The sequence below is a fragment of the Methylobacterium sp. TK26 genome (assembly GCF_055361565.1).
Window position 1 is genome coordinate 288,084 of the sequence record NZ_CM143965.1, and the last position, 53,601, is coordinate 341,684.

60 protein-coding genes, 1 tRNA gene, 1 pseudogene and 1 riboswitch (2 of these 63 running past the window's edge) are annotated in these 53,601 nt (G+C 69.5%); of the genes and pseudogenes, 33 read left to right on the plus strand and 29 right to left on the minus strand.

The features are described 5' to 3' along the window. From ACXJ1Y_RS01370 to ACXJ1Y_RS01380, 3 genes are all read right to left on the minus strand, one after another. On the minus strand, positions 1-808 hold the beginning of the coding sequence (locus ACXJ1Y_RS01370) for a methyl-accepting chemotaxis protein (protein WP_463848408.1). The gene continues 860 nt to the left of window position 1, outside the view; the window shows 808 of its 1,668 coding nt (coding positions 1-808); its start codon is at positions 806-808; the stop codon falls past the left edge of the window. A 342-nt stretch (positions 809-1,150) separates the two neighbouring features. After that, complete coding sequence (locus ACXJ1Y_RS01375; RefSeq protein WP_463848409.1) at positions 1,151-2,827, minus strand: methyl-accepting chemotaxis protein; 1,677 nt, start codon at positions 2,825-2,827, stop codon at positions 1,151-1,153. Positions 2,828-2,969: 142 nt separating this feature from the next. Next, a complete protein-coding gene (locus ACXJ1Y_RS01380) occupies positions 2,970-5,330 on the minus strand; it encodes a putative bifunctional diguanylate cyclase/phosphodiesterase (protein ID WP_463848410.1) in 2,361 nt (786 codons plus the stop codon). Positions 5,331-5,627: 297 nt separating this feature from the next. Here ACXJ1Y_RS01380 and ACXJ1Y_RS01385 point away from each other — a divergent pair, with 297 nt between their 5' ends. Continuing rightward, complete coding sequence (locus ACXJ1Y_RS01385) at positions 5,628-7,007, plus strand: HD-GYP domain-containing protein (protein ID WP_463848411.1); 1,380 nt, start codon at positions 5,628-5,630, stop codon at positions 7,005-7,007. 88 nt (positions 7,008-7,095) lie between these two features. Here the strand turns inward: ACXJ1Y_RS01385 and ACXJ1Y_RS01390 are convergent, their stop codons facing one another. Next, positions 7,096-7,347 (minus strand): pilus assembly protein PilZ, encoded by a 252-nt coding sequence (locus tag ACXJ1Y_RS01390; RefSeq protein ID WP_463848412.1) that lies wholly within the window; start codon positions 7,345-7,347, stop codon positions 7,096-7,098. A 254-nt stretch (positions 7,348-7,601) separates the two neighbouring features. On the opposite strand from ACXJ1Y_RS01390, the gene ACXJ1Y_RS01395 reads away from it, so the two are divergent. The 4 genes from ACXJ1Y_RS01395 (at position 7,602) to ACXJ1Y_RS01410 (ending at position 9,977) form a co-directional block, all read left to right on the plus strand. After that, a complete protein-coding gene (locus tag ACXJ1Y_RS01395; protein ID WP_463848413.1) occupies positions 7,602-8,300 on the plus strand; it encodes a hypothetical protein in 699 nt (232 codons plus the stop codon). Positions 8,301-8,434: 134 nt separating this feature from the next. Beyond that, the gene (locus ACXJ1Y_RS01400; RefSeq protein ID WP_463848414.1) at positions 8,435-9,031 is read left to right on the plus strand and encodes a ribosome hibernation promotion factor; all 597 of its coding nucleotides are present in this window, start codon (positions 8,435-8,437) and stop codon (positions 9,029-9,031) included. Between the two features lie 146 nt (positions 9,032-9,177). Then, the gene (ptsN, locus tag ACXJ1Y_RS01405) at positions 9,178-9,645 is read left to right on the plus strand and encodes a PTS IIA-like nitrogen regulatory protein PtsN (RefSeq protein ID WP_463848415.1); all 468 of its coding nucleotides are present in this window, start codon (positions 9,178-9,180) and stop codon (positions 9,643-9,645) included. Then, entirely contained in the window at positions 9,645-9,977 is a 333-nt protein-coding gene (locus ACXJ1Y_RS01410) for a hypothetical protein (RefSeq protein ID WP_463848416.1), read from the plus strand. Before ptsN ends, ACXJ1Y_RS01410 begins: the two co-directional genes overlap by 1 nt. Positions 9,978-9,984: 7 nt before the next feature. On the opposite strand, the gene ACXJ1Y_RS01415 is transcribed toward ACXJ1Y_RS01410, so the two are convergent. The 3 genes from ACXJ1Y_RS01415 to ftsE form a co-directional block, all read right to left on the minus strand. After that, positions 9,985-10,782, minus strand: coding sequence for a YdcF family protein (locus ACXJ1Y_RS01415; protein ID WP_342162985.1), 798 nt, complete (start codon positions 10,780-10,782; stop codon positions 9,985-9,987). A 153-nt stretch (positions 10,783-10,935) separates the two neighbouring features. Further along, positions 10,936-11,898, minus strand: a complete 963-nt coding sequence (locus tag ACXJ1Y_RS01420; protein WP_463848417.1) for a cell division protein FtsX — start codon at positions 11,896-11,898, stop codon at positions 10,936-10,938. Continuing rightward, on the minus strand, positions 11,895-12,587 hold the full coding sequence (gene ftsE, locus ACXJ1Y_RS01425) for a cell division ATP-binding protein FtsE (RefSeq protein ID WP_243951864.1): 693 nt from the start codon (positions 12,585-12,587) through the stop codon (positions 11,895-11,897). Before ftsE ends, ACXJ1Y_RS01420 begins: the two co-directional genes overlap by 4 nt. Before the next feature lie 202 nt (positions 12,588-12,789). On the opposite strand from ftsE, the pseudogene ACXJ1Y_RS01430 reads away from it, so the two are divergent. After that, positions 12,790-12,846 (plus strand): annotated as a pseudogene (locus tag ACXJ1Y_RS01430) (MJ0042-type zinc finger domain-containing protein); the annotation flags it as partial. On the opposite strand, the gene ACXJ1Y_RS01435 reads toward ACXJ1Y_RS01430, so the two are convergent. Beyond that, positions 12,822-13,229, minus strand: coding sequence for a hypothetical protein (locus ACXJ1Y_RS01435; RefSeq protein ID WP_463850199.1), 408 nt, complete (start codon positions 13,227-13,229; stop codon positions 12,822-12,824). The pseudogene ACXJ1Y_RS01430 and the gene ACXJ1Y_RS01435 sit on opposite strands and share 25 nt — an antisense overlap. Positions 13,230-13,318: 89 nt before the next feature. Between ACXJ1Y_RS01435 and ACXJ1Y_RS01440 the strand changes: the two genes are divergently transcribed. The 7 genes from ACXJ1Y_RS01440 (at position 13,319) to ACXJ1Y_RS01470 (ending at position 18,243) form a co-directional block, all read left to right on the plus strand. After that, entirely contained in the window at positions 13,319-13,558 is a 240-nt protein-coding gene (locus ACXJ1Y_RS01440; RefSeq protein WP_463850200.1) for a hypothetical protein, read from the plus strand. 105 nt (positions 13,559-13,663) lie between these two features. Next, positions 13,664-13,849: a twin transmembrane helix small protein gene (locus ACXJ1Y_RS01445; RefSeq protein WP_342162982.1), complete on the plus strand. Its 186-nt coding sequence runs from the start codon at positions 13,664-13,666 to the stop codon at positions 13,847-13,849. 128 nt (positions 13,850-13,977) lie between these two features. Beyond that, complete coding sequence (locus ACXJ1Y_RS01450; protein ID WP_463848418.1) at positions 13,978-14,610, plus strand: acyloxyacyl hydrolase; 633 nt, start codon at positions 13,978-13,980, stop codon at positions 14,608-14,610. Positions 14,611-14,652: 42 nt separating this feature from the next. After that, the gene (locus ACXJ1Y_RS01455) at positions 14,653-15,225 is read left to right on the plus strand and encodes a cob(I)yrinic acid a,c-diamide adenosyltransferase (protein ID WP_463848419.1); all 573 of its coding nucleotides are present in this window, start codon (positions 14,653-14,655) and stop codon (positions 15,223-15,225) included. 171 nt (positions 15,226-15,396) lie between these two features. Beyond that, positions 15,397-16,146: an electron transfer flavoprotein subunit beta/FixA family protein gene (locus tag ACXJ1Y_RS01460; protein ID WP_463848420.1), complete on the plus strand. Its 750-nt coding sequence runs from the start codon at positions 15,397-15,399 to the stop codon at positions 16,144-16,146. 73 nt (positions 16,147-16,219) lie between these two features. After that, complete coding sequence (locus tag ACXJ1Y_RS01465; protein WP_463848421.1) at positions 16,220-17,164, plus strand: electron transfer flavoprotein subunit alpha/FixB family protein; 945 nt, start codon at positions 16,220-16,222, stop codon at positions 17,162-17,164. Positions 17,165-17,361: 197 nt separating this feature from the next. Then, complete coding sequence (locus tag ACXJ1Y_RS01470) at positions 17,362-18,243, plus strand: 3-hydroxybutyryl-CoA dehydrogenase (RefSeq protein WP_463848422.1); 882 nt, start codon at positions 17,362-17,364, stop codon at positions 18,241-18,243. 7 nt (positions 18,244-18,250) lie between these two features. On the opposite strand, the gene ACXJ1Y_RS01475 is transcribed toward ACXJ1Y_RS01470, so the two are convergent. The 5 genes from ACXJ1Y_RS01475 to ACXJ1Y_RS01495 form a co-directional block, all read right to left on the minus strand. After that, positions 18,251-18,553 carry a hypothetical protein gene (locus ACXJ1Y_RS01475; protein WP_463848423.1) on the minus strand — a complete coding sequence of 101 codons (303 nt, stop codon included), beginning with the start codon at positions 18,551-18,553 and terminating at the stop codon, positions 18,251-18,253. A gap of 109 nt (positions 18,554-18,662) precedes the next feature. After that, positions 18,663-19,673, minus strand: a complete 1,011-nt coding sequence (locus tag ACXJ1Y_RS01480) for an NAD(P)H-quinone oxidoreductase (RefSeq protein ID WP_463848424.1) — start codon at positions 19,671-19,673, stop codon at positions 18,663-18,665. Between the two features lie 63 nt (positions 19,674-19,736). After that, entirely contained in the window at positions 19,737-20,372 is a 636-nt protein-coding gene (gene upp / locus ACXJ1Y_RS01485; protein ID WP_243951839.1) for a uracil phosphoribosyltransferase, read from the minus strand. Positions 20,373-20,503: 131 nt separating this feature from the next. Further along, the gene (locus tag ACXJ1Y_RS01490) at positions 20,504-20,965 is read right to left on the minus strand and encodes a DUF2852 domain-containing protein (protein WP_463848425.1); all 462 of its coding nucleotides are present in this window, start codon (positions 20,963-20,965) and stop codon (positions 20,504-20,506) included. An 80-nt stretch (positions 20,966-21,045) separates the two neighbouring features. Then, positions 21,046-21,666 (minus strand): TetR/AcrR family transcriptional regulator, encoded by a 621-nt coding sequence (locus tag ACXJ1Y_RS01495; protein WP_463848426.1) that lies wholly within the window; start codon positions 21,664-21,666, stop codon positions 21,046-21,048. Positions 21,667-21,898: 232 nt separating this feature from the next. Between ACXJ1Y_RS01495 and ACXJ1Y_RS01500 the strand changes: the two genes are divergently transcribed. The 3 genes from ACXJ1Y_RS01500 (at position 21,899) to ACXJ1Y_RS01510 (ending at position 23,856) form a co-directional block, all read left to right on the plus strand. After that, positions 21,899-22,189, plus strand: a complete 291-nt coding sequence (locus ACXJ1Y_RS01500; RefSeq protein ID WP_463848427.1) for a hypothetical protein — start codon at positions 21,899-21,901, stop codon at positions 22,187-22,189. Between the two features lie 75 nt (positions 22,190-22,264). Next, positions 22,265-22,651, plus strand: coding sequence for a thioredoxin family protein (locus ACXJ1Y_RS01505; RefSeq protein ID WP_463848428.1), 387 nt, complete (start codon positions 22,265-22,267; stop codon positions 22,649-22,651). Between the two features lie 83 nt (positions 22,652-22,734). Beyond that, positions 22,735-23,856 (plus strand): glycosyltransferase family 2 protein, encoded by a 1,122-nt coding sequence (locus tag ACXJ1Y_RS01510; RefSeq protein ID WP_463848429.1) that lies wholly within the window; start codon positions 22,735-22,737, stop codon positions 23,854-23,856. Here ACXJ1Y_RS01510 and ACXJ1Y_RS01515 read toward each other — a convergent pair. Together ACXJ1Y_RS01515 and thiC are read right to left on the minus strand one after the other, a co-directional pair. Beyond that, on the minus strand, positions 23,853-24,185 hold the full coding sequence (locus ACXJ1Y_RS01515) for a flagellar protein FlaG (RefSeq protein WP_463848430.1): 333 nt from the start codon (positions 24,183-24,185) through the stop codon (positions 23,853-23,855). The two genes, ACXJ1Y_RS01510 and ACXJ1Y_RS01515, sit on opposite strands and share 4 nt — an antisense overlap. Positions 24,186-24,425: 240 nt before the next feature. Beyond that, a complete protein-coding gene (thiC, locus tag ACXJ1Y_RS01520; protein ID WP_463848431.1) occupies positions 24,426-26,315 on the minus strand; it encodes a phosphomethylpyrimidine synthase ThiC in 1,890 nt (629 codons plus the stop codon). Between the two features lie 66 nt (positions 26,316-26,381). Continuing rightward, positions 26,382-26,486: riboswitch (TPP riboswitch) on the minus strand. A gap of 114 nt (positions 26,487-26,600) precedes the next feature. On the opposite strand from thiC, the gene ACXJ1Y_RS01525 reads away from it, so the two are divergent. Continuing rightward, positions 26,601-26,972, plus strand: a complete 372-nt coding sequence (locus ACXJ1Y_RS01525) for an HNH endonuclease family protein (RefSeq protein ID WP_463848432.1) — start codon at positions 26,601-26,603, stop codon at positions 26,970-26,972. A gap of 7 nt (positions 26,973-26,979) precedes the next feature. On the opposite strand, the gene ACXJ1Y_RS01530 is transcribed toward ACXJ1Y_RS01525, so the two are convergent. Continuing rightward, positions 26,980-27,225, minus strand: a complete 246-nt coding sequence (locus ACXJ1Y_RS01530; protein WP_463848433.1) for a PilZ domain-containing protein — start codon at positions 27,223-27,225, stop codon at positions 26,980-26,982. A gap of 37 nt (positions 27,226-27,262) precedes the next feature. Beyond that, on the minus strand, positions 27,263-27,736 hold the full coding sequence (locus ACXJ1Y_RS01535; RefSeq protein WP_463848434.1) for a hypothetical protein: 474 nt from the start codon (positions 27,734-27,736) through the stop codon (positions 27,263-27,265). Positions 27,737-27,988: 252 nt separating this feature from the next. Here ACXJ1Y_RS01535 and ACXJ1Y_RS01540 point away from each other — a divergent pair, with 252 nt between their 5' ends. Then, positions 27,989-30,181, plus strand: a complete 2,193-nt coding sequence (locus ACXJ1Y_RS01540) for a transglycosylase domain-containing protein (RefSeq protein ID WP_463848435.1) — start codon at positions 27,989-27,991, stop codon at positions 30,179-30,181. Positions 30,182-30,188: 7 nt separating this feature from the next. Here ACXJ1Y_RS01540 and ACXJ1Y_RS01545 read toward each other — a convergent pair whose 3' ends face one another. Beyond that, positions 30,189-31,028, minus strand: coding sequence for an aldo/keto reductase (locus tag ACXJ1Y_RS01545; protein WP_463848436.1), 840 nt, complete (start codon positions 31,026-31,028; stop codon positions 30,189-30,191). Between the two features lie 165 nt (positions 31,029-31,193). Between ACXJ1Y_RS01545 and ACXJ1Y_RS01550 the strand changes: the two genes are divergently transcribed. Then, entirely contained in the window at positions 31,194-32,273 is a 1,080-nt protein-coding gene (locus tag ACXJ1Y_RS01550; protein ID WP_463848437.1) for an adenylate/guanylate cyclase domain-containing protein, read from the plus strand. 14 nt (positions 32,274-32,287) lie between these two features. Here the strand turns inward: ACXJ1Y_RS01550 and ACXJ1Y_RS01555 are convergent, their stop codons facing one another. From ACXJ1Y_RS01555 to ACXJ1Y_RS01585, 7 genes are all read right to left on the minus strand, one after another. Continuing rightward, positions 32,288-32,539 carry a BrnA antitoxin family protein gene (locus ACXJ1Y_RS01555; protein WP_463848438.1) on the minus strand — a complete coding sequence of 84 codons (252 nt, stop codon included), beginning with the start codon at positions 32,537-32,539 and terminating at the stop codon, positions 32,288-32,290. An 8-nt stretch (positions 32,540-32,547) separates the two neighbouring features. Next, entirely contained in the window at positions 32,548-32,874 is a 327-nt protein-coding gene (locus ACXJ1Y_RS01560; RefSeq protein WP_463848439.1) for a hypothetical protein, read from the minus strand. Between the two features lie 211 nt (positions 32,875-33,085). Continuing rightward, complete coding sequence (locus tag ACXJ1Y_RS01565; protein WP_463848440.1) at positions 33,086-34,081, minus strand: energy transducer TonB family protein; 996 nt, start codon at positions 34,079-34,081, stop codon at positions 33,086-33,088. A 4-nt stretch (positions 34,082-34,085) separates the two neighbouring features. Further along, on the minus strand, positions 34,086-34,562 hold the full coding sequence (gene tolR / locus ACXJ1Y_RS01570) for a protein TolR (RefSeq protein WP_463848441.1): 477 nt from the start codon (positions 34,560-34,562) through the stop codon (positions 34,086-34,088). Between the two features lie 43 nt (positions 34,563-34,605). Further along, on the minus strand, positions 34,606-35,295 hold the full coding sequence (locus ACXJ1Y_RS01575) for a MotA/TolQ/ExbB proton channel family protein (RefSeq protein WP_463848442.1): 690 nt from the start codon (positions 35,293-35,295) through the stop codon (positions 34,606-34,608). A 125-nt stretch (positions 35,296-35,420) separates the two neighbouring features. After that, the gene (locus tag ACXJ1Y_RS01580; RefSeq protein WP_463850007.1) at positions 35,421-35,798 is read right to left on the minus strand and encodes a Tat pathway signal protein; all 378 of its coding nucleotides are present in this window, start codon (positions 35,796-35,798) and stop codon (positions 35,421-35,423) included. A 117-nt stretch (positions 35,799-35,915) separates the two neighbouring features. Beyond that, positions 35,916-36,365: a hypothetical protein gene (locus ACXJ1Y_RS01585; protein ID WP_463848443.1), complete on the minus strand. Its 450-nt coding sequence runs from the start codon at positions 36,363-36,365 to the stop codon at positions 35,916-35,918. 423 nt (positions 36,366-36,788) lie between these two features. Here ACXJ1Y_RS01585 and ACXJ1Y_RS01590 point away from each other — a divergent pair, with 423 nt between their 5' ends. Continuing rightward, positions 36,789-37,217 carry an Hsp20 family protein gene (locus tag ACXJ1Y_RS01590; protein ID WP_463848444.1) on the plus strand — a complete coding sequence of 143 codons (429 nt, stop codon included), beginning with the start codon at positions 36,789-36,791 and terminating at the stop codon, positions 37,215-37,217. A gap of 136 nt (positions 37,218-37,353) precedes the next feature. After that, on the plus strand, positions 37,354-37,638 hold the full coding sequence (locus tag ACXJ1Y_RS01595) for a BQ00720 family protein (protein ID WP_463848445.1): 285 nt from the start codon (positions 37,354-37,356) through the stop codon (positions 37,636-37,638). Positions 37,639-37,640: 2 nt separating this feature from the next. Here the strand turns inward: ACXJ1Y_RS01595 and ACXJ1Y_RS01600 are convergent, their stop codons facing one another. Further along, positions 37,641-38,405 (minus strand): alpha/beta fold hydrolase, encoded by a 765-nt coding sequence (locus tag ACXJ1Y_RS01600; RefSeq protein ID WP_463848446.1) that lies wholly within the window; start codon positions 38,403-38,405, stop codon positions 37,641-37,643. A 167-nt stretch (positions 38,406-38,572) separates the two neighbouring features. On the opposite strand from ACXJ1Y_RS01600, the gene ACXJ1Y_RS01605 reads away from it, so the two are divergent. The 12 genes from ACXJ1Y_RS01605 (at position 38,573) to ACXJ1Y_RS01660 (ending at position 51,383) form a co-directional block, all read left to right on the plus strand. Continuing rightward, positions 38,573-39,796, plus strand: a complete 1,224-nt coding sequence (locus tag ACXJ1Y_RS01605) for a glycosyltransferase family 4 protein (protein ID WP_463848447.1) — start codon at positions 38,573-38,575, stop codon at positions 39,794-39,796. A 251-nt stretch (positions 39,797-40,047) separates the two neighbouring features. Beyond that, a complete protein-coding gene (gene infC, locus ACXJ1Y_RS01610) occupies positions 40,048-40,569 on the plus strand; it encodes a translation initiation factor IF-3 (protein WP_243951815.1) in 522 nt (173 codons plus the stop codon). A gap of 48 nt (positions 40,570-40,617) precedes the next feature. Continuing rightward, on the plus strand, positions 40,618-41,397 hold the full coding sequence (locus tag ACXJ1Y_RS01615; protein ID WP_463848448.1) for a HesA/MoeB/ThiF family protein: 780 nt from the start codon (positions 40,618-40,620) through the stop codon (positions 41,395-41,397). A 250-nt stretch (positions 41,398-41,647) separates the two neighbouring features. After that, the gene (locus ACXJ1Y_RS01620) at positions 41,648-41,872 is read left to right on the plus strand and encodes a hypothetical protein (protein WP_463848449.1); all 225 of its coding nucleotides are present in this window, start codon (positions 41,648-41,650) and stop codon (positions 41,870-41,872) included. Between the two features lie 24 nt (positions 41,873-41,896). Further along, positions 41,897-42,604, plus strand: coding sequence for a COG3904 family protein (locus ACXJ1Y_RS01625; protein ID WP_463848450.1), 708 nt, complete (start codon positions 41,897-41,899; stop codon positions 42,602-42,604). Positions 42,605-42,779: 175 nt separating this feature from the next. Further along, positions 42,780-44,267 (plus strand): HWE histidine kinase domain-containing protein, encoded by a 1,488-nt coding sequence (locus ACXJ1Y_RS01630; RefSeq protein ID WP_463848451.1) that lies wholly within the window; start codon positions 42,780-42,782, stop codon positions 44,265-44,267. A 47-nt stretch (positions 44,268-44,314) separates the two neighbouring features. Beyond that, a complete protein-coding gene (locus ACXJ1Y_RS01635) occupies positions 44,315-44,920 on the plus strand; it encodes an SOUL family heme-binding protein (RefSeq protein WP_463848452.1) in 606 nt (201 codons plus the stop codon). Between the two features lie 282 nt (positions 44,921-45,202). Next, complete coding sequence (locus tag ACXJ1Y_RS01640; protein ID WP_463848453.1) at positions 45,203-46,561, plus strand: TadE/TadG family type IV pilus assembly protein; 1,359 nt, start codon at positions 45,203-45,205, stop codon at positions 46,559-46,561. Continuing rightward, positions 46,558-47,595 carry an HD domain-containing phosphohydrolase gene (locus ACXJ1Y_RS01645; RefSeq protein ID WP_463848454.1) on the plus strand — a complete coding sequence of 346 codons (1,038 nt, stop codon included), beginning with the start codon at positions 46,558-46,560 and terminating at the stop codon, positions 47,593-47,595. Before ACXJ1Y_RS01640 ends, ACXJ1Y_RS01645 begins: the two co-directional genes overlap by 4 nt. Positions 47,596-47,617: 22 nt before the next feature. Beyond that, positions 47,618-49,948, plus strand: a complete 2,331-nt coding sequence (locus ACXJ1Y_RS01650) for an ATP-binding protein (RefSeq protein WP_463848455.1) — start codon at positions 47,618-47,620, stop codon at positions 49,946-49,948. Between the two features lie 8 nt (positions 49,949-49,956). Further along, complete coding sequence (locus tag ACXJ1Y_RS01655) at positions 49,957-50,715, plus strand: DJ-1/PfpI family protein (protein WP_463848456.1); 759 nt, start codon at positions 49,957-49,959, stop codon at positions 50,713-50,715. Positions 50,716-50,804: 89 nt separating this feature from the next. Further along, positions 50,805-51,383: a glutathione peroxidase gene (locus tag ACXJ1Y_RS01660; protein ID WP_463848457.1), complete on the plus strand. Its 579-nt coding sequence runs from the start codon at positions 50,805-50,807 to the stop codon at positions 51,381-51,383. Between the two features lie 79 nt (positions 51,384-51,462). Here the strand turns inward: ACXJ1Y_RS01660 and ACXJ1Y_RS01665 are convergent. The 3 genes from ACXJ1Y_RS01665 to ACXJ1Y_RS01675 all read right to left on the minus strand — a co-directional run. Further along, positions 51,463-51,536: transfer RNA gene (locus ACXJ1Y_RS01665), tRNA-Gln, on the minus strand. Positions 51,537-51,666: 130 nt separating this feature from the next. Continuing rightward, entirely contained in the window at positions 51,667-51,900 is a 234-nt protein-coding gene (locus tag ACXJ1Y_RS01670) for a hypothetical protein (RefSeq protein ID WP_463848458.1), read from the minus strand. 22 nt (positions 51,901-51,922) lie between these two features. After that, positions 51,923-53,601, minus strand: the 3' portion of a protein-coding gene (locus ACXJ1Y_RS01675) for a PAS domain-containing protein (RefSeq protein ID WP_463848459.1). 1,561 nt of this gene lie beyond the right edge of the window; only the last 1,679 of its 3,240 coding nucleotides appear in the window; its start codon lies beyond the right edge, outside the window — the gene reads right to left on this strand; the stop codon is at positions 51,923-51,925.

Consider the following 53,601-nt stretch of genomic DNA (forward strand, 5'->3'; position numbering starts at 1 on the left):
CGGCTTCGTCGGCGCGGCGCTTGACCTCGGCCTCCTCGGCCGCCTTGCGGGCGACCATGGCCTTGATGCCCTCCACCGCCTTGCCGACGGCGCCGATCTCGTCGCCACGGGCGGCTTCGCGGATCTCGGCGTCGATCTCGCCGCGCGCCATCCGCTGCAGCACGTTGACGAGGCTGCCGAGCGGGCGGGCGATTTGCGCGACGATCGTGTAGACGCCGTAGGCGATGCTGAGGGCGGTGAGGCCGAGCGCGGCCAGGAGCGCGAGGCGCGACCAGCCGGCGGTCGCCTCGGAGCGGCGGAACTCCGCTTCGGCTTCCCGGACCTGCAACGCGCTCAGCTTGCTCAGCGTGGCGTTGGTGGCCTGCATGCTCGTGAGCAGTTCCGCGTGCGGGGTGTCGAAATCCGAGCCGGCACCGGCGGCGATGCGCGTTAGGATCTCGGCGACGATCGCGTCGTTCCGATCGATCCGCGCCCGCAGGTCGTTGGCGAGGATCGCCTCTTCCGGTGTCAGGTTGGTGGCTTGATAATCCGCCCACTCTTTGTGGAGCTTCGACAGATCGCGCTCGATCCTGTCCTTGGCCTGCGCCAGATCGATCTTCTTGCTGCGCATCAGGCGCGAGGCATCGATCATGTCGTCATAGGCATCGCGGATGACGCTGAATTGCCGAAGACACACGACGCGATCGTCGAAGACCGTCTTGAGACTCTGATGGCTCCAATGAAGGGCGAAATTGCCGAGCGCCGCCGTCGCGAGCAGCACCAGCCCCAGGCTGCCGAGCAGCGCGATGAGCCGGAGTTTGATGGTCATTTGCATGCGGTGAAACCCTAAGGCTCTGAAATCCGGGAGTGAGCCCAGGCGAGCAGACCCGATCTAGTCCCGCACACTTATCTCGGACCAATTAAGATTTGTTTCTACGAATACTGCAACTATGCGCAACTAGAAGCAATCTCTGACATGTGATCTGGCGAGTGTACAGTCACAAATACAACTAGAAAGCGATGATTGGATGAGAATCGCTATCAGGGAATCTCCATCGCGAGCACGTCCGTTACCGTAGGTTGTAATCTCGGCGTAAGATCCACCCATGGGACATTCCCTGCCGCGCGCGGCGGAATGTCCCACACAGCCGAATTCCGAACCGATGGCGGATTACGCCGCGCGCACGGTCGCCAGGAAGCGGGCGACTTCGGCCGTCAGGTGCTCGGATTGCCGCGAGAGTTCCGAGGCCGCGCCGAGCACCTGCGTGGCGGCGGCCCCCGTCTCCTCGGCGGCCTGCGCGACGCCGGTGATGTTGCCCGTGACCTCCCCCGTCCCGGCGGCCGCCTGAGATACGTTCCGGACGATCTCCTGCGTCGCCGCGCCCTGCTGCTCCACCGCCGCCGCAATCGAGGTCGCCGTGGCGCTGATGTCGCGGATCCGCTGGGTGATGCCGCCGATGGCCGCCACCGCTTGGCCCGTCGAGCCCTGGATCCGGCCGATCTGCCCGGCGATCTCCTGCGTCGCCCGCGCCGTCTGGCTGGCCAGCTCCTTCACCTCGGCGGCCACCACGGCGAAGCCTTTGCCGGCCTCGCCGGCCCGCGCCGCCTCGATCGTGGCGTTGAGCGCCAGCAGGTTCGTCTGGCCGGCGATGGAGGAGATCAGCCCGACCACGTCGCCGATCCGCTCCACCGCGCCGCTGAGGTCCTGCACCAGCGCCCCCGTCTGGTCGGCCGCGATCACCGCCTCCCGCGCGATGCTGGCGGACCCGTCCACCTGCCGCCCGATCTCCTGGACGGAGGAGCCCAACTCCTCGGCCGCCGCCGCGACCGTGGCGACGTTGCTGCCGGCTTCCTCGGCGGCCGCCGCGACGGCGGTGGACTGGGCGGCGGTCTCGGCGGCGGTGCCGCTCATGGCGCCGGCCGTGGCCTGCAACTCGGTGGCCGAGGAGGAGACCATGCCGATGATCCCGCCCACCGCCGCCTCGAAGCCGTCGGCCATCTGCCGCATGCCGGCCTTGCGCTGCTCCTCGGCCGCGAGCCGGGCCTGCGCGGTGTCGGCTTCGAGCTGCCGGGTGCGGATCAGGTTGTCCTTGAACACCTGGACCGCGCCGATCATGCGGTTGATCTCTTCGGCGTGGGCGGCCTTCGGGATCGCCTGATCGAGATGGCCCGAGGCGAGCCCTTCCATGGATTCGGTGAGGGCGCGGATGGGCCGCGTCACGCCGCGACCGATCAGCGTCGCCAGGATCGCGATGAGGCCGAACGCGACCGCCGCGCCCGCCAGGAGCCTCACCAGCGTCGGCTGCAACTGCGCGGCCGTATCGTCGGCGTAGATGCCCGAACCGATGATCCAGCCCCAGGGCGCGAAGCCCTGGACATAGGAGATCTTCGCCACCGGCTGTTCCACGCCGGGCTTCAGCCAGAGATAGGGGACGGAGCCGCCGCCGGAGGTCTTCACGACATCCACCATGTCGGCGAAGAAGTGCTTCCCGCTCGGGTCGGTGACGGCCGAAAGATCGGTCCCGATCAGCTCCGCTTTCGGATGGAACACCATCCGGGGGGCCATGTCCTGAATCCAGAAATACTCGCTGCCGGCGTAGCGCAGGCCGCGCACCGCGGCCACGGCGGCCTTCTGCGCCGCGTCTCGGCTCAAGCGGCCCGCGCGCTCCTCACCCTCGAAATACGTCAGCACACCCTGGGCGGTCTGGACGAGATCGCGCGTCTTCAACGCCCTTGCATCGGTGATGGCGCGGGAGAAATCCCAGGTGGCCAGCGCGATCAACGCGGCCATGCCGACGAGGGCGGTCACTGTGATCGCCTGGATGCGAGTACCGATGCGGGTGGTCATAACGGGTCCGAGGATGGGGATGATTGGGCTCTACCCAGGGTGAGCCGCCGTACTCCGGCGGCCAAACAACGATCTTCCGGACCGAGCGTCGCGTGCTTTGCAGGATTTGTTCGATAAACCTAACGACCCGTCACCGGGATACTCAGGCGGCCATCTTCGAAAGGTTAAGGAAGGCCAGGAAGTCCAAGTACGGCAGCGGACGGCTGACGTGGTATCCTTGAACCTGATCGCATTGCTCGGCGGCGACGAAGGCATATTGCTCGGCGGTCTCGACGCCTTCGACCGTCGTCGCCATGCCGAGGCACGCCCCCATGGTGATGATGGCCCGGACGATGGCGGCGCTCTCGCTGTCCTCCGGGAGCATGCGGATGAAGGACCGGTCGATCTTGATCTTGGAGAACGGGAAGCGGCGCAGGTAGCTGAGCGACGAGTAGCCGGTTCCGAAATCGTCCATGGCGAGGGACACGCCGATGGCCTTGAGCTTGGTCAGCAGCGCGAGGGTGCGGGCCTCGTCCTCGAGCATCACGCCCTCGGTGATCTCCAGTTCGAGCCTGTCGGCGGCGAACCCGGTGGCAGCCAGGATCGACGCCACCACGTCGGGAAGCCGGTCGTCGCGGAACTGGACCGGCGACAGGTTGACCGCGAGCGCGATCGTGTTCGGCCAGCCCGCCGCATGGGTGCACGCGGTGCGGAGCACCCAGGCGCCGAGTTGCGCGATCAGGCCGGTCTCCTCCGCGAGGGGGATGAAGTCCGCAGGGGGGATGAGGCCCTGCTCCGGATGACGCCAGCGGACCAGGGCCTCGGCGGCCGTCACCGCTCCGGTCTGCGCATCGACCAGGGGTTGATAGTGCAGTTCGAACTCGCCGGCCGTCAGGGCGCGGCGCATGTCGGCCTCGAGGCGGCTGCGCACCAACATCTGCGCCGCCAAGGCCGGCTCGAACAGCCTGAACGTTCCCTTGCCCTCGGCTTTGGCCTTGTAGAGGGCGAGGTCGGCGTGCCGCAGCAATTCGTCCCCGTCATGTCCGTCCTGGCGGCCGATGGCGATGCCGACGCTCGCGCCGACATGGACCAGTTGATTGTCGAGCAGGAAGGCCCGGTCGATCGCCGCGACGAGCCGCGCGGCGACGGCCTCGGGGTTCGAGACGGCGGTTTTATCCAGCAGCAGGATCGCGAATTCGTCGCCGCCGAAACGCGCGACGACGTCCCCCTCGGCGAGGGCGGATTGCAGACGGGCGGCGACCTTGCGCAGCAACTCGTCGCCCATCGCGTGCCCGAGGGTGTCGTTGACGAACTTGAAGCGGTCGAGGTCGAGCATCAGGACGGCGAAGCCGCCCTCCTGCTCGCGCAGGGCGGCGACGCGGTGCGAGAGCAGATCGCCGAACCGCGCCCGGTTCGGCAACCCGGTCACGGCATCCGTGAAGGCCAGGGTCCGCAGGCGGGCCTCCGAGCGCAAGCGTTCGCGCTGATCGCGGAAGGCGATGACCGTCTGCCGCTTGTGACCGAGGGAGATGTCCTTCCGCAGCACGCGGACCGGAACGGACTGGCCGTCCGCACCGACGAGTTCGGCTTCGCGCTCCTCCTGTTCCGGGAGGTCGGACGCCACGAGCCCCGGCAGGAGCCGCGTGAGACGGCAATTGACGAGCTGGGCCTGAGTCAGGCCCGACAGCTGTTCGAGGCTGCGGTTGGCGGTGGTGATGAACTCGCCGTCGCACACCGCCAAGCCTTCGAGCGCCACGCCGGCCAACTCGCGCAGGCGCTCGCGGTCGCGGCGCATCTGCGCCCGGGCATTGAGGGTCATGCGCAGCCCGAAGAAGGCGAGCGTCAGCAGACCGAAGGAGACGGCGGCGATGACGGGCGCGATGGTCTTCGGCGCAATCGCGGTGTCCGGCAACGGGACAGCCGGATCGAAGGTGAGCGTCATCGCGGTCATCCCCCCGACGTGGAGAACGACGATGGCCAACAGGAGCAAGGGCCCGGCGAGGCGGCGCACGACACGCTCGCGCTCACCGGAAAGGATCAAGGCCAAGCCCGACAGGCCGAGGCTGGCCAGGATGGTCGGGGGGACGACGTCCATGTCCCAGACGACATGCCCCGTGACCCGGTAGGAGGCCTGCCCGACATAATGGAGGGCCGTCACACCGAGGCCGATGATGACACCGGCCAGGAAGCGGCCCTGGCGGCGTTGCGCCGCGATGGACAGCCCGACCCCCAGGCCGATCCCGCCGATCACCAGGAGCAGGGACGCTGCGGTCAGAATGGGCTCGAAGCCGGCCGCCATGCCGGGCTGGAACGCCAGCAGGGCGATCATGTGCGTCGCCCAGGCCGTGCAGCCCCCGGCGACGATGCTGACGATGCCCCATTTCCTGCGCAAAAGACCCTCGGAGCGGGCCGCATGGGAGGCGATGGCGGAGGTCGCATAGATGCCAACCATGCAGACGAGCGCCGCCAGCAGCAGCAATCGTTCATCATGCTGCTGCGTAACGCAGGTTAGGATGGCACGCATGTAAAACTCCCGGGACGACTTGTACCGGAGGGAGCTTATGCTTTTATGAAGTTTTTCCCGGCGATTTTGCGCTCAGCACAGCAGGGCCACGACTGAGAAACAACAAGAAATAACGCCGGTCTTTCATGCACATGCCAAGGCGCGACGGCCCGGCCCGCGAAACGTAAACCTTGTGATCAAGCGCTCAGTTTATCGCTCATTAATCCTTCGGCTTACGCTTCGACGCGAGCGAAAGACTCTCGTTGGCTTCTGGTGATAGCTGTCTCGACTATTCAAACGGCGCAAAAGAGCGGAACGATGCGGGCGATAGCAGGCGGCAAGGTTGACGCCGGAACGGTGCAGCTGTCGGAGATCCTTGGCGCCCTGAGCCACGCCCTCGATCTCACGGAGGGTCAGCCGGCCGGCCATTGCGTCCGTGCGACCTGGATCGGCGCCCATATCGGACGGCAGTTGGGCCTGCCGGAGACCGAACTCTGGGAACTGTACCACACGGTGATGCTGAAGGACCTGGGCTGTTCCAGCAACGCCGCCCGTATCTGCGAGCTGTATCTCTCGGACGATTTGAGCTTCAAGCGTGACTTCAAGACGGTGAGCGACAGCCTGCCGAAGGTTCTCGGCTTCGTCTTCACGCATACCGGCCTCAAGGCGGGATTGGCGGAACGCTTCCGCGCCGTGCTCAACATCCTACAGAACGGCGGAACGATCGCCGACAACCTGATCCAGACCCGCTGTCAGCGTGGGGCCGAGATTGCGCGGCAGCTGCGTTTCCCGGCGGACGTGTGCCGCGCCATCCACGCCTTGGACGAACACTGGAACGGCGCAGGCCGGCCCGACCGTCTCGCGGGCCCCGCGATCCCCCTCTACGCGCGGGTCGCCCTTCTCGCGCAGGTCGTGGATGTGTTCCACACCTCGGCCGGCCCCGCCGCCGCCCTGGCCGAAGTCCGGGCGCGCTCCGGGACGTGGTTCGATCCGCACATCGTCGCCTGTTTCGAAGCCGTGGCGGCCGACCCCGCCTTCTGGGAAACGCTCGCCTCCCCGGACGTGGAGGCGGCCGTGCTCGCCCTGGCGCCGGCCAGTCCCATCGTCGTGGATGAGGATTACCTCGACGACATCGCCCGCGCCTTCGCGCAGATCATCGATGCCAAGAGCCCCTTCACCTCCGGTCACTCGGAGCGCGTGGCGGTCTACGCCGACATGATCGCGGCCGAACTCGGCTGCACGCTGGAGCGCCGCCGCTGGCTGAAGCGGGCCGCCCTCCTGCACGACGTCGGCAAACTCGGGGTGTCGAACGCCATCCTCGACAAGAACGGCAAGCTCGACGAGGCCGAATGGCGCGACATGCGCAACCACGCCATGCTGTCGGAGACCATCCTGACCCGCGTGGCGGCCTTCCGCGAATTGGCGCGCATCGGCGGCGACCATCACGAGCGCCTGGACGGCAGGGGGTACCCGCGGGGGCTCGCTGGCGAGGCGATCACGTTCGAGACCCGCATCGTGTCGGTGGCCGACGTGTTCGACGCCCTGACCGCCGACCGGCCCTACCGGGCGGCGATGCCCTTGGACAAAGCCCTCGCCATCATGCGGGCCGACCTCGGCAGCGCCTTCGACCCGATCTGTTTCGCGGCCCTGGAGCGGGCCCTGGCGACCATCGAGGGCGATCTCGCTCGCGCGGCCTGAGCGACCCCGGCGGCGGCGATCCCGCGGCCGTGGGGGCCGCGTGTCTTCATGCCTGCCCCACGTTTGGTGATGGGCAGATCAGGGAGAGTCAGTCTTCGAACTCGATCCCGAGCTTCCTGCCGTCGCGCCATATCATCCTGTATGCGCGATCGGCGTAGAGTCGTTCGCAGATGAAGCGGCCGGAATTCGAAATCTCGGTCTCATCTTCGACTTCGAGCATGGCGCCGAACATGCTCAGATTCCAAACGAGACAATCCGCGCACTGACGGCCTTCCGCGAAGAAGAGCGTACCCGTCTTGAATGCATCGTCGCGCCGCTGTCGTCGCCGCTCGGTGTCCATTGCGCTTCTCTCGACGAGGACGAAAACTATCGGAGTCACGCGCCGGTTAATAAATACCGTTCAATGGCTTCGCGCGATTATAATCACGGGTCGGCTTGAACCCACTGCACCCCGAAGCGCTCCCGTTGAAATCCACCATCGCGGAGACCATCAGGCAACCGAGAAACCGCGTATTCACCGTGTCCGCACCGGACTCGACATCACGCGGGCGGCGTGATGTGTGCCTATCCCTTGCTGTCTTCTCCTAGGATGGGATGGTGCTGACCGAAGCGCAGCGGCAGGCGCTCGTGGCGCTGGCGGAATGCTTTGCGGACGACGGCATCCTCCTCGATGCCCAGAACATCCGCGCCGCCCTGGCCGCCGCCAACGATGCCGAATTCCGCGCCGCCACGGCGGAGTCCGATGTCGTGCGCCTGCGCTCGCAGCTTGAGGAGGCCCGTCAGCGGGTCTCGGCCCTCGAAGCCGCCGCCCTCGCTGGAGGCTGGAAGCAGCGCGCGGAGGAAGCGGAGGACGAGATCGAGCGCCTGAAGCGCGAGCGCAACGACGCGCGGGCCACCGCCCAGGGAATCCTCGCCTCCCTCAGGGAACAGGGCGAAGCCGCCGACGCCGCCGAGGCCGCGGCGGCCATCCTCACGGATCGTGTCGCGGAACTGGAATGGGCGTTGCGCGAGGCGGTGTCCGCCATGCGCGGCTGCGTCGCCCTCACGGCCGCCGGGGCGGCGGGGCGCGAGGGCCGGAACGGCGCCTCAGCGGGCCACGCCGAAGACGCGGCTGCGGACGAAGCCGAAGACGCTGTAGCAGGCGATCAGGCAGCCGACGCTCATGGCGCCGAGGCAGCTGATGGTCTTCACGGGCTCGCCGCGCGCCAGGACAATGGCGACGGTGAGGGGAATGACGGCGAAGATAAACAGAGCGGTCATCGCGAACTCCCATCCGGATCGCCGCGACCGTAGGGGCCGAATGGTTAACGGATCAGGACTTTTGCCATCCGCCCGCCGCTGCGCCGGCTCACGAAAGCGGGGTCCTCCGTTGACTCGGGCGAAAACGGGTCTCTAATTCCTGTGGCATCAGAAGCACAGGAGGGAGCATGAGGTCTCTGCGCGTCACCGGCCACGGGGTGGACCTCGGTGAAAGCCTGCGCACCAGGGTCGAGGAACGGATGGCGGCGACGCTGTCCAAATATCTCGACACCCACATGCAGGATGGCTGCACCGGCCACGTCACCCTTCGCCGAGACGGGAGCGCGTACCGCACCGATTGCGTGCTGCACCTCGTCTCCGGCCTCACCATGGAGGCCGTGGGCGCCGCGCACGATCCGCGGGCGAGCTTCGAGCAGACCGCCGACCGGCTGGAGACCCGCCTCCGGCGCTACAAGCACCGCCTGAAGGAACATGCCAGCGCCGCCCGGGACGACCCCGCGATGGAGGCCGCCTACGCCGTCTTCGCCGCGCCGGACGAGGAGGATGCCGAGCCGGAGGAGGAGGGCGACGCCCATCCCCCGATCGTCGCCGAAAGCACCAAGACCCTGCAGCGGCACACGGTAGGGGAGGCGGTCACCGCCCTGGACATGACAGGTTCCCCCGTCGTTGTTTTCGTCCACGCTGGCACCGGGCGCATCAACATCGTATATCGGCGCAGCGACGGGGCGATCGGCTGGGTCGATCCTCCGACGGGCGGCGCCTGAGTCACATCGGGCGTGCGCAGAACAGAGCCGGAACCGACCTCCCAATCCGACGATTGGATAAGGGCGTGTCCGGCTTAGGGCGGGCACGGCGATCTTGAGGGGGCCGGCTCCCCGGGGGAGCTAGGCGGCGGGGCAACGGTCGTTCCATGCCACTTCTCGAGTTTCTGGCCCCGGATGCGGTGGTCTGCGCGCTGCGCGCCCGCTCGAAGAAGCAGGTGTTGCAGGATCTTGCGGCCCAGTCCGTGCGGCATCTTCCGATGCTCGCGGAACGGGCGGTGTTCGACACCCTGCTTCAGCGGGAACGCCTCGGCTCGACCGGAATCGGCGAGGGCGTGGCGATCCCCCACGGCAAGCTGGCGGGGCTCGACCGGCTGTTCGGCCTGTTCGCCCGCTTCGACCGCCCCGTGGATTTCGAGGCACTGGACGGCGAACCCGTCGACATCGCCTTCCTGCTCCTCGCTCCGGAAGGGGCGGGGGCCGACCATCTGAAAGCATTGGCGCAGGTCGCGCGCGTCCTGCGGGAGCCGGGCATGCTCGGCAGCATCCGCGCCGCCCGCGACGAAGCGGCCCTCTTCGCGCTGCTCACCCGCAACGCCGCCTGCCGAGCCGCCTGATGCCGATCCGCCATGCGTTCGTGACGCTCGCTGTCCTCGGCATCGTCGCGGTACCCGCGCTCGCCCAGGGCGGCGACACGACCTGTCCCCGCGACGTCGTGGTCGCGCAATCGATGCAGCGGCAGGCCATCGACCAGTTGGAGCAGGCCGACATCGGCGACGTAGCGAAAAGCTGCCGCGTCTGGCGGCGCCATGTCGACACGATGCGCCGGGTTGCGGCCGTCTACGGCCGCTGCCTCTCGGGCACGGAGCGCAACACGAGCCTCGCCCAGGTCCAGGGGTCCGAGAAGGAATTCGCGGAGGCGATCCGCACCCGCTGCAAGGGAAACTAGCGGCGGTTCAATCGATGCCGCGCATCAGCGGCTCGGCGACCATCTTGATCGGCTTGCGCCGGCCGAGCACCACCGCCGCCCGCGACCGCTCCGGATCGTCCTCGAACCGGGTGCGCACCCAGCTCACGAGGAACTTCACGTATTCCGAGGCCACGAGCCGCGCGACGGGCGGGCTGCGCCACCACGCGCCGGCATCGAACCCCTCCGTCACCACCGGGTGCGGGACGATCCGCTCGCTCTCCTGCAACGCATGGTCGAGCTCCACCAGCGTGCGCGGCATGTGGTAGTTCGAGGTGACGACGGCGACGGTGCTGAAATGGTGCGTGCGCATCCAGCGGCGCGTCTCGATGGCGTTCCCGATCGTGTTGCGCGCCCGGTAATCGAGATCGACGCAGCAGGCGATGAGCTGCCGCTGGGTCGGGTTGAGCCGGGCGATCTCCTCGCGGCTCGTGCGCTCGTTCACGCCGGTGATGAGCAGGCGACGACCGTAGCCTGCCGCGAGCAGGTCGATGGCATCGCCGATGCGCTGGGCGCCGCCGGTCAGGGCGACGATCCCGTCCGTGCGACCCTCGGGGATGCGCTCCTGGCGGGCGAGGAGGGCGACGAAGGCGAGGAAGCCGGCGACGAAGGCGACGAAGCACAGTCCGGCCGCGGCGGCGCCGCACTGCAGGGCCAACTCCCGGTTCGTCCTGCCCGGCACCCTGCCGGACCCGTCGCCCATCCCCTTGGCCGGGGAGGCGGGCGCCTGCTCGTTCCAGACCCAGCCGATGGCTTCGGTCGCGAGAGAGACGGGAGCGCGCGTCATCCGCGTGTTCATCCTCCGGAGCCTAGCGCCGAATACGGCGACGTGGAGGCAGCCGCGCCGGCTGCCCACAGATCACTCTCCCAACTGGTTGCCAAACACTTAAGGAATGGGGACGGTTCGCGACCGTGAATGGCGATGCGCGATCGGTCGCAATCAGGAGAGGTATCTCCGCACCGTGATGCGCGAGACGGCGCCGGTCACGAGGGAGGCGATTCCCCCGATCAGGGCGATGCTGAGATAGCCGCGCCAGCCGATCTGGAAGGCGCCGAACAGGGCCTCGATCTCCTGGCCCGCCGGCCCGGAGGAGGCCGACCCGGTGATGAGCCCGGCGACGATGAAGGCGAGGATGGCGCAGGCCGCCCCGATGCCGCCGCCGCGCAGGCCGAGGCCGAAGAACCGGGCCTGGAAGGCGCGGGCGATATAATCGTCCCCGGCGCCCACGAAGTGGAGCACCTCCACCACCTCCTTGTTGCCGGCCATGGCGCCGCGCGTGGCGAAGGTGACGGCGAGCCCTGTCGCCACCAGCACCAGCACCACGAGGCCGACGCCCGCGCCCACGAAGGTGTTGGCGGCGGTGGAGAGGCGCTGCAACCACAGGGCGTGGTCATCGAGGCTCGCGACGCCGGGAAGGGCGTCGGTGAGCTTGGTGCGCAACCGGCCGAGATCGGTGCGCTCCCCCGACATCTTGAGGGCGATGAGGCGCGGCACCGGCAGGTCGGTGAGGTCCAGACCGGTCCCAAGCCAGGGTTCGAGCAGCCGTTCGGATTCCGCCTTCGAGAAGATCCGCGTCTGGGCGATGCCGGGCTCGTCCTTGGCGATCGCCTGCGCCTTGGCGACGTCGGCATCGACATCCCGGCCGGGGCCGGGACGGACCTGGATCGTCACCTCCTGGGCGACGCTGGTCTGCCACTGGCCGGCATTGGCGGCGACCATCTCGGCGGCGCCCGCGCAGAGGCCCGCGAGGAAGGTGAGGATGGCGATGACGGCCGCCAGGGAGCGCCCGGCGGCGGTGTCCGTGGGGACGAGGGGCGCGTTGCGCCGGAGGTTGGCGGGGAGGGTCGGGTCCACCGGGAACGCCGCCGCCGCGCGGGCCCGTGCCTTGGCCGCGATGCTCATTCCTCGATCCGCAGCCGGCCGGCGTTCAACACCATGCGGCGGGCGTTCACGGCATCCATGATGCCGAAATCGTGGGTGGCGATGATCACGGAGGTGCCGAGCTTGTTCAGTTCGAGGAAGAGGCGCAGCAGCCGCCGCCCGAGGGCGGGATCGACGTTGCCGGTGGGCTCGTCGGCCAGCAGCAGGTCCGGCCGGGCGATGAGGGCGCGGGCGATGGCGGCGCGCTGCTTCTCGCCGCCGGAGAGCAGGGGAGGGAGCGCGTGCATCCGCTCGCCGAGGCCGACCCAGCGCAGCAATTCCACCACCTCGGCGCGGTAGCTCGTCTCCGAGCGGCCCTGCACCCGCAAGGGCAGGGCGACGTTCTCGTAGGTGGTGAGGTGGTCGAGCAGGCGGAAATCCTGGAACACCACGCCCATCCGCCGCCGGAGCAGGGTGAGCTTCTCGCTGGAGATGCCGGAGACCTCCTCGCCGAAGATCGAGACGGTGCCGCGCGTCGGGCGGACGGAGAGCAGGATGAGCCGCAGCAGCGTCGTCTTGCCCGCGCCGGAGGGTCCGGTGAGGAACTGGAAGGAGTGCGGCGCGATGCGGAAGCTCACGTCGGAGAGCACTTCCGGCCCGAGGCCGTAGCGCATCCCGACATGCTCGAACTGCACTACGGGCCGTTCGGCCCCCGGCAGCAGGCTCTTCATGGTTGCCTGAACGTTCAACTCCGTCCCGCCGCTGGCCCGAGGGCTGGTTCACGATACATGCCGGCGGGCCGCGCCGCGCGGAGGCGGGGCGCCGCTCGCGGCTTCACGCGAGGTTAACCCCGTTCGGGCACCATTTCTCAAGAGTTTTTCTGCCGTTCGGCCCCCTCGAAGGGCCATCGCGGCCGCGTCGAGTCAGCCGCCGATGTTGATCACCTGCCCGACCTGCGCCAGCAGTTACCGCATTGATGCGGCGAAGATCGGGCCGGAGGGCCGCTCCGTCCGGTGTGCCGCCTGCCGCGAGACGTGGTTCCTCACCCCCGATGCCGCCGTCGAGGAGCCGCCGGAGCCGACCCCCGAGGCGCAGGACGATCCGGTGGCCGATGCCGCCTGGGCCGAGGCCGCCGCCGCCGTCCGTGACACCGCCCAGCCTGAGACGGCGCCCGCCGACGAGCCGGCCCCGCGCAAGCGCAAGGTTCCGGCGAAGAAGGCGAAGCCGAAGCGGCGCGCCCTGCCGAAAAGCCCCTTCCTGTCGCCGCCCGCGATTCTCGGCCTCAGCCTGCTCGCCGCCGTGCCGGTGGCCTGCCTCGCCCGCAACACCATCGTCGGCTTCGTGCCGCACACCGCCTCGCTCTTCTCCGCCATCGGCCTGCCGGTGAACCGGCGGGGTTCTGGAGATCCGCGATGTCGTCGCCTTCCAGAACCCGGCCGGCGAGGATCACCCCGCCGAACTGGTGATCGAAGGCGATCTCGTCGGCGTCGGCCGGGCCGGCGTGCCGGTGCCGCCCCTGCGGATCGAGATCAGCGACGCGGCCGGCAAACCGCTCAAGTCGTTTCCCGCCCCGGCCCCCCGGGCGACCCTCGGCACGGGGGAATCGGCGCGGTTCCGGGCGAAGCTCGCCGATCCGCCGGCTCAAGGGCGGTCGGTCGCGCTGCGCTTCGCGGACGCGACGGAGCGCAAGGCGGCCCCTTGAGCCGCGACACTCGGTTTCGCCCGGCGGGCTGCGCGGCGGCGCGGTGCCCGCTATAGGTGCTCGCGCACCCCGCGCCAGGGGCCGCACCGACCGGGATCCGCCGCGATGTCGTCCAACACCCTCGTCCTCATCGCCTGCCTCGCCGTGGCCGTGGTGCTGGTCCTCGGCCTCGCGAACATGATGCGCGGCGGCAGCGCGAGCGTGTCCCAGCGGCTGATGCGCCTGCGCGTGCTGCTGCAGTTCATCGCTATCGTCTTCATCATGGGCGTGGTGTGGTGGCGTTCGGCCTGAACCGAGTGTGACACGGGCGCCGCAGGGGTGGGGTTTTCCTGACAAGGGTGGATGAAACGGGGCTCAACGGCCGAGCTCCGTGGTAAGTTCGGGCAACGTTTCGCCTTCGCTACGCCCACCGAGCCCGCATGACCGCCACTCTCCGCGCCCTCCTCGCCGGCCTCGTCACGGCTGCCAATCTGGTGCCGGCCTCCGCCGCTGATCTCGGCGCCGCGCCGGCCCCGGCCTACTACGCCGCCCCGGCACAGCCCTTGAGCTTCGTGTCCGAGCTGCGCATCGGCGGCGCGGTGCAGGACCCCGGCAGCGCCGAGGGCAAGGCGCGGGGCTTCTCCAAGGAAAACATCAACGGCGAAATCCTGTTCGCCAAGCCGGTGGTGTTCCAGGATGCCTTCTGGCAGGCCTTCATCCCGCGCCCGACCGTGGGCGGCAGCTACAACACCGGCGGTCGCACCAGCTACGCCTATCTCGGCGCCACCTGGACCATCGAGGTCTTCCCGGAGACGCTGGGCCGCAAGATCTTCATCGACGGCTTCTTCGGCGGCGCCGCCCATAACGGCTACACCGGCCCGAAGGCCACGACGCCCTACGGCTTCAACACCCTGGGCTGCTCGCCGCTCTTCCGTGAGGCCGCCGCGCTCGGCTATCGCCTGACGGAACATTGGAGCATCATGGCCACGGTCGAGCACATGTCGAACGCCGGTCTTTGCGCCAACAACCGCGGCCTGACAAACTACGGCGGTAAGATCGGTTACACGTTCTAAGCGCCCAGAGCCGGTTCGGCGGGGACGCGCGGGAGCCTTCCCTTGGTCAAGTTGAACCGGATCTACACCCGCACGGGTGACAACGGCACCACCGCCCTGGCCGATGGCCAGCGGCGCTCGAAGGCCGACCTGCGCGTCGAGACCTACGGCACCGTGGACGAGACGAATTCCTGCGTCGGCCTCGCCCGCCTGCATGCCGACGAGCATCTGGACCGGATGCTCAGCGCCGTCCAGAACGACCTGTTCGACCTCGGCGCCGACCTCGCCACGCCCGAGGGGCCCGATCCGCTCCCCTACGAGCCCCTGCGCATCATCGCCTCGCAGGTAGAGCGTCTGGAGCGCGACATCGACGCGCTGAACGCGACGATCCCGGCGATCAAGTCCTTCGTGCTGCCGGGGGGCTCGCCCTGCGCGGCCTATCTCCATCTCGCCCGCACCGTGTGCCGCCGGGCCGAACGGCTCGCGGTGCATCTCGCGGCGATCGAGGGCGAGATCGTCTCGCCGGAAGCCATCCAATACCTCAACCGCCTGTCGGACTTCCTGTTCGTCGCGAGCCGCGCGGCGAACAACAACGGGGCCGACGACGTGCTCTGGGTGCCCGGCGCCAACCGCTGAGTCCGCTCCGCTTGCGGCCGATCGCGGCGGCTCCACGGCCCTGCGTTGACAAGGCAGAAATGTGGCCGCTACGGTCCCGCCGCCATTCGCGGGGGGCCGTCACGCGCGCGCGATCCGCGCCGGCCCGCACCTCCGCGACCAAGAATAACAGCGGGAAGGATCGAGTCCGCCATGAAGGTTCTGGTGCCCGTCAAGCGGGTGGTCGACTACAACGTGAAGATCCGCGTGAAGGCGGATGGGTCGGGCGTCGAGCTCGCCAACGTGAAGATGTCGATGAACCCGTTCGATGAAATCGCCGTCGAGGAGGCGATCCGTCTGAAGGAGAAGGGTAAGGCCACCGAGATCGTCGCGGTGTCCATCGGTCCGCAGCAGGCGCAGGAGACCCTGCGCACCGCCCTGGCCATGGGCGCCGACCGCGCCATCCTCGTGAAGACCGACGTGAACTGCGAGCCGCTGGCCGTCGCCAAGCTCCTGAAGGCCGTGGTCGAGAAGGAGAGCCCGCAGCTCGTCATCCTCGGCAAGCAGGCCATCGACGACGACTCGAACCAGACCGGCCAGATGCTCGCCGCCCTGCTCGGCTGGCCGCAGGGCACCTTCGCCTTCAAGGTGGAGATGGGCGAGGGCACCATCGACGTCACCCGCGAGGTCGATGGCGGGCTGCAGACCGTCTCGCTTCAGATGCCGGCCATCGTGACGACGGACCTGCGCCTCAACGAGCCGCGCTACGCCTCGCTGCCGAACATCATGAAGGCGAAGAAGAAGCCGCTGGATGAGTCGAGCCCGGAGGCCCTGGGCGTCGACGTTACCCCGAAGCTGACCGTGCTGAAGACCGCCGAGCCGCCGGGCCGTTCGGCCGGCGTGAAGGTCGGCTCGCCCGCCGAGCTGGTCCAGAAGCTGAAGGTCGAAGCCGGCGTCATCTGACGCATCCGCCATGCCCCGCCGCGCTCCCGCTGGTCGGTCGAGCGCGGCGCCCACGCCATCGGGATAACCGCACATGACCACGCTCCTCTTCGTCGAGCACGCCAACGGGCAGATCAAGGACGGGACGCTGAAGGCGCTCTCCGCCGCCAACCAGATGGGCGCGCCGGTGCACGCCCTGGTGGCCGGCGCCGGCACCCAGGCGGTGGCCGAGGCTGCCGCCAAGCTGGACGGCATCGAGAAGGTGCTGCTGGCCGAGGATGCCGCCTACGATCACGATCTCGCCGAGCCGGTCTCGGCGCTGATCGAGTCCGTCGCCGGCGCCTACGACGCCATCATCGCCTCGGCCTCCACCACCGGCAAGAACGTGATGCCGCGCGTCGCCGCCAAGCTCGACGTGGCGCAGGTCTCGGACATCATCAAGGTCGTCTCGGCCGACACGTTCGAGCGGCCGATCTACGCCGGCAACGCAATCCAGACCGTGCAGGCCCCCGGCCCGAAGCGGGTGATCACCGTGCGCACGGCGGCCTTCAAGGCGGCGGGCGAGGGCGGTTCGGCGGGCGCGGTGGAGCCGGTCTCGGCCGCCTCCGGCGCCGCAGGCTCGACCTTCAAGGGCGAGGAGATCGCCAAGTCCGACCGGCCGGAGCTGGCCTCGGCGCGGATCATCGTGTCGGGCGGCCGCTCGCTGGGCTCGGCCGACAAGTTCCACGAGCTGATCGAGCCGCTGGCCGACACCCTCGGCGCGGCCGTCGGCGCGTCCCGCGCGGCGGTCGATGCGGGCTATGCCCCGAACGACTGGCAGGTCGGCCAGACCGGCAAGGTCGTGGCGCCGGATCTGTACGTCGCCGTGGGCATCTCGGGCGCGATCCAGCACCTCGCCGGCATGAAGGATTCGAAGGTCATCGTCGCGATCAACAAGGACGAGGACGCGCCGATCTTCCAGGTGGCGGATTACGGCCTCGTGGGCGACCTGTTCCAGGTCGTGCCGGAGTTCCAGGCCGAGATCGCCAAGGCGAAGTAAGGCGGGTTTCGCCCGCGCGCGTCCGGTGGGCGACGCGCGGGCCGGATTATTGCAGTGCACGCCCTGCCTGGGTTCCTTCATCCCTTGCGATTGGTCTAGAAAGCTGAGACGGCATTGAATTCACGTGTCGCCTCGCGGTCTCGGCCGAGCCGCAGGCCGGCGGCGGGGCGGGCACGGATCGGGGGCAAGGTCTTCAGATGGGCATCGAGATCAAGCGGGTCGGCATCATCGGCGCGGGCCAGATGGGAAGCGGCATCGCGCAGGTCTGCGCCGCCGCAGGTCTCGACGTGTACCTCAACGATCGTGACCCGGCTCGGCTCGCCAACGGTATCGACTCGATCGAGAAGGGCTATGCCCGCCTCGTCTCCAAGGGCGCCCTGGAAGAAGGCGACAGCCACGCCGCGCGGGAGCGCATCAAGGCGGTCGGCACCTTCGCCGATCTCGCGCCCTGCGATCTGGTGATCGAGGCCGCCACCGAGAACGAGGCGACCAAGCGGGACATCTTCACCAGCCTCTGCCCGGTGCTGAGCCCCGAGGCGATGGTGGCGACCAACACCTCCTCAATCTCGATCACCCGCCTCGCGGCCTCGACCGACCGGCCGGAGCGGTTCATCGGCATCCATTTCATGAACCCGGTGCCGGTGATGCAGCTCGTGGAGCTGATCCGGGGAATCGCCACCGAGGACCAGACCTACGAATCGGCCAAAGGCTTCATCGCGAAGCTCGGCAAGACGGCGACGATGTCGGAGGATTTCCCGGCCTTCATCGTTAACCGCATCCTGCTGCCGATGATCAACGAGGCGATCTACACGCTCTACGAAGGCGTGGGTTCGGTCGAGTCGATCGACACGGCGATGAGGCTCGGCGCCAACCATCCGATGGGCCCGCTCCAACTGGCGGATTTCATCGGCCTCGATACCTGCCTGTCGGTGATGCAGGTGCTGTACGAGGGGCTGGCCGATTCGAAGTACCGGCCATGCCCGCTGTTGGTGAAGTATGTTGAAGCCGGCTGGCTTGGGCGCAAGACCAAGCGCGGCTTCTACGACTACCGGGGCGTGAACCCCGTGCCGACCCGCTAGGCGCGGCTTACTTCGGGGTGCCGCCGTTGGCGTTCTGCTGCGCCGGCTGCGGGTAGGACGGATTACCGCCGGGCACCGCCGTCGAGTTCGAGGTCGACGGGTTGGACGTGCCGTTCACGGAGCCGGTGATCTCCTTGCGGGAGGCATCCTGGCTCTGCGACGCGTAATCCTTCGGCGAGTTCGCGCCGTTCCACGTGAGCAGGCCGACGGTCGCCACCGCCAGGAGCACGAGGCTTCCGACGAGCACCCACAGCATGGACTTACCGCGCTCGCCCTGACGGCCTTCCTGCGGAGTGAGTTTTTCGACCATCGACCAGCCCTCGCTCAAGATACGCGACGCGCTCACGAAGCGGCCGCAACACGATTGTGTTATCGGTCGCCAACGCGAGGCCGGAGGAGGGGTTCCGGTGGGGGCCGCCTCAGCGGCCCGTCGTGAGCACGATCTTGCCGAGATGCGTGCTCGTTTCCATCAGCTCGTGCGCCTCCCGGGCGCGCTCCAGCGGGAAGGTCGCGTGCGTCACGGTGCGGATGCGGCCGCTGTCGAGATGGGGCCACACGTCCTTGCGCAGCCCGACGGCGATGGCGGCCTTGTCCTCCTTCGAGCGCGGACGCAGCGTCGAACCGGTGAAGGTCAGGCGGTTGCGCATGATCGGCGTGATGTTCAGCCCATCGACCTTGTAGCCGCCCATCAGCGCGATCATCACGAGGCGGCCGTCCTGGGCCAATGACTTGAGATTGCGCTGCAGGTAGCTCGCGCCAATCATGTCGAGGATCACGTCCACGCCGCGCTTGTCGGTGAGGCGCTGGATCTCCTCCGCGAAATCGGCCTGCTTGTAGTCGATGGCGGCACTGGCCCCCAGTTCCTCGCAGAACCGGCACTTCTCGGCCGAGCCGGCCGTGGCGAACACCTTGGCGCCGAATAGCTTCGCCATCTGGATCGCGGTGGCGCCGATGCCGCTCGATCCGCCATGGACGAGGAACGTCTCGCCCTCGGTGAGCCGGCCGCGCTGGATCACGTTGGAATAGACGGTGAAGAACGTCTCCGGCAGACCGCCGGCATCGGTCAGCGCGATCGCGGCGGGGCGCGGCAGGCAATGCGCGGCCTCGGCCACGGCGAACTCGGCATAGCCGCCGCTGATCACCAGGGCGCAGACCTCATCGCCTTCGGACAGGCCCTGCACGCCCTCGCCGAGGGCGGCGATGCGGCCTGCCACTTCGAGGCCGGGGATCTCCGTGGCGCCGGGGGGCGGCGGATAGCTGCCGGCGCGCTGGGCGACGTCCGGGCGATTCACCCCGGCCGCGACGACCTCGATGAGCACCTGGCCCGGCCCCGGCTTCGGCACGGGAGCCGTCTCGACGGCGATGACCTCCGGCCCGCCCGTTCCGTCGTAGCGGATTCGGCGCATCGTCTCGGGCAGGGTGCGTCCCATGGTCGGTCTCCGCTGGCTCGGTCGGGGTTATCTGCGCGCCGGATGGCGTCCGGCAAGGCCGGACTAGCGCGTGCCGTACATCCGGTCGCCGGCATCGCCCAGGCCGGGGACGATGTAGCCGTGCTCGTTCAGGTGGCTGTCGATGGAGGCGGTCCAGACCGGCACGTCGGGATGGGCGGCGGCCAGACGGGCCAAGCCCTCGGGCGCGGCGAGCAGGCAGACGAAGCGCAGATCGACGGCGCCGCGCGCCTTCAGCCGGTCGAGAGCCGCCACCGCCGAATTCGCCGTGGCGAGCATTGGATCGAGCACCAGCACGGTGCGGTCGGCGAGATCGGACGGCGCCTTGAAGTAGTACTCGACGGCTTCCAGTGTCTCGGGATCGCGGTACAGCCCGACATGGGCGACGCGGGCCGAGGGCAGAAGCGACAGCATCCCGTCGAGGAAGCCTACGCCGGCCCTCAGGATCGGGGCGAGAACGAGCTTCTTGCCTTGGATCTGCCGGCCGGACATCGGGCCGATGGGTGTCTCGATCTCAAGGGATTCGAGGGGGAGATCGCGCGTCACCTCGTAGGCGAGCAGCATGCCGATCTCGTTGAGCAGGCGGCGGAAGCCCTGCGTCGAGCGGTCCTTGTCCCGCATCAGGGTCAGCTTGTGCTGCACCAGCGGGTGATCGACCACCGTGACTGTCCCGCTCGACATCGCCCCTCCCGTGCCGTGATGGGCGAGTCATGCCGGAGGGCCGGGCAGGGCGCAACGGCCGGGTTGCGTGCGTAAGGGGAAATCCAAGCCGCCGCGCCCCGCCGGGAGGGCAGGGCGCGGCCGGGTCTCGATCAGACGGAGCGCGTTCCGTCGGTGCCGCCGGCACGGCGCTGGGCCATGAAGGCGTCGAACTGCTCGCGATCCTTGGCGCGCTTCAGTTCCTCGACGAAGGACGAGAAGGCGCGGCTCTCTTCCTCGAGGGCGCGACGCTGGGCTTCCAGCCGGTCGAGTTCCGCGCGGCGGTACTCATCGAACGCCGCGTTGCCGGTGCCCCGGTTGGCGGCCTCGAAGGCGCGGGCGAAGCGTGAGCCGGGGCGTGCCGCGTCCCAGCCTCCGAAGTTCCGGCGGGCGGCGTCCCGCATTTCGTTGACGGCCGGGTAGCCCGTCAGCTTCCACGCAAGCAACGCGAGGCCCACCGGCCACCAATAGACAAAGCCAAGGACGATGGCACCGATCTCCAATGAGCGGCGAGGGAAGGGACCGGAGCGGCAGGCGCGACCGGTGGCATAGGGAGGGGTCGAGGTCGTGTTCACGGGCAAGCTCCGCATATCATGTGAACGGAGTTAACATGCGGATCGCAGGAGAGCGTTTCAAGGGCCGCCGGATCGGCCCCTCAATCGCGCCGGGCGGCGCCGTGGACGAGGGCGAGGACGCCCGCGCGCAAGAGTTCGTATTTGTCGGGGATGCCGGGGCCGGTGGGCAATTGCCCGGCGGCCGAGAGGGTGGCGAGCCCATGGGCCAGCGCCCAGACTTCGAGGGCGATGAAGCGCGGGGCCACCCCGCCGAACCCGTCCGTGAAGGTCGCCTGCAACGCCTCGACCAGCAGGTCGAAGGGGCTCGGACGCCCCTCCGCCTGCGGCGCCGCGTGGATGCCCCGCGTCTCGAAGATCGCCGCGTAATAGGCGGGCTCCTCCTCCGCGAAGGTGAGGTAGACCTCTCCCATGCGGGTGAAGCGTTCGAGCGGGGTGCCGCGCGAGGTCAGGGCCCGCGCGAGCCGGCTCGCCAACTCGTTGAAGCCGCGTCCGGCGAGTTCTTCGAGGAGGGCCTCGCGGCCGCGGAAATGGCGGTACAGGGCGGCGGGGGTCACGCCGACGAGGCGTGCGGCCTCGACGAGAGTGAAGCCCCCGATGCCGCGCTCAGCGATGAATCGCCTCGCGGCCTCGACCAGAGCCTCCTTCAGGTTGCCGTGGTGATAACCGCGCCGGTCGCCCGGCCCTTCCCGCCAGTGTCGCAAGACACCGATACTCCCACTCGATCCCCGTTCCAGGCAGAAAGCCCGGCAAGCCCGCAGGGCATTACGAGCGAGCGCCGGGTTCGTTGCAACAGGACCTGCCAAACTGCCACAACCAGCGGGGGACAACATCTTTTAAGCGGCGGCGGCGTCTCCAGCGTCACCGGTTGACGGCGGCGATGCAACATTGTTTCACACCGCCAGACAACCCCGGATCCGTAAGGAGGGATCGCCGATGGCCTTCGTGAGCCTCAAGGCGTGGCGTGCCCGCTCGGCCGAGCGATCGGCCGTGGCCGCGCGGCTGAAGGGCGAGATCGCCCCGAGCCTCGGCCTCGGTCCCGACGATGCGATCTCCGTCAACGAGATCGCCTGCGCCGATCCCGGCTGCCCGGACATGGAGACGATCGTACTTGTGATGCGCGCCGGCCAGCCGACGCGGGCGCTACGAATCCGCAAGGCGATGGACGCGGTCGAAGCCGCCGACATCGCCGCCCTCGCGGAGGAGGAGCGCACGGGTGCGGCGTGATGGCGATGCGCTCCCCCGGTGCGGCGCGTGTAGGGTTCTGGAAGGACCGCCAGAGTCCGACCGGGGAAACAACCCATGACGCCACGCCGCCACGTCCTCGCCCTCATATTGCTTGCCCTCGCTGCCGGCCCGGCCTTCGCCGCCGAGGCAGTGCCCTTCGATCCGGCCGCGTTCGAGGCCGCCCAGAAGGCCGGCAAGCCGATCCTGGTCGAGGTGAGCGCGCCCTGGTGCCCGATCTGCAAGGCGCAGAAGCCGATCATCGCCAAGCTGACTCAGGACCCGCGCTTCAAGGACCTCCAGGTCTTCGACGTCGATTTCGACAGCCGCAAGGATGTGTTGAAGCAATTCAACGCGCGAATGCAGAGCACCCTGATCGCCTACAAGGGCCAGACGGAGGTGGGACGCTCGGTGGGGGAGACCCAGCCCGAATGGATCGAGGGTCTGGTCGAGAAGACCCTCTGAGACCCGTCCTTCGGTTCCCGTTCAGGTCCCCGGGCCGATAAGCCGTCGCGCGCCATTCTCTCCGGCGCCGACGAGATGCATCCATGACCAGTCCCGCCGCCATCGTCGCGGTCCCGGTGCGTAACGAGGCCGAGCGCATCGTCGCCTGCCTGCGGGCGATCGATGCGCAGGAGAGCCTCGCGCCCGGCGCCCTCGGCGTGGTGCTGTTCCTCAACAATTGCACGGACGGGACGGACGGGATCGTCGCCGGCCTGCTGCCGTCGCTGTCGGTGCCCGTGCGGGTGCTGAACGAGGAGTTTGCCGGCGCCCATGCCGGCTGGGCCCGCCGCAAGGCGATGGACGAGGCCGCCGTGTGGCTCGGCGAGGCCGGCGGGGCGATCCTCTCCACCGACGCCGACAGCCGCGTGCCGCCGAACTGGGTGGCCCGCACGCTCGCCGCCATCGAGGCCGGCGCGGATGCCGTGGCCGGGCGGGTCGAACTCGATGTCGAGGAGGGCAAGCTCCTGCCCGCCATGCTCCACGCCCGAGGCCGGCTGGAGGACATCTACGACGGGCTCATCACCGAGGCCGAGGCGCGGATCGATCCCGATCCGCACGATCCCTGGCCCTGCCACCGCACCACCATCGGCGCCACGCTGGCCGTCACCCGCGACGCCTACCTCGCGGTCGGCGGCATGCCCGAGATTCCCCTGGGTGAGGACGGCGCCTTCATCGCGCGGCTGATCGCCCACGGGAAGCGCGTGCGGCACGCGCCGGATGTCTGCGTGACGATCTCGGCCCGCCTCACCGGCCGGGCGCCGGGGGGCGTGGCGGACACGATCCGGTCCCGCTGCGAGGAGCCGGACGCCCTGTGCGATGCGCGGATGGAAACCTTCGGCCGCTGCGTGCGACGCTACCTGTGGCGGGCGCGCTTCCGGCAGATGCACGCCACGGGCGCTCTCGCGCGGGACAAAGCGTGGTCGGACTGGCTCGGGATCGCGCCGGAGGAGGCCGCGCGCATCGCGTCCCTGCCGCTCGGGCATGCCATCGCGGAGGCCGAGAAGGCGAGCCCCCGGCTGGCCTACCGGCCTATCGGCCCCCGCCAATTGCCGGGACAGATCCGCCTCGCGCGAATCGGACTCGTGGCGATCCGCGCCCTCGCGGGGCTGCGCGGACGGGGCAAAGCCGCCCTTCCGGCGTCAGTCATCGCGGCGCGGGCAGCCTAGGCCACCCGCGAGAGATTGCCGTTGGCGGCGCTCGGCGCGCCCGCATTGGCATAGGCGCGGTTGCGCAGGGCGTTCTCGCTCGGCAGTTGCGCCAGCACGTCGCCGGAGGTCGGATCGACCACCTGGAACACGATGGCGCTCGTGTCGACGTCGCGCACGAAACGCGCCTCGTGCGAGTCGCTGCCGATATCGACCTTCACCGCCGGCTCGAGGCTCTTCGTCGGCGTTTCGGTGTTCTCGGCCGTCTGAGGTGCCGGCGCGGCGGTGGCCGCCAGGGCGTCGATGCCCTGCGGCCCCTGCGAGACGGATGGGATGCTACGTATTTCCATGACAGGCTCCTACGATCCTGTGATGGAGGGATTGCATCATCGCGCCGTTAAGCAGCGCTTAATATGGGCATGCCTTCGCAGTCTTCGACAACGCCTTTGTAAGACGGGCTCAATATCCGGTAAAGGCAGCACCTCAATTTCACGCCATCTCACGCGATTGCAGTGCGCGAATGCTGACAAACCTGTCAGCGTCCTCGGCGATCCGGCGCGCCCGCCGGGTGACGGGCGCGCCGGAAGCTGTCACTCCGCCGCGTCGACGTAGAGCTTGCCGCCCTCGGCGAGGAATTCGCGCGACTTCTCGCGCATCCCGGCTTCGGCCTCGGCCTGCGACATGGCGGGGGCCTGGCCGATCACCTGGCCGGCCTCTTCCATCGCCAGCACCTCGGCGCGCAGATCCTGCGTGATCTTCATCGAGCAGAACTTCGGGCCGCACATCGAGCAGAAATGGGCGACCTTGTGGGCGTCCTTCGGCAGGGTCTCGTCGTGGTAGGTGCGCGCCGTATCCGGGTCGAGGCTGAGGTTGAACTGGTCCTCCCAGCGGAAGTCGAACCGGGCGCGGCTCAGGGCGTCGTCGCGCAGTTGCGCGGCCGGGTGGCCCTTGGCGAGGTCGGCGGCGTGGGCGGCGATCTTGTAGGTGATCACGCCGACCTTCACGTCGTCGCGGTCCGGCAGGCCAAGATGCTCCTTCGGCGTGACGTAGCAGAGCATCGCCGTGCCGAACCAGCCGATCATCGCCGCGCCGATGCCGGAGGTGATGTGGTCGTAGCCCGGCGCGATGTCCGTGGTCAGCGGGCCGAGGGTGTAGAAGGGCGCCTCGCCGCACTCGCGAAGCTGCTTCTCCATGTTCACCTTGATCTTGTGCATCGGCACATGGCCGGGGCCCTCGATCATCACCTGACAGCCCTTGTCCCAGGCGATCTTGGTGAGTTCGCCCAGCGTCTCCAGCTCAGCGAACTGCGCGGCGTCGTTCGCGTCGGCGATGGAGCCGGGCCGCAGGCCGTCACCCAGCGAGAACGACACGTCGTAGGCCCGCATGATGTCGCAGATCTCGTCGAACCGCTCGTAGAGGAACGATTCGCGATGCCCGGCGAGGCACCAGCGCGCCATGATCGAGCCGCCGCGCGAGACGATGCCGGTGACGCGCCGCGCCGTTAGCGGCACGTGGGCGAGGCGCACGCCCGCATGGATGGTGAAGTAATCGACGCCCTGCTCGGCCTGCTCGATGAGCGTGTCCTTGAAGACCTCCCAATCGAGCTTAAGCGGATCACCGCCCACCTTCTCCAGCGCCTGATAGATCGGCACCGTCCCGATCGGCACGGGCGAGTTGCGGATGATCCACGAGCGGATGTTGTGGATGTTGCGGCCGGTCGAGAGGTCCATGACCGTGTCCGCGCCCCAGCGGATCGACCAGACCAGCTTCTCGACCTCTTCGGCGGCCGACGAGGTGACCGCCGAGTTGCCGATGTTGGCATTGATCTTCACGAGGAAGTTGCGGCCGATCGCCATCGGCTCGACTTCGGTGTGGTTGATGTTGGCGGGGATGATCGCCCGGCCGCGGGCGATCTCGTCGCGCACGAATTCGGGGGTGATGAAGGCCGGCACCGCCGCGCCGAAATTCTCGCCATCCGCCAGGGCCGCCTCGGCCCGCTCCAGCATCTGCTCGCGGCAGAGGTTCTCGCGGTGGGCGACGTAGATCATCTCCTCGGTGACGATCCCGGCGCGGGCGAACTCGTACTGCGTCACCATCTGGCCGGGGGCGGCCTTGCGGAGCACCCGTTCGGCGGGGCAGGGGGCGACGAGCTTGTCGGCCGAGGCGAAGCCGTTGTCCTCCGGCTTGACGGCGCGGGGCTCGGCCGTGGCGTAACCGCGCGCGGCGATCCACGGGGCGCGGATCTGCGGCAGGCCCGCCGACAGGTCGATGCGGGCGTCGGTCTCGGTGTAGGGCCCCGACGGGTCGTAGACCCGCACCGGCTCTTCCTTCGGGTCGGTCAGCACGATCTCACGGAACGGGACGCGGATGTCCTCCCGGCCGCCGACGGTCGCGTAGACCTTGCGCGAGCCGGAGACCGGTCCCGTAGTCACGGTCTCGGGGCTTCCCTTCACATCCTTGGGCAGCACGGGTGCGTTCATTTGGCCTCTCCTGGCGCTGGAGCGGTCCAATTGCGTGACGACGATAGGGGTAAGGTGCGGCATCCCGAGGCCGCAGGTTCCCGTCCCTCCGCCGGTACGAACCGGATCAGGTTCAAGGGTCAGGGCGCTACGCCCAATCTCAGCCCGGTCTGGGCTCCCCTCGGAACGGTTCGAAACTCCGTGGTTTGCCGGATGTTGTCAATGCCGGCAGGCGAAACGCCCTAACACTCGGCTTTACTCTCCGATCTGCCGTCCCGATCCACCGAACTCGCCGGGAGACGAGGCTTGGGAAGACGCGAGCGCCTGTGGCGCGATGATGATCCGACGACCCACGGCCCCCAGGCGGCGGCGCCGGTCATCTGCCCGCTTTGCGAGAGGCCGATCCCACGCGGTGCGAAATCGAGCCTGCATCATCTCACGCCCAAGCTGAAGGGCGGCACCCACCGTGGCACGGTGCGTCTGCATCAGGTCTGCCATTCGGCGATCCATGCCCGCTACAGCGAGGCCGAGATCGCCCGGCGCCTCGCCGATGTCGAGGCCCTGCGGGCCGATCCAGAACTCGCCCGGTTCGTGGCCTGGGTGCGGACCAAGCCCGACGATTTCTACGCCCCGACGCGCATGACGCGGGACCGGCGGGCGGGAAAGCGCAAGGATTGAAGGGGCTTCACCCGGAGAAGGCGATGCCCGCCCGCTTGCCGCGCTGCCACGCGACGCTCGCCTCGCGCGATGCGGCCTCCGGGGCGAGGCGCACGCGCAACCGCTCCGGCAAATCCACGGCTTGCTCGATCTCGATCAGGGCGCCGGTCTCGGTGACGTCCCAGACGAGACAGCCGATCTCCCCCTCGCCGGTTTCCACGAACCCGAAGGTGAAGGCGTTGCGGCGATAGGCGCCGCGCCGGTCCTCGGACATGCCGTCTGCCTCTCCGCCCCGAACCGCCGACGCCGGCTCATTCATCGTCCGGCTCGCTGCGGTAGCGGCGGCGCTCCCGCGTATCGTCATAATCGTCGCGGCGCGGGCGATACTCGTCGCGGTCGACGTCGCGGCGCGGGCGGTACTCGTCGCGAAAGCGGTCGTCGTCCCGCGAGCGATACGCGTCCCGGTCGTCCCGGCGGGGGCGATCCCGGTAGCCGCCGCCCTCGTTGCCGGTGAGGCGCGGGGCATACCAGCAGGCCTTGCGCTGGTTGGGCGCCGGATCGCCGAAGCTCTGGACGTTGCACGCCACCGTGCCGCCCTGCGGGAAGGGACGGCCGTTGGTCTTGCCCGGCACCCCGAAATAGACGTTCGTCGGGTAAGGCATCCGGCAGACGCCGCCTTCCTCCGCACAGGCGATGGTGTTGACCGTATCGAGGCGGACCTGGGACCATGCCGGAAGGCTTCCGAGGCCGAGCCCGGCCGCCGCAACGAGAATGGCTACCCGCACGATAGTGCTCTCCCTGAAACGGGCGGCACCATACGGAGGGTCCTGCGCCGAAACCAGGGGCGGCGGGCCGGAACATTGGTCTGGCGAGCGCATCGCGGGCCGGGATACCGGGGCGTGCCGGTTATCTTAACGGCCCCTTAAACCGCCGCATTTACAGCGTCTCAGAACGCGTCCGCAGGGCCGCCGCGACGTCATGTCAACGTCCGGTTGCGCGGCCTCGCGCGCGGGCGAGCAGCTTCGTGACGGGTGTCGATGGCGCAGAAGCGTGGCAGAGCCGAGCCGAATTTCGATGTCCCGGAAGGGCGGATCGGCCAGCGCGGCGACCTCGACCTGCGCCTCTCCCGCGAGGATCGGGCCGGCGGCGGCGAGGCAGGGAGCAAGGAACGCGTGAGCAGGCAACCGGCGAAGCGGTCCTCCCCGTCCCGTGGCTCCTCCGGGGGCCGGGGCTCGTCGGGCAGGGGGCGCAGCGCGAAGCGCCGCCGCTCGTGGCTCGGCCGCATCGTCTATGGCGGCGTGGTGCTCGGCCTGTGGGCCGTGATCGGCCTCGCCGGGCTCATCGCCTACCACGCATCGCAATTGCCGCCCATCGACCAGTTGGCCGTGCCGAAGCGCCCGCCGAACATCGCGATCCTGGCGAGTGACGGCACGCTCCTGGCCAATCGGGGCGAGACCGGCGGCCGGGTGGTCTCGATCAAGGAACTGCCGCCCTACCTGCCGCGCGCCTTCGTCGCCATCGAGGACAGGCGGTTCTACCAGCATTTCGGCGTCGATCCGGTCGGCATCCTGCGGGCCATCGGCCAGAACCTGACCCGGCGGGGTGTCGCCCAGGGCGGCTCGACCCTGACGCAGCAGCTCGCAAAGAACCTGTTCCTGACGCCGGAGCGCTCGGCCTCGCGCAAGATCCAAGAGGCGATCCTCGCCCTGTGGCTCGAACACAAGTACACGAAGGACGAGATCCTCGAACTCTACCTCAACCGCGTCTATTTCGGTGCGGGCGCCTATGGCGTGGAGGCGGCGGCGCAACGCTATTTCGGAAAGCCCGCCAAGGACGTGAGCCTCGCACAGGCCGCGATGCTCGGCGGCCTCGTGCAGGCGCCCTCGCGGCTGGCGCCGAATCGCAACCTGCCGGCGGCCCAGGCCCGCGCGGCGCAGGTGCTGGCGGCGATGCAGGAACTCGGCTTCGCGCAGCCGCAGGACGTGAAGGTGGCGCTCGCCCAGCCGGCCCGGCCGGCGAGCATCCGGGGCGGCGGCTCGGCCAACTACGTCGCAGACCTCGTGATGGACGTGCTCGACGATTACGTCGGCAAGTTCGAGCAGGACATCACCGTCCAGACCACCGTCGATACCTCGCTGCAGGCCACGGCCGAGCGGTCGCTGGTCGATGAGCTGAACAAGCAGGGTGCGCGCTTCAATGTCGGCCAGGGGGCGCTGGTCTCCATGCGTCCGGACGGCGCCATCCGCGCCCTGATCGGCGGACGCGATTACGCGCAGAGCCAGTTCAACCGGGCGACCACCGCGAAGCGCCAGCCGGGCTCGTCGTTCAAGCCCTTCGTCTACCTCGCCGCCGTCGAGCGGGGCCTGACCCCCGACACGATGCGCGACGACGCGCCGGTCAAGATCGGCAGCTGGGCGCCGGAGAACTACTCCCACCGCTACGAGGGCCCCGTGAGCCTGCGCTTTGCGCTGGCGCACTCCCTCAACACCGTGGCGGTGCGCCTCGGCCAGGAGGTCGGCCCGAAGGCCGTGGTGCAGACCGCGCAGAAGCTCGGCATCACCTCGCCGCTGCAGGCCAACGGCTCCATCGCGCTCGGCACGTCCGAGGTGACGCTGCTGGAGATGGTCGGGGCCTACGGTGCCTTCGCCAATGGCGGCACGGGGGTCATTCCCTACGTCGTGGCCTCGGTGAAGGGCTCGGACGGGAAGTTCCTCTACAAGCGCGCCGACAGCGGCCTCGGCCGGGTGATCAGCCCCGATGCCGACGGCATGATGAACGCCATGATGCACGAGACCTTCGTGAGTGGCACCGCCAAGAAGGCCGACATCCCCGGCTGGGAACTGGCCGGCAAGTCCGGCACCACGCAGGATTACAAGGACGCGTGGTTCATCGGCTTCTCCGGCAGCCTCGTCACCGGGGTCTGGCTCGGCAACGACGACGGCGAACTGACGAAGAAGGTGACCGGCGGCGGCCTGCCGGCGGAGGTCTGGAAGACCTACATGGTTCAGGCGCTGAAGGGCCAGAATCCGGTCCCGCTGCCCAACCTGAACCGCTGGCGCCGGGCGCCGGAGACGACCGCCTCGGTCGCCAATGCCGGCCCCACCGACGTGCTGAACCAGATCATCGACGGCCTGACGCCGGCCCCGCAGGCGGAGGCTCCGGCCCGCCGTCGGCGGGAGCAGCGCGCCGAGCCGAACTTCTTCGAGAAGCTGTTCGGCATCGGCGAGTAGGCGGCGCCTACAGCATCGGCAGGATGCGCGGGCGCGGCCCGCGCGGGAAATGGCTCTCGATCAGGGCGATCTCAGCGGCGTTGAGCTTGATCTCGGCGGCCGCCGCGTTCTCCACCGCGCGCTCGGCCCGCACCGTCTTCGGGATGGTGAAGACGTTCGGCAGACGCAGCAGGAAGGCGAGCACGATGGCGTGCGGCGAGGTGCCGTACGCGTCCGCGATGCTCTTCAGGACCTGCCCGCCCGGGCTCGCGGGCTCCGGGAAATCGCCGCTGCCGAAGGGCGAATAGCCGACCAGCGCCACCCCATGGGCCGTGCACCACGGCAGCACGGCATGCTCGATGGCCCGCTCGGTCGGGCAGTAATAGACCTGATTGCAGGCGATGCGGTCGGGCCCGGCGATGGCGAGCAGGCGTTCGAGGTCGTCGACGTCGAAGTTGCTGACGCCCCAGGACAGGATCTTGCCGTCCCGGCGCAGATCCTCGAACCCCGCCACCGTCTCCGCCAGGGGGTGGCTGCCCGGCCAGTGAAGCAGGTAGCAGTCGATCCGGTCCGTGCGCAGCCGGCGCAGGGACGCCTCGCAGGCCCGCACCACGCCGCGCCGCGTCGCGTTGCTCGGCACCACCTTGGAGACGAGAAAGATCTCCTCCCGGCAATCGGCCATGGCTTCGGCGACGATGGCTTCCGCCTCGCCATACATCTCGGCGGTATCGATGTGGGTCATGCCGGCATCGATCCCGGCCCGCAGGGCGCGCACGGCCTCCGCGCGCTCGCTGCCGTCGATCCGCCACGTACCCTGTCCGATGACGGGCACGGCGACGCGCGCCGCCCCGAAGCCCCTCGTGTGCATGCCGCTGCCTCCCCGGTCCTACCGCTCAGCCGGCGGCTCGCCGTGCGCCTTACTCGCGCCATCATGGCCGGGTGAGCAAGGCCCCGACGCTACGCGCATTCGTAGACTTTAAGCTAGGGTCGTGTCCGTGTCCCCTGCGCTCGACGCGAATCGCGAGGTGCGTTGATGCTGCCGCCGCATCGCTGGTTCTGGGTGCTCATCGTCCTTGCGGCGGGCGCCGCCGGACTGCTCTACAATTTTATCTTCGCGGCGGGCGCCTCGCCGCTCGCCGGCCTGACCTATGGCCTCTGCATGGGCATGGCCGTGCTGGCCTTCGACCGGGGGCTGATCCTCGCCGGGCTGCAGGCGAAGATCCGCCGCTGGCCCGCCTGGGCCTACGTGCCCGCCGCCGAGGCGGCCTACGTGCTGATGATCGCGGCGGGCTGCGCCCTCGGCGGCGCGGTGGTGTGGGCGCTGGGCCTCACTGAGGACAACTTCTCCACCGCGACGCGGCTGACGCCGCGCGTGCTGGCCTATTCGCTGGGCGTCTCGGCGATGCTGGTCTTCGTGATCCGCATGCGCGACCTGATCGGCGGCGAGGTCTTCGTGAACTTCATGATCGGCCGCTATCACCGGCCGGTGGAGGAAGAGCGCATCTTCCTGTTCCTCGACGTGGTCGGCTCCACCGCCTTCGCGGAGGCGCATGGCGACCTGCGGGCGCAGGAATATCTCGGCGCGGTCTTCGCCGCCCTGGCGGAGCCGGTGCGGCGGCACAACGGCTCCGTGGACGACTATATCGGCGATCTCGCCATGATCACGTGGCCGATGAGCCGGGGCTTGGCGGACGCGAAATGCGTCTCGTGCCTCTTCGCCGTGCTCGACCGGATCGAGGCCGACGCGGAAGCCTGGAAGGCCCGGTTCGGCACGGTGCCCCGCCTGCGCGCGGCGCTGCACGGCGGCTCGGTGGTGACGGCGGAAGTGGGCGTGGACCGGCACAAGATCGCGTATTTCGGCGATGCGGTGAACGTCACCTCGCGGATCGAGGCCCTGTGCCGCCCGCTCGGGGTCGGCATCCTGATCTCACAGGATCTGCTGGAACGCCTCGACCGCCTGCCGGCCGGGATCCGGGCCCGTTCGCTCGGCTCGCATGCCCTGCGCGGGCGCGGTGCGCCGCTGGCGGTTGCGACCCTGGAACGGGGGACGGTGCTGGGAGAGCCGGCGAACGCGACGGCGCCAGCGGGCCTGCGGGTGGCAGGGGCGCGGTAGGCGCCGCCCCGCCCTCAGCCCTGACGGGCGACGAGGTCCTTGAGGGCCGCGTTGATGCGGTCCTGCCAGCCGGGACCGTCCTTCTGGAAATGCTCCAGCACGGTGCTGTCGAGGCGCAGGGTCACGCTCTCGCGCATGCCGGGCGCTGCGGCGGGAGCCGCAGGCGCAGGTGCCGGAGCGACCGGCTTGGTGGTCGCCTTGCGGAACGCCGCCTCGGCGGCCGCGCGGGCATCCGTGGGGCGGCGACGGTCGCGGGTCTCCACCATGGCGAGCCTCAATCCTTCTTGGCGGTCTTGCGGGCAGCCGACTTGCGGGCCCGGTCCTTCGCGGCCTTGGCCTCGTCGGCCTCCTGCTTGGCGGTGGCGGCGGCTTGGGCGTCGGAGGCTTCCCTGGCGAGGCGCAGGGAGCGGAGACGCTTCGTGCGCTCGTCCACGGCGACCTGCGCGGCCAGATGCTCGGCCATGGCCTGGGCGCCCTCGCGCGCCATGCGCTCGGCGCGCTCGGCCCGTTCCGCCTTGTTCTCGGCCTTCAGACGAGCTTCGGTTTCCGCAGCACGGATCTCTTCCGCCTCGTCGAGGTCGGTTTCGATGTCGTCGCTCATTGCTTCCCTTTCGTCCCGCGCCGGCGCAGCCGGCCACATCAAGGAGACGCGGCGGTCGGGGCGGGTCCGGCCGGTTCGAGGAGGGGGGGGAGGAAGGGCCGGATGTCCCGACCCGATCAGACCGCCGGGTGGCAGCCCGTTCAGGCCGGAATGTTAAGGCCTTTAGCATGCCGGTGACGGGTCTGGCGAATCCGCCGGGCCCGAAGACTGCTCAACGCACACGGTAATTCAGCGGGATCGTCACGGATAGGCTCGGCTGCGTGACGCCGGCCGGCGCCGCCGGGAGCCCGCCGCGCACGGCGGCGAGCGCCGCGCTGTCGATCTGCCCGACCCCGCTCGACCGGGCGAGGCCGGCGCCGGTCACGGAGCCCGAGCGCATCACCGTGAAGCGGATCACGGCCGTGCCGCCCGACGTGCCGGCGGCGGCGCCGGGATTCATGCGACCATGGATCGCGGCGCTGATGGCGCCCGTCCACTGCCGGAGCGCGCTGGGATCGCTGCCCGCCGCCGCGCGGCCGGCCGCGTTCTCCCGCGAGGACGAGGCCGAGGCCCGCTCGGCGCCCTGCCGCGCCTTCACTTCCCGCGCCTTGGACTCCCGCGCGGCCTTGGCCTTCGCCTCCTTGGCCTCGCGGATCTCCTCCAGCCGCTCACGGCGCTCCTCCTCCTTGCGCTTCTCCTCGCGGATCTTGCGCAGGCGGGCTTCCTTCTCGGCCTTCAGCTTGGCGAGGTCGACCTTCGGCTTTTCCGGCTCGACGGGCTTCTCCTCCTCGACCGGCTTCGCGACCTGCTCCGGCGGCGCGGACAGGGGCTCGGCCTGCTCGGCGGTCGAGGTGACGACCTGATCCTGCGGCTGGACCGGCGCCACCTCCGTCGCGGCGACGGGGGGCGCCTCCTCGGGAGCGATCTCGGTCATCTCCGTGGGCGGGGGCGGCTGGGTCGCCTCCTCGACGGGCTCTTCGACCGGCTTGGCCTCGGGGGGCGTCGCCTGCACGGCCTGCTGCTCGGCGGGGGCCTGGGTCGGAGCTTCGGTCATCACGGGGGCGAGGTCGACCGTCACCTGCTGCTCACCGGGGGGCGCCGGGGGCGTCAGCCCCAGGAACATCACCGCCACCAGGGCGAGGGCGTGCAGCCCCAGGGCCACGAGGAAGGCGGCGACCAGCCCGGACGGGCGGCGCGGGGGCAGATGCGTCGATGTCAGCGCGGTCATCGGCTCAGCGAGCGGCGGGGGCGGACGCGGGCGCGGCGGGAGCGCCGCCCGGCGATTGGGCGATGAGCGAGACCTTGGAGAAGCCCGCCTGCCCGACGAGGCCCATCACTTCCATGACCTTGCCGTAGGGCACGTCGCGGTCGCCACGGACCAGCATCACTTGGTCCTTGTTCTCGGCGGCCATCTCGCGCAGGCGCGGCACGATGCTCTCCATCGTGAACACCTCCTTCGCGATGGAGGGGTTGCCGTCCTTGTCGACGGTCACTTCCAGCGGCTTTTTCGCCTGCGCCACCTTCGAGGCCGTGGTCTTGGGCAGCTGCACCGGCACGCCGGTCGTCATCAGCGGCGCCGCGACCATGAAGATGATCAGCAGCACCAGCATCACGTCGACCATCGGCGTGACGTTGATGTCCGCCATCGGCGCCGCGTCGAGGCCGTCCTCGTCCGCGCCGTCGCTCGCTCGGCTCGTCACCATCGCCATGGGATTCTCTCCTTCGCTCCCGTCCTGCGTCGCGCGGCCCGGCCTATTCGGCGGCGGCGCGGTGCTGGCCCGCCCGGTCGCGGGCGAGGCGGTTGCCGAGGGTCGAGATGCTGGAGGCGAAGGCGCTCTGGATGCCGCCCACGTCGGCGGTGAGCTTGTTGTAGGCCATCACCGCCGGGATCGCGACGACGAGGCCGATGGCGGTGGCGAACAGCGCCTCTGCGATGCCCGGCGCCACGACGGCCAGCGACGTGTCCTGGCTGCGGGCGATGGAGGAGAACGAGTTCATGATGCCCCAGACGGTGCCGAACAGGCCCACGAACGGCGCCGTCGAGCCCGAGGTCGCGAGCAGCGACAGGCCGGTGCGCAGGCGCTTCATCTCGAGGCCCAGCGCGCCGCGCATCGCCCGCTCGATACGCTCCCGGCGCTCGGCGCGGGTCTCGCTCGAATCCTGGTCGCGCCACGCCTCGATGGCGGCGTTGGTGACGTGGCCGGCGATGCCCTTCAGGCCGGTATCGAGGCTGCCGCCGGAGCGGACCATGGCCTCGAACGCCTTCGCCTGACGCCGCGCCGCCGCAAGGCGCACGATCTTCTCGAACACCACGGTCCAGCAGGCGATGGAGGCGATGACCAGCAGGATCATCACGCCCTTCACGATCGGATCGGCCTGGAGGAACAGCCCGAGGAACGAGAAATCGTGGGCTTCGATCGGGGCGGCCTGGGTCGGATCCATGTCGGGCTCCTCAAACGTCTGTGGCTCGGGCCGGCGCGGCGGCCCGCGCAGCGCGCACCGTCAAAGCCGGAGGCGCCCGGGCGGAAGCCGCCCGGGCGTTCGTGTCGTCGTGTCGGTTCGCCCGCTCAGCGGTCGAACGGAATGGTCCCCTTGCTCTCGACTTCCGTGCGTTCGAGGCAGGCTTCGCGCGCGCCCTCGCCACCGTCACAGGAGAGCACGTCGTTCAGCAGAATGCGCCCGACCTTCGGGCAGGCGATGCCGGGAAAGTCGAAGATCTTGACGGTCGTCTTATGCGAAGCGACCGGAGCGAGTTCCACGGCCACCCGCTTCTGCGCGACGCCCTCCGTGTCGAACGCGAACAGATCAACCTTGAAGGTCTTGAGGGCGCTGCCCTTGCTGTTGTCGACCACCATGGTGATGCGGCACGCATCGCCCGCATTCTCGGTCTTGTTCAGCTGAAGCTTGACCGGCGCGGCCTTGTCGCCCCCGGCCTCCTGCGCCATCGCGGGCACCGCGAGGGCGGCGGCGACGAGGCCGGAGGCGAGCGCCAGACGGGCGCGGCCCTGGAAGAAACTCCGGTCAAGCACGGTCGATCATCCCTTTCATCATGTCCGGCCTCCTCAATGGAGGATTTTAGGCCGGGGGCAGGAAGGCGCCAGCCGGACGGCCGCCGCATCGATGGTGCCGGCGGCGGCGCGGACGGCGGCTGCGAGGCGCGGCGCCGGGCGCCCGGCCAGGGCGGCGGCTTCCTGCGCCACTTCGTCCCACGCACCCCGGCGGCCACGGCCGATCAGGGCGACGAGGGCGCATTCGTGGCCGGTGAGACGGCAGCAACTCGCGGGCATGAACGCCCAGTCGCCTTCGCGCTCGACCCGGAGCGCCCGGACGATGTTGACCATTCCGGCGACGAATTGCCCGCCCTCGTGCGAGCCGAGCAAATCCTCGGCGCCGTTGAAGGCCGCGTCCCAGCAGGCGATGTCGCCGGTCATGTAGCCGGCCGCCACGAACCGGGCGACGGACAGGGCCAGGATCTCGGCCTCGTCACCGCAGGCTTCGACGACGCGACGCATCGGATGGGGGGCAGGCGGGATCGACGATGGCAATCGAACCTCCTGAGAAGATAGGGGCCGGGACGGCGGTGCGTTGCGGAAGCCGAGGTATCGGGAACAGCCCCCGGCTTCAAGACCCGAGGCAAAAATCAGAGCCGTTCCAAACTGTTAGCGGGAAAATCTGGCAATTCGGGTCCGGGCCCGCCGAATTCCTGAACGGCGCCCGGCCTTTGCGGGTCATTCCGGCGGCGCGGCCCCGACGCGAACTGACGCCCCGTCGCTCCCTTGATGGCCCGGAACCGCTCGGCCATATCTCGCCTGTCCCGGCGGCTCCGCCGGGCGGAGCGCTGCCTGGTGCGGGCTCCGTGGCGCCGAGGCGCTCATCGGCTTGCCGGGCGGGGCGCCCGCAGGTCTGAGGCTTCGCACTGAGGGAACAGTCCCGCGATGACCCGACCGTCGCCCTTCGGGCACCCTTTCCTGCTCGGCTTCGATGAGATCGAACAGGCCCTCGACCGGGTGTCGAAGGCCGCCAACGACGGCTATCCCCCCTACAACATCGAGCGCCTGCCCCGTACCGAGCAGGAGCCGGAGCGCCTGCGCATCACCCTGGCGGTGGCGGGCTTCACCCGCGACCAGCTCGACGTGATGCTGGAGGAGAACCAGCTCCTCGTGCGCGGCCGGCAGGTGGACGACCGGGAGCGGCATTTCCTCCATCGCGGCATCGCCGCCCGCCAGTTCCAGCGGGCCTTCCTGCTGGCCGACGGGATGGAGGTGATGGGCGCCGACCTGTCGAACGGCCTTCTTTCCATCGACCTCGTGCGGCCGGAGCCGGAGCGGGTCGTGCGACGGATCGACATCCTGGCGCGCGACTAGGACGACCGGTCAGGAGATTGATCTCGCGGGGTCGATCACCACATGGGGCTCGTACCCCCGGTCGCCTTCTGGGGCCGGGTACCCCCGGTCGCCTTCTGGGGCCGGGACCGACGCTCTGCCTCGAAGGAGGGTTTCCATGTCCGAACTGAACGCTGCACCCCTCACCGAAGCCGATCTCGACGCTTCGGCCTTCCAGCCGGCGGATCTCGCCGTGCTCGGCGAGGGGCATATCGCCTATGTCCGCCCGATCCGGTCCGAGGAGGTGCGCCGCCTCTTCCCGCAGGCGCCCGACCTGACCCCCGGCCTCGACCTGTTCGCCCTGCTGTCCGCGAGCGGCGCGCCGATCATGCTCGCCGACACGCGGGATGCCGTCCTGGCCAATGCCATGGCGCAGGACCTGCACACGGTTAGCCTGCACTGACCTCAGGCGATACCGGCCACCGCCGCCACCAGCCGCGCGATATCCTGCGGCCGGGACAGGCGGTGGTCGCCGTCGGCGATGAGGGTCAGCACGGTGTCTTCCGCCGGCAGCCGCTCCAGCAGGCGGAAGGCATGGGCCGACGGCACGTCCGGGTCGCGCCCTCCCTGGAGGATGTGGACCGGGCAGCCGAGGTCCACCGGCCCATCCAGCATCAGATTGCTCCGGCCATCCTCGATCAGCGCCAGGGTGAAGACCGTCGGGCGCGGGTCGTACTCGCTCGGCACGGCGATCCGGCCCTTCGCCTTCATCGCCTGCTTCTGCGCGTCGTCGAGGCCCGCCCAGATCAGCTCCTCGGTGAAGTCCAGCGCCGGAGCGATGAGCACCAGGCCCGCGGTGCGCTTGCCCTGCCGGGCGCGTTCGCGGGCGACGAGGCAGGCGACCCATCCTCCCATGGACGAGCCGACCAGGACCGGCGCCTCGCCGGCATGGGCGTCGATCACCGCCCGCGCGTCGGCGAGCCAGGACGACATTACGTAATCCTCGAACGTGCCGCCGGAGACGCCGTGCCCGGCATAGTCGAACCGCACGAAGCGCCGCCCTTCCTGCTCGGCCCAGGCGTCGATGGCGGTCGCCTTCGTCGCGTTCATGTCCGAGCGGAATCCCCCGAGCCAGACGACCGGCGGCCCGGCCCCGTCGCGCACCCGGACGGCGATGTCGCGCGCGGGGCCATGCCCCTCGACTGTCATCGTGAAATTGGATTCAGGCATTCCGCGAATTCTCCTCGATTTGCAGAGAAACGAACGGCGGGGCTTCAGACACCGTTTACCGGACCGTAAAGCGCGACCGCCATGCTGCGCCGATGGGGACAGGTCTTTACGTGGATACGTGGCAACGAACAGCCGCCCTCGGGCGGCTTCTCACGGGGGAGCCGGTCATGGTCGAGGAGGCGAGGGGAGGCCCGAGCTTTCCGGCGACCGAGGGGCGGCTCGCCGGGGCCTGCGTCCTGCAGATCATCCCCGATCTCGACGCGGGCGGCGCCGAGCGCACCACCGTGGACGTCGCGGCCGCCCTCGCGGCGGCGGGCGGCCGGGCGCTGGTGGCGACGGAGGGCGGGCGCCTCGTCGGCGAGTTGCAGGCCAAGGGCGGCCATTGGCTGCGCTTTCCGGCCGCCTCCAAGAACCCGCTCAAGATGGCCCTCAACACGGTGAAGCTCGCCGCATTGTGCAAGCGCGAGGGCGTCCACCTGATCCATGCGCGCTCGCGGGCCCCCGCGTGGGTGGCGCTCGGCGCGGCGCGGCGGCTCGGCCTGCCCTTCGTGACGACCTATCACGGCAGCTATTCCGGCCGCACCGGGGTGAAGGTGCTCTACAATTCCGTGATGGCGCGGGGCGACGTGGTGATCGCCAATTCGCGCTACACCGCGAGCCTCATCCAGCAATTGCACCCCGCCGAGGCCGGCGACCGCCTGCGGGTGATCTATCGCGGCACCGACCTCAGCGCCTTCAACCCCCATGCCGTCGGGCCGGGGCGCGTCGAGGCCCTGCGCCGGGCCTGGAACGTCGAGCCCCATCACCGGGTCGTGCTGCTCGCCGCGCGGCTGACGGCCTGGAAGGGCCATCGTTGCCTGATCGAGGCCGCCGCGCTGATGCGCCAGCAGGGCGTGCCGGACCTCGCCATCGTGCTGGCCGGCGATCCGCAGGGGCGCACCAGCTATGAGCGGGAGATTGACGCCCTCGTCGCCGCGCGCGGACTCGACGGCATCGTCCGCCGAGTGGGCCATTGCACCGACATGCCGGCCGCCTTCCGCGCCGCCTCCGTCGTCGCGGTGCCCTCCATCGAGCCAGAGGCCTTCGGCCGCTCGGCGGTGGAGGCGCAGGCGCTGGGCACGCCGGTCGTGGTCTCCGATCTCGGCGCCGTGCCGGAAACGGTCCTCGCGCCCCCGGACGTGCCGGCCGGGCAACGCACCGGCTGGCGCGTGCCCGCCGGCGATTCGGCTGCGCTGGCCGCCGCGCTCACGGAAGCTTTATCCCTCGGCGCCAGCGCCCGCGACGCGCTGGCCCGACGCTGCCGGGCGCATGTGGAGGCGAACTTTTCGCTGGAACGGATGGTGGGGGACACGCTCGCCGTCTACGCGGACCTGCTGGGCCGGAGCGGCTGAGCCCTCCTTGCGCCGACGCGCGCGACCGCACACATCAGGCCAGGGCGCGGAACATATTGACGTTTCGCGCGCTGGATCGGTGAGCCAATTCGTCACTCAACCCGGTTGACTCGTGGCGTTGTTGCGTCAAGGTGTCGACTCCGGAAAGGACCGGAACGGCAGGCGGTCAGGGGATCTCGGGAGGGATCCGGCTTGGCCGCCGTTTGTCGTTGAAGCAGGAGAACACAGCCATTCGTAGACCGATGAGAGCCATGCCGGCCCCGCAGAAGGATGGGCCGCGCGCCAACCGCGACATTCGCGGGGTGCGAGACGTGCAGTTGATCGACGATACCGGGCAGAACCGTGGCGTCGTGCCCTTCTTCGATGCGCTGGCGCTCGCGGAAGAGGCGGGCCTCGATCTCGTGGAGATCGCGCCGAACTCCGTCCCCCCGGTCTGCAAGCTGCTCGATTACGGGCGCTTCCGCTTCAACGAGCAGAAGAAGCAGAACGAGGCGCGCAAGCGCCAGAAGACGGTCGAGGTCAAGGAGATCAAGCTCCGCCCCGGCATCGACAAGCACGACTACGACACCAAGATGAAGTCGGTGCAGCGCTTCTTCGAAGAAGGCGACAAGGTGAAGGTCACCCTGCGCTTCCGCGGCCGCGAGATGGCGCACCAGGACCTCGGCCTGAAGCTCCTCGAGCGGGTGAAGTCCGAGACGGCGGAGATCGCCAAGGTGGAGAGCGAGCCCATGCTCGAAGGCCGCCAGATGATCATGATCCTCGCGCCGCGCTGATCGCGAGCGACGCGCCGTCCACGGGCGGCGCGACAACACACCGGGCCCATGGCTTTCGACACCGACGAGATCGAACGGTACGCGCGCCATCTCGTCCTCACCGAAATCGGGGGGCCGGGACAGGCGAAGCTGAAGGCGGCGCGGGTTCTCGTGGTCGGCGCCGGGGGCCTCGGCGCGCCCCTCATCCAGTATCTCGCGGCGGCGGGCGTCGGCACGATCGGCATCGCCGACGACGACACCGTGTCCCTGTCGAACCTGCAGCGGCAGGTGATCCACGGGACGCCGGATCTCGGCCGCCCCAAGATTGAGAGCGCGGCCGATGCCGTGCGTCGGCTCAACCCGCATGTGACCGTCGAGGGACATGCCCTGCGTCTGGACGCGGAGAACGCGGCCGACCTCATCGCCCGCTACGACGTGGTGGCCGACGGGTCCGACAATTTCGCCACCCGCTACGGCGTATCGGATGCCTGCTATCAGGCCCGCCGGCCCCTCGTGACGGCGGCCCTCGGCCGGTTCGACGGCACGCTCACCACGATCCGCGCCCATGAGACGGGATCGGACGAGCGCCCGAATCCGACCTATCGCTGCCTGTTTCCGAGCCCGCCGCCGCCGGGCACCGTGCCGCCTTGCGCCGAGGCCGGCGTGCTCGGCGCCCTCGCGGGGGTCATGGGCTCGCTCATGGCGATGGAAGTGATCCGCGCCGTGACCGGCTTTGGTGAGCCCCTGGTCGGCCGTCTGCTGATGGTCGATGCCCGCTCGATGCGCTTCGAGACGCTGCATTACGGCTGGGACGCGGATAATCCCCTGAGCGGCACCGCGCACGGCTGAACGCCGAAGCCCAAGGCTTCTGCCCCGTTTCGCGCCTTCCGCGAACGAACTTCGCCCCATCGTGCCTTAACTTTGGCAGCACATTCTCGCCGGCGACTCCTATAGTCTTGGGGTGATCGACACCTCGACACACAGGAGCGGACGATGACCGGCATTCCAGTGATGAAGATCAAAGCCTCATGTTGTCGCTGCGTGCATTCGCAGGAGGAGAACCGCTTTTCGAGACAGCCACGATACGAGGCAGAGCATCATGCAGCCCCATGAGTTCACCCCGCCCACGTTAGACCCCGCCAACCTGCGCTACGAGCGCGCCGCCCTGGCCAATGCCTTCGAGGACGGGCTGATGCCCGACGAGGTGCAGCAGATTCTAGCCGGTCGTCGAATCGCCGAGGCATTCCCAGTGCGCTGGGGCGAGAGCCCCGAGGCCTATGCCTCCCGCGCCGTGTCGGAAATGTTCGTCTCCTACCTCCAGTAGGCCCGGTGAGGGATGCGCATCTCCATGGCTACTCTCATCTCGCCTCGGCTCCGCCCGGCATGGGGGGCCGCCCTCGGCCTCGCGCTGGCGCTCGCCATCCCTCACCCCACGAACGGAGGGAATATCGTCGCGTCGCCCACCGCCTCCGACGATGCGGAGGTGCCGGCCCGGCTTGATCTCGCCTCCGGCGACCGGGAGCTGCGTCTCACGGGCGATTTCACCGAGGGCCTGTCGGATCGTGTCACCGCTACGCTCGCCGCCCACCCGCAGGTGGAGCGCCTGATCCTCGACAGCGACGGCGGGCTCGTCGAGGAGGCCATCGCCGTCGGGCAGATCGTGCGGAACAGGGGGCTCGCCACCCATGTCCCGGATGCCTGCGCCTCGGCCTGCACCCTCGTGTTCCTCCAGGGGCGTTCGCGGACCCTGGGCCCCGAGGGGCGGCTCGGCTTCCACGCGCCCTACGCCGAGGGGGAGGACGGCGCCAAGCGTGCCGTCGACCCGGCGCCGGAGCGGGCGGCCTACCGCGCGGCGGGACTGCCGGATGCCTTCGTGGCGGAGGTGATGCGCGTCGCCCCCTCCGATCTCTGGATCCCGGACCAGGGACAATTGCGCGCAGCCGGCGTCGTCACCGGCCTCGCACCGGACAGGACGGTCCGCGCCGTCGCGTCGGCCGATCAATATCCAAGATTAAATGCCGTTTCGAACAAGTTTATATCCCCCACATCGAAATAATCCCATGATGTATCCCGGCCGAGGATCCACTCGGATGGACTTGACCTGAACCGCTCCCGGCAGCGCGATGGACCGCCGCCGGGACTGCCCCCATCCGCCCCAATCCATGTTAAAGCCGCGCCGATCCGGCGGAATCCAAGCCCCGCCGGGTGGTCGCGTGAAGGGCGGCGGAGACTTGACGGATTACAACGATGGCCGCCGCTTCGAAGCGGAGTTCTCCCGCATTGCCGCGAGTTCCGATCCATTCGTGTCGGCCGTCCGGGCGACGCGGATGCCGATGGTGATCACCGACCCGCACCAGCCGGACAACCCCATCGTCTTCGTCAACGCCGCCTTCGCCAAGCTCACCGGCTACAGCGAGAGCGAGATCGTCGGCCAGAATTGCCGATTCCTGCAGGGGCCGGAAACCGACCAGGCGGATGTCCTCAAGATCCGGGAGGCCATCGCGCAGCGCGTGCCGATCGAGATCGACCTCCTGAACCACAAGAAGAGCGGGGAGGTCTTCTGGAACCGCCTCCTCATCTCGCCGGTCTTCGGGCGGGACGGCGAGCTCACCTATTTCTTCGCCTCGCAGTTCGACGTGACCCTGGAGCGCGACAAGTTCGCCCGCGTCCAGCGCGACCGCGACGCCCTCGAAGTAGAGGTAGAGCGCCGCACCAGCGACCTGATGCGCAGCGAGGAACGCCTCCGCTTCATCCTGAAGGCGGGCCGCCTCGGCTCGTGGACCCTCGACCTCGCCGAAAAGCGCCTGATGGCCTCGGACGGGTGCAAGGTGAATTTCGGCCGCCCCCTCGACCGGCCCTTCACCTACGAGGAGCTGCTCGACACCGTCCTGCCGGAGGACCGCGCCCGGATGCAGGCGGCGGTGCGCGCCTGCGTCGAGACCGGCGCGGATTACGACATCGAGTACCGGGTCCGCTGGTCCAACGGCGAGGTGCGCTGGGTCCAGATCCGCGGGCAGACCTTCTTTTCCGCCGAGGGCGAGCCGCTCACCATGGCGGGCGTCAGCATCGACGTGACCGACAGGAAGCGCGCCGAGGAGCACCGCGCGCTGCTGGCCGACGAATTGAACCATCGCGTGAAGAACTCGATGGCGACGATGCAATCCATCGCGCACCAGACCCTGCGCAACGCCGCCTCCCTGGAGGACGCCCAGAAGACGCTCGACGCGCGGCTGCAATCGCTCTCGCTCGCCCACAACGTGCTCACCCGGGTGAGCTGGGTCGGGGCGCCCCTGGCCGATGTGGTCGAGGCCGCGTTGCAGGCGTTCCGGGGCGGGGCGGAGCAGCGGTTCCACATCGCGGGGCCGGAGGTGTGGCTCACGCCGCGCCTGACGCTCGCCCTCTCCATGGCCCTGCACGAGCTCGCCACCAACGCCGTCAAGTACGGCGCCCTCTCCACGGACCGGGGGAGTGTGACCCTCACATGGGAGGTCGAGGGCGAGCGGCCGGCGCAGCTGCGCCTGCGCTGGGAGGAGGCCGGCGGGCCGCCGGTCGTGGCCCCCGCGCGCAGCGGCTTCGGCTCGCGGCTGATCGAGCGGGCGCTCGCCGCCGAGGTGGGCGGCTCGGCCTCCATCGACTACGCGCGCGACGGCGTGGTCTTTACCCTGGAAGCGCCGCTGCCGGAGCGCATCCCCTCGGCCGCCAACCCCCACTCGGGCTGACGAGCGGGGCGCCCTATATCCCGGCCTTGTTCCCCGAGGCCGCACCCATGGACAAGTTCGTCTACTACCTCGTCACGCTGGTCGAATCCGTGCTCGGCGTGTTCGGCGTACGGGCGCTCTACGAGCAGCCGCGCTACGCCGTGGTCCAGCACCTGGACCGGGGCGTCGAGATCCGCGCCTACGAGGGCCGCTTGGCCGTCGAGACGGATTCGCGCGGCCAGGGCGACGGCGAGGCCTTCGGGCGGCTGTTCCGCTACATCACGGGGGCGAACCGCACGGGTGGGATGATCGCCATGACCGCGCCCGTCGAGGCCGGCGGGCAGCGGATCGCGATGACGGTGCCCGTGGAGCAGGGCGCGGGGGGCACCATGCGCTTCTTCCTGCCCCGCGCGGTGGCCGAGGCCGGCGCACCGGAGCCGACCGAGACAGGCGTGCGCCTCGTGCAGGTCCCGCCGGAACGGATCGCCGCCCTGCGCTTCACCGGGAGCCTGTCACCGGAGGCGCGGAGTAGCCACGAGCGGACCCTGACGGAGGTCCTGGCGGCTTCCAATCAGAAGTTGCAGAGCCCGCCGTTCTTCATGGGCTACGACCCGCCGTTCTCGATCCCGTTCCTGCGCCGGAATGAAGTGGCGGCCCGCCTCACTTCGCCGTGAAGTTGTAACTTGGTGAGGCGAAATGGTGCCTAACCAATCCGAAGTCATGCGATCATCCAGACTTCGTAACGTGAGTTGCGTTCCTGTTCGAGCGAGAATGCTCGACTTGCGGACGTAGAAAAACCACTCCGTATGGCGGCATCTTAACTTCAACGATTAACGCGTCCCCCATACTTTCCTGCAAGAACGCCTGCCGGGTTCGCAGGTTGGGATGGCGGCGGGATGGTGGGTGGCGAAGGAGCAGCGCGGCCCCGTCGCCTGTCCACGATCGGCAGGGGGGTCGTGCGTCTCCGTGCCCTGGCGCGGAACCGCCGGGGCGGCGTCGTGCTCACCTTCGCCCTCGCGTCGCCGGTCCTGTTCGGCCTCATCGGCGGCGGCATCGACTATGCCCGGCTCGTGGCCCGGCGCTCGCAGTTGCAGAACGCCGTGGATGCCGGCGCCCTCGCCGGGGGCAACGCCTTGAAGCTCGCCTCCTCGAACGCCGCCTCGGTGAGGGGCGTCACCGAGCAGATCATCGTCACCAACGCGCCGACCCCGCCGAACACCCCGCTGGCGATCACCGTCACCGTGGCGGACGACAAGACCAGCGTCTTCGCCCGCGCCGAGGACCACGTCTCCCTGACCTTCGGCCGCTTCATCGGGCTGAATAACCAGACCGTGGCGGCCCAGGCCAAGGTCACGATCGTGGGCAAGATGCGCCTGTGCATGCTCACCCTCGATCCTAGCGCGCCAGGCGCCTTCAACCTTCAGAAGAATGCGCAGGTCACAGCCACCAGCTGCTCGCTCTACTCGGATTCCGAGAACCAGACGGGCATGGTCGGCGGCGACAATTCCATGGCGCGGGCCGACACGATCTGCTCGGCCGGCGGCTATGTCGGCCTGCGGGCGAACTTCTCGCCACCGCCGCAGACCGGCTGCCCGTCCATCGCCGATCCGCTGAAGGACAGGCCGGCGCCCTCGGTCGGATCCTGCCCGAGCAACCTCGTCGCCAACGTGCTGACGCCGCTGGTCGGCGGGCTGCGCATCACCACGAACACGACCCTCGAACCGGGCACGTATTGCGGCGGGGTCTACGTGATGGGCAACGCCCAGGTCACGCTGAAGCCCGGCATCTACGTCTTCATGAACGGGCCTCTGCTCGTCACCAACACCGCCTCCTTCAGCGGGACGGATGTCGGGCTCTACTTCACGGGCAGCAACTCCGGCCTCCTGTTCAACAAGGGCACGACGATCAGCCTGACGGCGCCGACGAGCGGCGTGATGGCGGGCCTCCTGATGATGGAGGACCGCAATGCCGGCAGCATCCTCGATCCGGCGTCCCTTCTGAACGCGATGCGGCCCTCGGACACCGTCTCGCTGACCCCGGCGGCCATGGGCGCGACGCAGCCGATGCGGATCTACCGCATCATCTCGGACAACGCCCGCACCATGCTGGGCACGATCTACCTGCCGGCGGGGCGGGTGGTGATCGACGCGAGCCGGCCCGTCGCCGACCACTCCGCCTACACCGTCGTCGTGGCGCGGCAGGTCAACCTCTACGAGGGGCCGAACCTCTATCTGAACGCGAACTACGAAGGCACCAGCGTGCCCGTGCCGAAGGGCGTCGGCCCCTTGAACGGAAGGGTGGTGCTCTCGCAATGACGCTCGCGCTCATCATCGACGATTCCGAGATGAACAACCTGCTGATGGTGCAGGCGCTGAAGCCCGTAGCCGGCTGCGAGCCCGTGGCTTTCACCTGCCCGAAGGCCGGGCTCGCCTTCCTGCGGGAGAATGTCGAGCGGATCGGCGTCGTCGTCACCGATTACGACATGCCCGAGATGACCGGCCTCGACGTGATCGCGGCCGCGCGGGAGGTGCCCGGCTTCGCGCATGTCCCCATCGTCATGGTCACGAGCATGGACCAGCGCAGCCTGCGCCATCAGGCCCTGCGCGCCGGGGCGACCGATTTTCTCGGCAAGCCCTGCGACCCGGTGGAGATCCAGGCGCGGATCACCAACCTGATGAAAATCAGCGCCGCCCACCGCCAGGAGCAGGACCGCGCCGCGTGGCTCGCCCGCGAGGTGGCGGCCGCCGTGGCGGTGATCGAGGACCGGGAGCGGGAGATCATCGCCCTGCTCATGCGCGCCGCCGAGCACCGCGACACCGACACGGGCGACCACATCGCCCGCGTGTCGTCCTATGTCGGCATCATCGCCCGCAACCTCGGCTTCGATCCGGTGCAACTGCGGGTTCTGAAGCTCGCCTCGACCATGCACGATGTCGGCAAGATCGGCGTGCCGGATTCGATCCTGCTGAAGGAAGGCCCGCTCTCCGCCGAGGAGCGCGCCGAGATGGAGAAGCATGCCGAGCGCGGGCGCCGCATTCTCGACGGCAGCCAATCCGAGATCGTGCGGCTCGCCGCCGAGATCGCCGAGAGCCACCACGAACGCTGGGACGGCACCGGCTATCCGCGGGGGCTGACGGGGGAGGCGATCCCCCTCAGCGGCCGCATCGTGGCGGTGGCGGACGTGTTCGACGCCCTGGTCTCCGAGCGCCCCTACAAGAAGGCATGGCCGCTGGAGCGGGCGCGGGCCTTCATCGCCGAGCAGGCCGGGCTGCATTTCGATCCGCTCTGCGTCGAGGCCTTCCTCGCTGGCTGGGGCGAGGTGGAGCAGACCTGGGCCCAGGCCGCCTGACGCCGACGAACGGGAGCGCGTCGTGAAGCACGCATGGTTGAGGCCGGGCCGCTCCGTGGCGGGCCGGATCGCCCTGGTCGTCACGGGCGCGGTGACGGCGGCCCTGATCCTCGCCGCGACCCTGTCGGTCTGGCGGGAGATCGACCGCTACACCGAAGAGCAGCGGGCGCATCTCGACACGATCGCGCAGGTCTTCGCCCATGGCAGCGCGCAGGCCGCCGCCGTCGGCGACCGGAATGCCCTGAACGCCACGCTCCGGGCGATCGGCAAGGTCGAGCAGGTCGTCTACGGCGCCGTCATCGCCTCGGACGGCACGGTCCTCGGCGAGCAGGGCCTCGCGCTACGCCTGGACAGCGACGCCGCCCTCGACGGCAAGCCGGCCTCGATGTGGAGCATCGTCGGCACCTACAATCTGCGCGGCGAGGCGGCGATCAGGGAGAACGGCGCCGAGATCGGCCGCGTGGTGCTCATCCGCAAGACCAAGTTCCTCACCGACCGGGTGGCGGAGGCCGCCCTGAATGCCGCCCTGGCGGCGCTGCTCGCCGTCGCCATCGGCATCGGCGTGTCCCTGCAATTGCAGCGCAACGTCATGCGACCCCTGGCGCTGCTGGCCGGGACCATGGATGCGGTTCGCCTGCGCCACGATTACACCCGCCGCGCCCCCGTGACGGGCGACGACGAGGTCGGCCGGCTGGCACGGACCTTCAACGACCTGCTCTCGGCCGTGAACGAGCGCGACGACCGGCTCGCCGCCCACAGCGCCCACCTCGAACGGGAGGTCGAGGCCCGCACCGCCGACCTCAGCGAGGCCAAGCACGCGGCCGAGACCGCCAACGCCGCGAAATCCACCTTCCTGGCCACGATGAGCCACGAGATCCGCACGCCGATGAACGGCGTCCTCGTGATGGCGGAACTGCTGGCGGGTTCCGATCTGCCGCCGCGCCAGCGCCGCTACGCCGACGTCATCGCCCGCTCGGGCAAGTCGCTTCTGGCGATCATCAACGACATCCTCGATTTCGCGAAGGTCGAAGCCGGCAAGCTCGATCTCGAAAGCGTGCCGGTGAGCCCGGCCGAGGTGGCGGACACGGTCGTCACGCTGTTCGCCGAGCGCGCCCGTTCGGCCGGTCTCGGCCTGACGGCGCAGATCGCGCCGGAGGTGCCGCCAGCCTTCCTCGGCGATCCGGTGCGCCTCGGGCAGGTGGCGAGCAACTTCGTCTCGAACGCCCTGAAGTTCACGGCGGCGGGCGAAGTGTCCCTGCGCATGGCGATCAACCCGGCCGACGGCTTCCTCGTCCTCTCCGTCACGGACACCGGCATCGGCATCCCGCAGGACAAGCGCGGCGCGATCTTTTCGGCCTTCTCCCAGGCCGATCAATCCACCACCCGGCGCTTCGGCGGCACGGGGCTCGGCCTGTCCATCGCGCAGCGCATCGTGGAGGCGATGGGCGGCAGCGTCGGTGTCGAGAGCGAGGTCGGCGTGGGCTCGACCTTCTTCGCGCGCTGGCCCATCGAGGCGGTGGAGCCCGTCCCCATGGCCGCGAGCCAGCCGGCCACGGCCCTGCCGCGCTTCCCTCATGCCCGCGTGCTCGTGGCCGACGACAGCGCGGTGAACCGCGAGGTCGCGGTGGAAGCCCTGTCCCGCTGCGGAGTCACCGCCGTTGTGACCGTGGAGGACGGGCTCGCGGCGAGCGAGGCGGCGGCGGCGAGCCCGTTCGACATCATCCTGATGGACGGCAGCATGCCGGTGATGGACGGCTTCACGGCCTCCAAGACCATCCGCCGGCACGAGGCGCGGACGGGTGCCCGTCGCATGCCGATCATCGCGCTCACCGCCCATGTGCTGGCTGATGCCGCCGAGGCGGCGCGGGATGCCGACATGGACGGGATCCTGCCCAAGCCCTTCACCTTGGCGCAGCTTGCGCACCTGCTCCAACAGCATGTCACGGGCGAAGCGCCGTCCGTCGCCATCGCCGCGCCCGCCCCGCAGGCGGACCCGGACGCCCTCCTCGATGCCGAGGTCATCGAGGGCCTGTTGAGCCTCGGGGACGGTGCCTTCCTCGCCCGCGTCGTGGACCTCTACCGGGCGCAGGCGCCCGTCGCCCTGTCGGCCCTGCGGGAGGCCATCGCGGCGACGGATCAGCCGGCCATCGCGAAGGCGGCGCACAGCCTGAAATCCATGAGCGCCAATATCGGCGCGCTCGTCCTCGTCGGGCGCTTGAAGCCCATCGAAAGCGCGGCGCGGGACGGCGCCTCCACCGCCACGCAGGGCGATTGTGACGCCCTGGATTCCCTGCTCGGAGCCACCATCCTCCTCCTCGACCGGCAGGCGGCGGAGAGCCGGGCGGCGGCGTAGAGGGTGCCATGGATCGAGTCCCCAGCCGGCGCGACATCGGCGCGGCGGCTCTTGCCGCGAGCCTCCTCGCGGCGCAGCCGGTGAGGGCGCAGGCGCGGCCCATCCGCATCGCCATGCTGCTCTATCCCGGCATGACGGCCCTCGATGTCGTCGGGCCGCAGGAGCTTCTGGCCGGGCTTGCCCCGGGGAGCCTGAGCCTCGTCGCGCGGGCGAAGGGGCCGGTGGCCAGCGACACCGGGCTCGCCCTGGTGGCCGATACGGATTTCGACGGCTGTCCGAGGGACCTCGACGTGCTGTTCGTGCCCGGCGGCGACGGCACGCCCGCGCAGATGCGCGACGCCGCGACCCTCGCCTTCCTGCGCGACCGCGCCGCCCGCGCCGCATGGGTGACGAGCGTCTGCACCGGCTCGCTGATCCTCGGCGCGGCGGGGCTGCTCCGCGGCTACCGGGCCACCAGCCATTGGTCCGTCCGGGACCGGGTGCTCCCGCTGCTCGGCGCCACCCCGGTGGCCGAGCGAGTCGTGTTCGACCGCAACCGCGTGACGGCGGCGGGCATCTCGGCCGGGCTCGATTTCGCCCTGGCGCTGTCGGCCCGGTTGCGGGGCGACGACTACGCCCGCACGGCACAGCTCGTGGCCGAGTATGGGCCGCAGCCGCCCTTCACGGCCGGAAGCCCGGCATCGGCGGGCCCGGCGATCACGGAAGAGGCCAAGGCGATCCTGCGCGACCTCGTCGCCGGCTCCCTCGCGGCGGCCAAGGCCCGGTGACGCGCCGTCGCGGGTTCTGGCCAGACGCGACGGATCGTTTACATTCCCTCCCGATCCGCATTGCGCCCCACACGACCGGGAGTCCTGCCATGCCCTCGTCCCCCCTCGGAACGGTCCAGCGCCGTCAGGCGCTCATGCTCGTCGGCGCCGCGATGGCGGGGGGCCTCGGCCGCGCCCAGGCCGGCGAGACGCGCGCCGGGGCCTTCTCCTTCGAGAAGCCGGAGGGCGGCGTGCTTCCCCTCTCGGATTACGCCGACAAGCCGATCCTCGTGGTCAACACCGCCACCGCCTGCGGCTATGCCGGCCAGTTCGTGGGCCTGCAGGGCCTCTGGACCCGGTTCGGCGCGCGCGGGCTGATGGTCATCGCCGTGCCCTCTCCGGATTTCGGCAATCAGGAACCCCTCGACGGGCTCGCCATCGCGGAGGCCGCCCGCAAGAACCACGGCGTGACCTTCCCCGTCGTCGCGAAGGTGCATGTGAAGGGCCCGGCGGCCCATCCGTTCTACCGCTGGGCGGCGACCGAGAAGCCCGGCTCCTCGCCCGGCTGGAACTTCCACAAGTATCTCGTCGCCCGCGACGGCACGCTGCTCGCCGCGTTCCCGCACACGATCGACCCGACCGACCCGCGCATCATCACGGCCATCGCCAGCCAATTGCCGGCGGCCTGATCGCGGACACGACGAAAGCCTCCGCCCGCAGCATGACTGCGGTTGAGGCTTCTTCGACGTCAGATTTTCAGAAAAGAGGTGGCTGGGGGACCTGGATTCGAACCAGGACTAGAGGAGTCAGAGTCCACCGTTCTACCGTTAAACTATCCCCCAATGAGCCATTGTGGCGGCTCAGTCTCCCGTTCCCATGAGCGAACGAGAGAGGTGCCCGGGCGTTGCCGTCGGGATGCCGTCAGATAGGGGGAAAGGCCGGACGGGTCAACTGGCCCGGCTAGCCTTTCTGCTATCGGCCCATGCTGGCCCACAGGAGTGCCAGGATCGCCGCGCCGATGAGGTTGTAGGCGGCCGCCCACAGCCAGACGCCCTTGAACACCCTGGTCGGGAGACGCGGCCGGTGCGCGCCCGTCCGGTGCCGGTGGCGATCCTCCGGCGTCGGCCAGATCGCGCCCTCCTGTCCCTTGAGGTGCCGCGTCAGGCTGTCGGGCAGGCGGGGCTCGTCCGGATCGGGCCGTTCCATCCTTGTGCCTCCCGCCCTCGTCCTATCCCGGTCCGCGTCGGCGCAGGCGCCCGCTCAGCGCCACCTTGCGGAAGGCCCCCGCCACCTGCTCGGCGGAATAGGGTTTGCGCACCAGATCGAACCCGTGATCGTCCTCGCGGGCCAGCACGTCGCTGTAGCCGGAGGTGAGGATCACCGGCAGGTCCGGGTGGCTCGCCCGCAGGCGCTTGGCGAGTTCGATCCCGCCCATGCCCGGCATCACCACGTCGGAGAACACCGCCTCGAACCGGAACGGCACCCGCTCGATCTCCTCCAGTGCCTCCTCGGCGTTGTGCGCCCAGACGGTGGAGTGGCCGAAATCCTCCAGGATCTGGGTGCAGAAGCGCCCGACCTCGAGGTTGTCCTCCACCACCAAGACGCAGAGGCTGCGATCCTCCGGCTCCGGAGTGTCTGCGACCCCCTCCGGTTGCGGGTGCGCGGACGCCTCCGCCTCCGGCAGGTAGAGGGTGAAGACCGTGCCCTGGCCGAGCGCGCTCGTCACGTCCACGTCGCCGCCCGATTGCTTGGCGAAGCCGATCACCTGGCTCAGGCCCAGCCCCGTCCCCCGGCCGACCTCCTTCGTGGTGAAGAACGGCTCGAAGATGCGGGAGAGATGCTCCTGCGGGATGCCGCAGCCCTCATCCACCACGGAGACGGCGACGAAGGGGCCGGGCGCCCCGGCATGGCCGCGGATCGCCGGCAGGTATTGGCCGCGCCCGATGCGGATCACCATCTCGCCCTCGCCGCGCATGGCGTCTCGGGCGTTCACGGCCATGTTGACGAGGGCCGTCTCGAACTGGCTCGCATCGGCGCGGACGTAGCAGCGCGAGTCGGGCTGCTCGGTGCGTACTTGGATGCGGGCGCCCGTGACGGAATTGAGCATGTCCGCGACCTCGTCGAGGCGCGCGCCGACATCGAACACCTCGGGCTTCAGCGCCTGCCGCCGGGCGAAGGCGAGGAGCTGCCCGGTGAGCTTGGCGGCCCGGTCCACCGTCTCGGACATCGCGTCCATATAGCGGACGCGCCGCTCCTCCGGCAGGTTCGGCCGGCGGAGGAAGTCGACCGACGAGCGGATGATGGTCAGCAGGTTGTTGAAGTCGTGGGCGACGCCGCCGGTCAATTGGCCGACCGCCTCCATCTTCTGCGCCTGCCGAAGGGCGTCCTCGGCATTGGCCAGGGCCTCGGCCTGCTCCTTCATCACGGTGACGTCGCGCACCGTGGAATAGATCTTCCCGTCCTTGGAGACGGCGTTCCACGAGAGCCAGCGGTAGCTGCCGTCGCGGTGGCTGTAGCGGTTTTCGAAGGCGAGCTGCGCCGCGCCGCGCGCGAGGCCCCGTGCGGCGTTGCGCGTCGTCTCCTTGTCGTCCGGGTGGACGAAATCGAGGAAGGGGCGGGCGGTCAGTTCCTCGGCGGACCAGCCCAGCGTCGCCGCCCAGGCGGGGTTGAGGCTGACGATGTAGCCCTCGAAATTGGCGACGCAGAGCAGGTCGGTCGAGGCCTTCCAGATCTGGTCACGCTCGGCGGTGCGCTCCGCGACCTGCTGTTCCAGCGTCGCGTTGAGGTCGCGCAGCGCCTGCTCGGCCGCGCGCAGTTCCGCGACGTCGGTGTTCGTGGCGAACCACCGCTCGATGGAGCCGTCCGCGTTACGGATCGGCACCATCCGCGTGAGGAAGGGGCGGAACG

Bases quoted from the DNA above. Each gene is read 5' to 3' on its own strand.
- ACXJ1Y_RS01375 (WP_463848409.1), bottom strand. From the start codon at position 2,827: ATGACCACCCGCATCGGTACTCGCATCCAGGCGATCACAGTGACCGCC.
- ACXJ1Y_RS01380 (WP_463848410.1), bottom strand. From the start codon at position 5,330: ATGCGTGCCATCCTAACCTGCGTTACGCAGCAGCATGATGAACGATTG.
- ACXJ1Y_RS01385 (WP_463848411.1), top strand. From the start codon at position 5,628: ATGCGGGCGATAGCAGGCGGCAAGGTTGACGCCGGAACGGTGCAGCTG.
- ACXJ1Y_RS01390 (WP_463848412.1), bottom strand. From the start codon at position 7,347: ATGGACACCGAGCGGCGACGACAGCGGCGCGACGATGCATTCAAGACG.
- ACXJ1Y_RS01395 (WP_463848413.1), top strand. From the start codon at position 7,602: ATGGTGCTGACCGAAGCGCAGCGGCAGGCGCTCGTGGCGCTGGCGGAA.
- ACXJ1Y_RS01400 (WP_463848414.1), top strand. From the start codon at position 8,435: ATGAGGTCTCTGCGCGTCACCGGCCACGGGGTGGACCTCGGTGAAAGC.
- ptsN (WP_463848415.1), top strand. From the start codon at position 9,178: ATGCCACTTCTCGAGTTTCTGGCCCCGGATGCGGTGGTCTGCGCGCTG.
- ACXJ1Y_RS01410 (WP_463848416.1), top strand. From the start codon at position 9,645: ATGCCGATCCGCCATGCGTTCGTGACGCTCGCTGTCCTCGGCATCGTC.
- ACXJ1Y_RS01415 (WP_342162985.1), bottom strand. From the start codon at position 10,782: ATGACGCGCGCTCCCGTCTCTCTCGCGACCGAAGCCATCGGCTGGGTC.
- ACXJ1Y_RS01420 (WP_463848417.1), bottom strand. From the start codon at position 11,898: ATGAGCATCGCGGCCAAGGCACGGGCCCGCGCGGCGGCGGCGTTCCCG.
- ftsE (WP_243951864.1), bottom strand. From the start codon at position 12,587: ATGAAGAGCCTGCTGCCGGGGGCCGAACGGCCCGTAGTGCAGTTCGAG.
- ACXJ1Y_RS01435 (WP_463850199.1), bottom strand. From the start codon at position 13,229: ATGGCGGAGAAGAGCGAGGCGGTGTGCGGCACGAAGCCGACGATGGTG.
- ACXJ1Y_RS01445 (WP_342162982.1), top strand. From the start codon at position 13,664: ATGTCGTCCAACACCCTCGTCCTCATCGCCTGCCTCGCCGTGGCCGTG.
- ACXJ1Y_RS01450 (WP_463848418.1), top strand. From the start codon at position 13,978: ATGACCGCCACTCTCCGCGCCCTCCTCGCCGGCCTCGTCACGGCTGCC.
- ACXJ1Y_RS01460 (WP_463848420.1), top strand. From the start codon at position 15,397: ATGAAGGTTCTGGTGCCCGTCAAGCGGGTGGTCGACTACAACGTGAAG.
- ACXJ1Y_RS01465 (WP_463848421.1), top strand. From the start codon at position 16,220: ATGACCACGCTCCTCTTCGTCGAGCACGCCAACGGGCAGATCAAGGAC.
- ACXJ1Y_RS01470 (WP_463848422.1), top strand. From the start codon at position 17,362: ATGGGCATCGAGATCAAGCGGGTCGGCATCATCGGCGCGGGCCAGATG.
- ACXJ1Y_RS01475 (WP_463848423.1), bottom strand. From the start codon at position 18,553: ATGGTCGAAAAACTCACTCCGCAGGAAGGCCGTCAGGGCGAGCGCGGT.
- ACXJ1Y_RS01480 (WP_463848424.1), bottom strand. From the start codon at position 19,673: ATGGGACGCACCCTGCCCGAGACGATGCGCCGAATCCGCTACGACGGA.
- upp (WP_243951839.1), bottom strand. From the start codon at position 20,372: ATGTCGAGCGGGACAGTCACGGTGGTCGATCACCCGCTGGTGCAGCAC.
- ACXJ1Y_RS01500 (WP_463848427.1), top strand. From the start codon at position 21,899: ATGGCCTTCGTGAGCCTCAAGGCGTGGCGTGCCCGCTCGGCCGAGCGA.
- ACXJ1Y_RS01505 (WP_463848428.1), top strand. From the start codon at position 22,265: ATGACGCCACGCCGCCACGTCCTCGCCCTCATATTGCTTGCCCTCGCT.
- ACXJ1Y_RS01510 (WP_463848429.1), top strand. From the start codon at position 22,735: ATGACCAGTCCCGCCGCCATCGTCGCGGTCCCGGTGCGTAACGAGGCC.
- ACXJ1Y_RS01515 (WP_463848430.1), bottom strand. From the start codon at position 24,185: ATGGAAATACGTAGCATCCCATCCGTCTCGCAGGGGCCGCAGGGCATC.
- thiC (WP_463848431.1), bottom strand. From the start codon at position 26,315: ATGAACGCACCCGTGCTGCCCAAGGATGTGAAGGGAAGCCCCGAGACC.
- ACXJ1Y_RS01530 (WP_463848433.1), bottom strand. From the start codon at position 27,225: ATGTCCGAGGACCGGCGCGGCGCCTATCGCCGCAACGCCTTCACCTTC.
- ACXJ1Y_RS01540 (WP_463848435.1), top strand. From the start codon at position 27,989: ATGGCGCAGAAGCGTGGCAGAGCCGAGCCGAATTTCGATGTCCCGGAA.
- ACXJ1Y_RS01545 (WP_463848436.1), bottom strand. From the start codon at position 31,028: ATGCACACGAGGGGCTTCGGGGCGGCGCGCGTCGCCGTGCCCGTCATC.
- ACXJ1Y_RS01550 (WP_463848437.1), top strand. From the start codon at position 31,194: ATGCTGCCGCCGCATCGCTGGTTCTGGGTGCTCATCGTCCTTGCGGCG.
- ACXJ1Y_RS01555 (WP_463848438.1), bottom strand. From the start codon at position 32,539: ATGGTGGAGACCCGCGACCGTCGCCGCCCCACGGATGCCCGCGCGGCC.
- ACXJ1Y_RS01560 (WP_463848439.1), bottom strand. From the start codon at position 32,874: ATGAGCGACGACATCGAAACCGACCTCGACGAGGCGGAAGAGATCCGT.
- ACXJ1Y_RS01565 (WP_463848440.1), bottom strand. From the start codon at position 34,081: ATGACCGCGCTGACATCGACGCATCTGCCCCCGCGCCGCCCGTCCGGG.
- tolR (WP_463848441.1), bottom strand. From the start codon at position 34,562: ATGGCGATGGTGACGAGCCGAGCGAGCGACGGCGCGGACGAGGACGGC.
- ACXJ1Y_RS01575 (WP_463848442.1), bottom strand. From the start codon at position 35,295: ATGGATCCGACCCAGGCCGCCCCGATCGAAGCCCACGATTTCTCGTTC.
- ACXJ1Y_RS01580 (WP_463850007.1), bottom strand. From the start codon at position 35,798: ATGGCGCAGGAGGCCGGGGGCGACAAGGCCGCGCCGGTCAAGCTTCAG.
- ACXJ1Y_RS01585 (WP_463848443.1), bottom strand. From the start codon at position 36,365: ATGCGTCGCGTCGTCGAAGCCTGCGGTGACGAGGCCGAGATCCTGGCC.
- ACXJ1Y_RS01590 (WP_463848444.1), top strand. From the start codon at position 36,789: ATGACCCGACCGTCGCCCTTCGGGCACCCTTTCCTGCTCGGCTTCGAT.
- ACXJ1Y_RS01595 (WP_463848445.1), top strand. From the start codon at position 37,354: ATGTCCGAACTGAACGCTGCACCCCTCACCGAAGCCGATCTCGACGCT.
- ACXJ1Y_RS01600 (WP_463848446.1), bottom strand. From the start codon at position 38,405: ATGCCTGAATCCAATTTCACGATGACAGTCGAGGGGCATGGCCCCGCG.
- ACXJ1Y_RS01605 (WP_463848447.1), top strand. From the start codon at position 38,573: ATGGTCGAGGAGGCGAGGGGAGGCCCGAGCTTTCCGGCGACCGAGGGG.
- infC (WP_243951815.1), top strand. From the start codon at position 40,048: ATGCCGGCCCCGCAGAAGGATGGGCCGCGCGCCAACCGCGACATTCGC.
- ACXJ1Y_RS01615 (WP_463848448.1), top strand. From the start codon at position 40,618: ATGGCTTTCGACACCGACGAGATCGAACGGTACGCGCGCCATCTCGTC.
- ACXJ1Y_RS01620 (WP_463848449.1), top strand. From the start codon at position 41,648: ATGCAGCCCCATGAGTTCACCCCGCCCACGTTAGACCCCGCCAACCTG.
- ACXJ1Y_RS01625 (WP_463848450.1), top strand. From the start codon at position 41,897: ATGGCTACTCTCATCTCGCCTCGGCTCCGCCCGGCATGGGGGGCCGCC.
- ACXJ1Y_RS01635 (WP_463848452.1), top strand. From the start codon at position 44,315: ATGGACAAGTTCGTCTACTACCTCGTCACGCTGGTCGAATCCGTGCTC.
- ACXJ1Y_RS01645 (WP_463848454.1), top strand. From the start codon at position 46,558: ATGACGCTCGCGCTCATCATCGACGATTCCGAGATGAACAACCTGCTG.
- ACXJ1Y_RS01655 (WP_463848456.1), top strand. From the start codon at position 49,957: ATGGATCGAGTCCCCAGCCGGCGCGACATCGGCGCGGCGGCTCTTGCC.
- ACXJ1Y_RS01660 (WP_463848457.1), top strand. From the start codon at position 50,805: ATGCCCTCGTCCCCCCTCGGAACGGTCCAGCGCCGTCAGGCGCTCATG.
- ACXJ1Y_RS01670 (WP_463848458.1), bottom strand. From the start codon at position 51,900: ATGGAACGGCCCGATCCGGACGAGCCCCGCCTGCCCGACAGCCTGACG.